This is a genomic window from Flectobacillus roseus (genome assembly GCF_030056595.1).
In the GTDB taxonomy this organism is placed as follows: domain Bacteria; phylum Bacteroidota; class Bacteroidia; order Cytophagales; family Spirosomataceae; genus Flectobacillus; species Flectobacillus roseus.
In genome coordinates this window covers 576715-634385 of sequence record NZ_JASHIF010000002.1, presented here as the reverse complement: position 1 = coordinate 634385, position 57671 = coordinate 576715, and the positions used below count along the sequence as shown (strand labels likewise).

General features: G+C 37.4%; 51 protein-coding genes (1 of these 51 running past the window's edge). 22 read left to right on the top strand and 29 right to left on the bottom strand.

All coding sequences use genetic code 11. The features are described from left to right. Nucleotides 1-93 precede the first annotated feature (93 nt). The 3 genes from QM524_RS02795 to QM524_RS02785 all read left to right on the top strand — a co-directional run bounded on the left by QM524_RS02795 (nucleotide 94) and on the right by QM524_RS02785 (nucleotide 1427). Nucleotides 94-306: a hypothetical protein gene (locus QM524_RS02795; protein ID WP_095167114.1), complete on the top strand. Its 213-nt coding sequence runs from the start codon at nucleotides 94-96 to the stop codon at nucleotides 304-306. Between the two features lie 45 nt (nucleotides 307-351). Further along, nucleotides 352-1098, top strand: coding sequence for a hypothetical protein (locus tag QM524_RS02790; RefSeq protein ID WP_095167116.1), 747 nt, complete (start codon nucleotides 352-354; stop codon nucleotides 1096-1098). Nucleotides 1099-1175: 77 nt separating this feature from the next. Further along, nucleotides 1176-1427, top strand: coding sequence for a CBU_0592 family membrane protein (locus QM524_RS02785; protein WP_283343381.1), 252 nt, complete (start codon nucleotides 1176-1178; stop codon nucleotides 1425-1427). Nucleotides 1428-1683: 256 nt separating this feature from the next. On the opposite strand, the gene ccoG is transcribed toward QM524_RS02785, so the two are convergent. From ccoG to QM524_RS02740, 9 genes are all read right to left on the bottom strand, one after another. After that, nucleotides 1684-3126 (bottom strand): cytochrome c oxidase accessory protein CcoG, encoded by a 1443-nt coding sequence (gene ccoG / locus QM524_RS02780; protein ID WP_283343380.1) that lies wholly within the window; start codon nucleotides 3124-3126, stop codon nucleotides 1684-1686. A gap of 280 nt (nucleotides 3127-3406) precedes the next feature. Beyond that, complete coding sequence (locus tag QM524_RS02775; protein WP_283343379.1) at nucleotides 3407-4273, bottom strand: cbb3-type cytochrome c oxidase N-terminal domain-containing protein; 867 nt, start codon at nucleotides 4271-4273, stop codon at nucleotides 3407-3409. A gap of 26 nt (nucleotides 4274-4299) precedes the next feature. Further along, nucleotides 4300-4494 (bottom strand): hypothetical protein, encoded by a 195-nt coding sequence (locus QM524_RS02770; protein ID WP_283343378.1) that lies wholly within the window; start codon nucleotides 4492-4494, stop codon nucleotides 4300-4302. A gap of 106 nt (nucleotides 4495-4600) precedes the next feature. Further along, the gene (gene ccoN / locus QM524_RS02765) at nucleotides 4601-6742 is read right to left on the bottom strand and encodes a cytochrome-c oxidase, cbb3-type subunit I (RefSeq protein WP_283343377.1); all 2142 of its coding nucleotides are present in this window, start codon (nucleotides 6740-6742) and stop codon (nucleotides 4601-4603) included. A gap of 108 nt (nucleotides 6743-6850) precedes the next feature. Then, entirely contained in the window at nucleotides 6851-7006 is a 156-nt protein-coding gene (gene ccoS / locus QM524_RS02760; RefSeq protein ID WP_166576598.1) for a cbb3-type cytochrome oxidase assembly protein CcoS, read from the bottom strand. A 204-nt stretch (nucleotides 7007-7210) separates the two neighbouring features. Next, the gene (locus QM524_RS02755; RefSeq protein WP_283343376.1) at nucleotides 7211-7672 is read right to left on the bottom strand and encodes a group III truncated hemoglobin; all 462 of its coding nucleotides are present in this window, start codon (nucleotides 7670-7672) and stop codon (nucleotides 7211-7213) included. Nucleotides 7673-7944: 272 nt separating this feature from the next. Continuing rightward, on the bottom strand, nucleotides 7945-8775 hold the full coding sequence (locus QM524_RS02750) for a phytanoyl-CoA dioxygenase family protein (protein ID WP_229241814.1): 831 nt from the start codon (nucleotides 8773-8775) through the stop codon (nucleotides 7945-7947). An 81-nt stretch (nucleotides 8776-8856) separates the two neighbouring features. Then, nucleotides 8857-9603, bottom strand: a complete 747-nt coding sequence (locus QM524_RS02745) for an acyl-CoA desaturase (RefSeq protein ID WP_095167130.1) — start codon at nucleotides 9601-9603, stop codon at nucleotides 8857-8859. 203 nt (nucleotides 9604-9806) lie between these two features. Then, a complete protein-coding gene (locus QM524_RS02740; protein WP_283343375.1) occupies nucleotides 9807-12200 on the bottom strand; it encodes a heavy metal translocating P-type ATPase in 2394 nt (797 codons plus the stop codon). Nucleotides 12201-12349: 149 nt separating this feature from the next. On the opposite strand from QM524_RS02740, the gene QM524_RS02735 reads away from it, so the two are divergent. From QM524_RS02735 to QM524_RS02725, 3 genes are all read left to right on the top strand, one after another. Further along, nucleotides 12350-13051 (top strand): Crp/Fnr family transcriptional regulator, encoded by a 702-nt coding sequence (locus QM524_RS02735; RefSeq protein ID WP_095167134.1) that lies wholly within the window; start codon nucleotides 12350-12352, stop codon nucleotides 13049-13051. A gap of 89 nt (nucleotides 13052-13140) precedes the next feature. After that, on the top strand, nucleotides 13141-13506 hold the full coding sequence (locus tag QM524_RS02730; RefSeq protein WP_095167136.1) for a cyclic nucleotide-binding domain-containing protein: 366 nt from the start codon (nucleotides 13141-13143) through the stop codon (nucleotides 13504-13506). 213 nt (nucleotides 13507-13719) lie between these two features. Then, a complete protein-coding gene (locus QM524_RS02725) occupies nucleotides 13720-14547 on the top strand; it encodes a universal stress protein (RefSeq protein WP_283343374.1) in 828 nt (275 codons plus the stop codon). Nucleotides 14548-14783: 236 nt separating this feature from the next. Here the strand turns inward: QM524_RS02725 and QM524_RS02720 are convergent, their stop codons facing one another. Beyond that, nucleotides 14784-15845: a response regulator gene (locus tag QM524_RS02720; protein ID WP_283343373.1), complete on the bottom strand. Its 1062-nt coding sequence runs from the start codon at nucleotides 15843-15845 to the stop codon at nucleotides 14784-14786. A 162-nt stretch (nucleotides 15846-16007) separates the two neighbouring features. Beyond that, complete coding sequence (locus tag QM524_RS02715) at nucleotides 16008-17609, bottom strand: sensor histidine kinase (protein ID WP_283343372.1); 1602 nt, start codon at nucleotides 17607-17609, stop codon at nucleotides 16008-16010. Nucleotides 17610-17795: 186 nt separating this feature from the next. Here QM524_RS02715 and QM524_RS02710 point away from each other — a divergent pair, with 186 nt between their 5' ends. Beyond that, nucleotides 17796-18377: a hypothetical protein gene (locus tag QM524_RS02710; protein WP_283343371.1), complete on the top strand. Its 582-nt coding sequence runs from the start codon at nucleotides 17796-17798 to the stop codon at nucleotides 18375-18377. 17 nt (nucleotides 18378-18394) lie between these two features. Further along, nucleotides 18395-18910, top strand: a complete 516-nt coding sequence (locus QM524_RS02705; protein ID WP_283343370.1) for a GNAT family N-acetyltransferase — start codon at nucleotides 18395-18397, stop codon at nucleotides 18908-18910. Nucleotides 18911-18955: 45 nt separating this feature from the next. Here the strand turns inward: QM524_RS02705 and QM524_RS02700 are convergent, their stop codons facing one another. The 3 genes from QM524_RS02700 to QM524_RS02690 all read right to left on the bottom strand — a co-directional run bounded on the left by QM524_RS02700 (nucleotide 18956) and on the right by QM524_RS02690 (nucleotide 20244). Further along, a complete protein-coding gene (locus QM524_RS02700) occupies nucleotides 18956-19312 on the bottom strand; it encodes an iron chaperone (protein ID WP_283343369.1) in 357 nt (118 codons plus the stop codon). Continuing rightward, nucleotides 19299-19670 (bottom strand): DoxX family protein, encoded by a 372-nt coding sequence (locus tag QM524_RS02695; protein WP_283343368.1) that lies wholly within the window; start codon nucleotides 19668-19670, stop codon nucleotides 19299-19301. Before QM524_RS02695 ends, QM524_RS02700 begins: the two co-directional genes overlap by 14 nt. A 160-nt stretch (nucleotides 19671-19830) precedes the next feature. Further along, nucleotides 19831-20244, bottom strand: a complete 414-nt coding sequence (locus QM524_RS02690) for a VOC family protein (protein WP_283343367.1) — start codon at nucleotides 20242-20244, stop codon at nucleotides 19831-19833. 180 nt (nucleotides 20245-20424) lie between these two features. On the opposite strand from QM524_RS02690, the gene QM524_RS02685 reads away from it, so the two are divergent. Then, the gene (locus QM524_RS02685) at nucleotides 20425-21402 is read left to right on the top strand and encodes a GlxA family transcriptional regulator (RefSeq protein ID WP_283343366.1); all 978 of its coding nucleotides are present in this window, start codon (nucleotides 20425-20427) and stop codon (nucleotides 21400-21402) included. 61 nt (nucleotides 21403-21463) lie between these two features. Here the strand turns inward: QM524_RS02685 and QM524_RS02680 are convergent, their stop codons facing one another. Genes QM524_RS02680 through QM524_RS02670 form a run of 3 tightly spaced genes read right to left on the bottom strand, consistent with a single transcriptional unit; the run spans nucleotide 21464 to nucleotide 23231 of the window. Continuing rightward, a complete protein-coding gene (locus QM524_RS02680; RefSeq protein ID WP_283343365.1) occupies nucleotides 21464-22255 on the bottom strand; it encodes an alpha/beta fold hydrolase in 792 nt (263 codons plus the stop codon). A 37-nt stretch (nucleotides 22256-22292) separates the two neighbouring features. Beyond that, complete coding sequence (locus tag QM524_RS02675; protein WP_283343364.1) at nucleotides 22293-22799, bottom strand: GNAT family N-acetyltransferase; 507 nt, start codon at nucleotides 22797-22799, stop codon at nucleotides 22293-22295. 24 nt (nucleotides 22800-22823) lie between these two features. Then, complete coding sequence (locus tag QM524_RS02670) at nucleotides 22824-23231, bottom strand: hypothetical protein (protein ID WP_283343363.1); 408 nt, start codon at nucleotides 23229-23231, stop codon at nucleotides 22824-22826. Between the two features lie 91 nt (nucleotides 23232-23322). Here QM524_RS02670 and QM524_RS02665 point away from each other — a divergent pair, with 91 nt between their 5' ends. After that, on the top strand, nucleotides 23323-25038 hold the full coding sequence (locus QM524_RS02665) for an IlvD/Edd family dehydratase (RefSeq protein ID WP_283343362.1): 1716 nt from the start codon (nucleotides 23323-23325) through the stop codon (nucleotides 25036-25038). Nucleotides 25039-25305: 267 nt separating this feature from the next. Here the strand turns inward: QM524_RS02665 and QM524_RS02660 are convergent, their stop codons facing one another. Further along, entirely contained in the window at nucleotides 25306-25500 is a 195-nt protein-coding gene (locus QM524_RS02660; protein WP_141234890.1) for a hypothetical protein, read from the bottom strand. A gap of 357 nt (nucleotides 25501-25857) precedes the next feature. Here QM524_RS02660 and QM524_RS02655 point away from each other — a divergent pair, with 357 nt between their 5' ends. Continuing rightward, nucleotides 25858-27267: a glycoside hydrolase family 125 protein gene (locus QM524_RS02655; protein WP_283343361.1), complete on the top strand. Its 1410-nt coding sequence runs from the start codon at nucleotides 25858-25860 to the stop codon at nucleotides 27265-27267. A 313-nt stretch (nucleotides 27268-27580) separates the two neighbouring features. On the opposite strand, the gene QM524_RS02650 is transcribed toward QM524_RS02655, so the two are convergent. Further along, nucleotides 27581-28369: a transglutaminase family protein gene (locus tag QM524_RS02650; RefSeq protein WP_283343360.1), complete on the bottom strand. Its 789-nt coding sequence runs from the start codon at nucleotides 28367-28369 to the stop codon at nucleotides 27581-27583. A 286-nt stretch (nucleotides 28370-28655) separates the two neighbouring features. Here QM524_RS02650 and QM524_RS02645 point away from each other — a divergent pair, with 286 nt between their 5' ends. From QM524_RS02645 to QM524_RS02625, 5 genes are all read left to right on the top strand, one after another. Then, entirely contained in the window at nucleotides 28656-29420 is a 765-nt protein-coding gene (locus tag QM524_RS02645; RefSeq protein ID WP_166576582.1) for an SDR family oxidoreductase, read from the top strand. 465 nt (nucleotides 29421-29885) lie between these two features. Further along, on the top strand, nucleotides 29886-31862 hold the full coding sequence (locus QM524_RS02640; protein ID WP_283343359.1) for an alpha/beta hydrolase family protein: 1977 nt from the start codon (nucleotides 29886-29888) through the stop codon (nucleotides 31860-31862). A 334-nt stretch (nucleotides 31863-32196) separates the two neighbouring features. Beyond that, nucleotides 32197-32961: an SDR family NAD(P)-dependent oxidoreductase gene (locus tag QM524_RS02635; protein ID WP_283343358.1), complete on the top strand. Its 765-nt coding sequence runs from the start codon at nucleotides 32197-32199 to the stop codon at nucleotides 32959-32961. Nucleotides 32962-33051: 90 nt separating this feature from the next. Then, nucleotides 33052-34272, top strand: coding sequence for an alpha/beta hydrolase (locus QM524_RS02630; protein WP_283343357.1), 1221 nt, complete (start codon nucleotides 33052-33054; stop codon nucleotides 34270-34272). 152 nt (nucleotides 34273-34424) lie between these two features. Continuing rightward, on the top strand, nucleotides 34425-34829 hold the full coding sequence (locus QM524_RS02625) for a hypothetical protein (RefSeq protein WP_176464512.1): 405 nt from the start codon (nucleotides 34425-34427) through the stop codon (nucleotides 34827-34829). Here QM524_RS02625 and QM524_RS02620 read toward each other — a convergent pair. The 9 genes from QM524_RS02620 to QM524_RS26065 all read right to left on the bottom strand — a co-directional run bounded on the left by QM524_RS02620 (nucleotide 34826) and on the right by QM524_RS26065 (nucleotide 47980). Next, on the bottom strand, nucleotides 34826-35728 hold the full coding sequence (locus tag QM524_RS02620) for a histone deacetylase family protein (protein ID WP_283343356.1): 903 nt from the start codon (nucleotides 35726-35728) through the stop codon (nucleotides 34826-34828). The two genes, QM524_RS02625 and QM524_RS02620, sit on opposite strands and share 4 nt — an antisense overlap. A 488-nt stretch (nucleotides 35729-36216) precedes the next feature. Continuing rightward, complete coding sequence (locus QM524_RS02615; protein WP_283343355.1) at nucleotides 36217-36999, bottom strand: SDR family oxidoreductase; 783 nt, start codon at nucleotides 36997-36999, stop codon at nucleotides 36217-36219. Between the two features lie 8 nt (nucleotides 37000-37007). After that, nucleotides 37008-37835: an amidohydrolase family protein gene (locus QM524_RS02610; protein ID WP_166553483.1), complete on the bottom strand. Its 828-nt coding sequence runs from the start codon at nucleotides 37833-37835 to the stop codon at nucleotides 37008-37010. Between the two features lie 379 nt (nucleotides 37836-38214). Then, a complete protein-coding gene (locus QM524_RS02605) occupies nucleotides 38215-39072 on the bottom strand; it encodes a fumarylacetoacetate hydrolase family protein (RefSeq protein ID WP_283343354.1) in 858 nt (285 codons plus the stop codon). A gap of 53 nt (nucleotides 39073-39125) precedes the next feature. Next, a complete protein-coding gene (locus QM524_RS02600; protein ID WP_283343353.1) occupies nucleotides 39126-39794 on the bottom strand; it encodes an SGNH/GDSL hydrolase family protein in 669 nt (222 codons plus the stop codon). Nucleotides 39795-39894: 100 nt separating this feature from the next. Then, nucleotides 39895-40659, bottom strand: a complete 765-nt coding sequence (locus QM524_RS02595) for an SDR family NAD(P)-dependent oxidoreductase (protein ID WP_095164299.1) — start codon at nucleotides 40657-40659, stop codon at nucleotides 39895-39897. 199 nt (nucleotides 40660-40858) lie between these two features. Further along, nucleotides 40859-42517 (bottom strand): UxaA family hydrolase, encoded by a 1659-nt coding sequence (locus tag QM524_RS02590; RefSeq protein ID WP_283343352.1) that lies wholly within the window; start codon nucleotides 42515-42517, stop codon nucleotides 40859-40861. 181 nt (nucleotides 42518-42698) lie between these two features. Further along, nucleotides 42699-43241 carry a hypothetical protein gene (locus QM524_RS02585; RefSeq protein WP_095164303.1) on the bottom strand — a complete coding sequence of 181 codons (543 nt, stop codon included), beginning with the start codon at nucleotides 43239-43241 and terminating at the stop codon, nucleotides 42699-42701. Nucleotides 43242-43663: 422 nt separating this feature from the next. Beyond that, nucleotides 43664-47980, bottom strand: a complete 4317-nt coding sequence (locus QM524_RS26065; protein ID WP_283343351.1) for a T9SS type A sorting domain-containing protein — start codon at nucleotides 47978-47980, stop codon at nucleotides 43664-43666. 427 nt (nucleotides 47981-48407) lie between these two features. Here QM524_RS26065 and QM524_RS02575 point away from each other — a divergent pair, with 427 nt between their 5' ends. Beyond that, nucleotides 48408-49058 carry a redoxin domain-containing protein gene (locus tag QM524_RS02575; protein ID WP_283343350.1) on the top strand — a complete coding sequence of 217 codons (651 nt, stop codon included), beginning with the start codon at nucleotides 48408-48410 and terminating at the stop codon, nucleotides 49056-49058. 625 nt (nucleotides 49059-49683) lie between these two features. Further along, nucleotides 49684-50889, top strand: a complete 1206-nt coding sequence (locus tag QM524_RS02570; protein WP_283343349.1) for a sterol desaturase family protein — start codon at nucleotides 49684-49686, stop codon at nucleotides 50887-50889. A 447-nt stretch (nucleotides 50890-51336) separates the two neighbouring features. On the opposite strand, the gene QM524_RS02565 is transcribed toward QM524_RS02570, so the two are convergent. Further along, nucleotides 51337-53343 (bottom strand): carbohydrate-binding domain-containing protein, encoded by a 2007-nt coding sequence (locus QM524_RS02565; protein ID WP_283343348.1) that lies wholly within the window; start codon nucleotides 53341-53343, stop codon nucleotides 51337-51339. A gap of 280 nt (nucleotides 53344-53623) precedes the next feature. Here QM524_RS02565 and QM524_RS02560 point away from each other — a divergent pair, with 280 nt between their 5' ends. The 4 genes from QM524_RS02560 to QM524_RS02545 all read left to right on the top strand — a co-directional run. Beyond that, nucleotides 53624-54604, top strand: a complete 981-nt coding sequence (locus tag QM524_RS02560; RefSeq protein ID WP_283343347.1) for a glycoside hydrolase family 43 protein — start codon at nucleotides 53624-53626, stop codon at nucleotides 54602-54604. A 189-nt stretch (nucleotides 54605-54793) separates the two neighbouring features. Continuing rightward, on the top strand, nucleotides 54794-56104 hold the full coding sequence (locus tag QM524_RS02555) for a BNR repeat-containing protein (protein ID WP_283343346.1): 1311 nt from the start codon (nucleotides 54794-54796) through the stop codon (nucleotides 56102-56104). Between the two features lie 124 nt (nucleotides 56105-56228). After that, the gene (locus QM524_RS02550; protein WP_283343345.1) at nucleotides 56229-56669 is read left to right on the top strand and encodes a hypothetical protein; all 441 of its coding nucleotides are present in this window, start codon (nucleotides 56229-56231) and stop codon (nucleotides 56667-56669) included. 227 nt (nucleotides 56670-56896) lie between these two features. Then, on the top strand, nucleotides 56897-57671 hold the 5' portion of the coding sequence (locus QM524_RS02545) for a cytochrome c (RefSeq protein WP_283343344.1). Its footprint extends 629 nt past the window's final position; the window shows 775 of its 1404 coding nt (coding positions 1-775); the start codon lies at nucleotides 56897-56899; its stop codon lies beyond the right edge, outside the window.

Genomic DNA, 57671 nt, shown 5'->3' with positions numbered 1-57671 from the left:
TACAAAATATTTTATTCAAAAAATAGTTATATTAGTAATACGAATGTAATTTTGTTTAGATTCCATTCTTAATGATGTAAACACTACGTGATTATGGCTCTTCTTAAAAATATCATGGCTTTTTTATTTGGTTCTGCCGAATCAGATTATCCAGTTTTGGGAAAAAACTCAAAATTGATTTTGTCAGATGCAAATATGGCTGAGCAATTACTTTCAGCTATTGATCGTGACAGAAATAGCGAAAATATCATTACAATCTCTGGAACTAAAGGCTCTTTCCGTGTCGAACGAGTTTCTGAAATTTAGTAAATACCTCTTTTACAGCTTTTCCTGTAAACCTTAACTGCATTTATGTCAGGAATCACCTACGGCGTTGCGCTGATTATTTTATTCTTTATTCTTCCTGGGGGACTTTTCCGAAAAGCATATTCTCCGATTCATCTTTCTAATTATCATTTACGAGCCAGTAATTTTGCCGAAATCGCTACAACTTTAGGATTTGGGATGGTAATTCAATGTCTTGGTATTTTGATGATTAACAAATATCACCCATCTCTTTATGTAGACTTTCGATTGTTGCCAAAGTTACTATCGAGTCCCGACGAGGTGGTGCTTTCGAAAGTACAAAAGCATCTAATTCCGATTTTTAGTTATAATGCTTGTCTGCTACTTTTTAGCTACGTCATGGGTAGTTTGCTACAGCGCCTTGTGCTATCATTTCGCCTAGATGAACGCTTTTTAGTGCTGAAGTTTGACAATGCTTTTCACTATGTTTTTTCTGGAAAAATGTTCCTAAAAAAAGATACGGAGGAGATTTTGACCTACATGAACGTTTGTGTCAAAATTGATAATGACTTTTTTGTGTATTCTGGTTTCCTATTGGATTATCAGCTCAACAAAGATGGGCATTGTGAATTGATAGAACTTGGCAAGGTGAAAAGAAAGGTGATTGACAAGCATAATACGGAGTTTAGCCATATTCTTAAAAAGAACCAGCACCACGAGTACAATCTGTTTTGTGACAAGTTGTTTATTCCGTATAACCAAATTCTCAATTTTGGCATCACGTACTTCCGAGTTCAACGTGTAAATGGATAGGAGACTTTGATTCCCTACCTTTTTGTCTGTCTGTAGTAGATTTCGTACTTTTGCCGATTCATCAAAAATCAAAAATAATGTTGTGGACTGATATTCTAGTAGAAGCCTTAGGTTGGATTGGCTCAGTGTTGATTGTAGGTGCGTATGCGCTTAATATCCAAGGAAAACTGCGTGCCGACCAGCCCTTATATATTTGGAGTAATATGATTGGCGGGATATTCTTTGTGGTAAATACAATTGCGCACAAAGCCTATCCTTCAGCTTTAGTTAATGTAATCTGGGTAGCGATAGCGGTTTATTCTATTGTAAAGACTAAACGAGCGAGCTAATTGAGTGAGTTGTGAGTGAGTGAATGAGTGATTATTTTTAATTTTCACTTGTAAAGAAGCAATTCTTTTCGTCTAAGGAGGCATCATGTTGAAAATATAGTATCAAAAAAGGCGTTCGAAAAATTAATTTCGAACGCCTTTTTTGATAAACTATCTCGGCTTGAGACGCAAAACATTGCGTCTCTACAACTAGAATACAAATTTTAGAATAATCACTCATTCACTCAATCTAAAATCACTAAATGAGCAAGGTCTATCATTCCATCGAGCCAAGGAAAGAGGTTTTTACTTCATCTATTACTTGTCCGTTGCTTAAAATCTCGACTTTGAGTTTGATGGAAGGAGATTCCAAATCTTTTTTAGGAATCACAATAAAGAATGAACCTCTTGTCAAATCGCTATTATTTAACTGAAGAGGTTTACCAATCAGTTTGATTTGAGCCGCAGGATAGTCTTTCACTCGCAACGAAACTGGCATAGCATTGATGGTCTTATTCAAGATTTCAATATTATACAAGTTGGATACATTCCCTTTTTCTTCTTGGTAAGTCAAGCCTGGTGTGCGCAAAAGCGTTGTTTCGACGTCACTACGGGTAATCAACATATAGGCCAAAATCCCCAATAAGGCTACCAATACGCCTGTGTAGGCTTTTATTCTTAAGTTAAATGACAATTTATTTCCCTTCTCAATACCATCCAAAGAGGCATAGCGAATCAAGCCTGTTGGTTGGTTAGTTTTAACCATTACCTCATCACAAGCATCGATACAAGCTGTACAGCCAATACATTCGAGCTGAGTACCATTACGAATATCGATACCAGTTGGACATACCTGCACACAAATACCACAATCTACACAATGTCCTTTGTTGGCGTTGGGATTTGCCAGAGCTTTAAGTTCCTCTAATGGATTGGGCTGTTCTTCTACCTTTTTCTTTTTGCCTCGAGGTTCGCCACGAAGAAAGTCATAGGCTACGATAATAGATTTTTTGTCTAGTAATACCCCTTGTAAGCGACCGTAAGGACAAACTACAATACAAACCAATTCACGGAATTTGGCAAAAACAAAATAGAATACAAAGGTAAAAATGACAATAGCGACTAATCCCGAAATATGATTCAATGGATTATCGAGAATGATAGAAAATAGTTCTTTTTTACCGATAATATAAGCCAAAAAGGTATTCGCAATGAGGAAGGAAATTATGAAGAAAATAATATGTTTGGCGCTTTTCTTCACTATTTTTTCAGTATTCCAAGGTTGCGCATCCAATCGCTGTTGTGCACGGTAATCACCTTCAATTAAGTTTTCAATTTTACGGAAAAGCATTTCCATGAAAATGGTTTGAGGACAAGCCCAGCCACACCATACACGCCCAAAAATTACCGTAAATAGAATAATGAATACAATAAAAGTTAATAATCCAAAGGCCACGAGGTGGAAATCTTGAGGAAAGAAAGTTACCCCAAAAAAGATAAACTTTCGCTCCAGTACATTGAACATGAATAGCGGTCCGCCATTTACTTCAACGAACGGTATTCCAAACAGAAGCCCTAGTAATAGCCATGAAAAATAAGTTCTTAGCCTATAGAGTTGCCCAACAACAATGCGAGGATAAATCCAAATGCGTTTTCCTGTTTCAGTGACATTCGAAAGATGATCACGAAATTCGGTGGTATCAATTTTAGGAGGTTTCATAATTTTAAGAGTTAAATTTCAGCACATAAGTGAATTAGAAATAGTAAATACCAATGCTGAATTGTGAGTTGTGAATTTTGAATGTAAATTTCTAATATCCCGAATTTTACATTTCTATTTAATCAAATATTGTTTTGCCAGTAACCTTAATCAAGTGACACTATGCATCTTCTTTAAAAAACAATTCGAACGCATCGAGGCTTATGCACTACCCATAAGTCTCGAACGTCCGAATCGTAATAACTTTATCATTAAAGGCTACTCATTTCTGTTAGCCCTACTACTTCATACTAACAGCAGCCTCAGCCTTATCTCCTTGAGGAGCTTTAGCATTTGCAGGCTTTGTTCCTTGAATCGACACAATGTAGCTCAACACTTGTTGCACTTGAATCGGATTCAATGTTTTTTTCCACGAAATCATCCCTTTTTCAGGAACACCCTCGTTGATGGTATGGAAAATAGCTTTTGGTGTACCACCGTGCAACCAGAACTCATCTGTTAGGTTTGGACCTACAACACCTTCACCATTCGCCCCGTGACATGCCACACAGTTTTGAGTATAAATCTTTTTACCATCCTCAACACCTTTGGCATCTGTCAAAACTTTCACGTTGTCTTCGTTTACCGAATTAGCAAACTTTTTCATGTACTCTTCACGTGCTTTTTCAGCAATGGTTACTTCTTCGGTATATTCATTGTTCATGATTTTACCATTTCCGATTACGTGGTAGCCAATCAAATAGAAAATACCAATAACAATTGTGATGTAGAAAAGGTACATAAACCACGGAGGAGTTGGGTTGTCAAGCTCAGCAATACCATCGTATTGGTGCTCCATCATTTGGTCTTTTTCAAACTGAATTGGCTTCAAGCTCCAGAATTTTTGCCAGAAAGTACGATTTTGCATCGCCTGTTCAAACTCTGAACTTTCAGTTTTAGGTTTGAAAATATTTCTGATTTGAGAGTTAAGATTAAGTGTAACCACAATAATCACCGCACAAATCATGGTCATTAGGCCAAGTAACGTAATTACAAAAAGCTCTTGACCTGTTTTAAGTCCTGGAAGAAACGTGTTTTGGGCTTCTTCGGCCGCAAACATCGAGAATGAGACCAGACTTAATATAGCTAAAATAGATAATCGCTTCATTGGATTGGTTATCAATTAGAAAGTTGTCAAATAGAAATCACATCTTGAAGCTCATTTTGGTTACTGTCTTCAAGGGGTAGGTTTTGCATTTTGTTCAAGTAACTTTTGTCCATAATGAACAAATAAATGCTTACAAGAACGAAGAAGGCCATAAATATGAGAAACGAAGTAATCATATAGATATCAGCGCCGTCTACTTTATCGATAAATTGCTTAAACATGGCTTTAGATTTTTAATGCAACAAGGAGAGTTTTGAGTGGCGAGTTGTGAGTGATGAATTACGAATTTTAAACTCACAACTCATCACTCAAAACTCATCACTTAGATTAGTTTGCCGCAGTTTCTGTTTTTTTAATATCTGTACCTATTCTTTGTAGGTAAGCAATCAATGCAATGATTTCTTTATCTGAAGAAACTTTCACACCCTCCTTCGCAAGATTGGCTGCAATACCATCGGCTTGAGTTTTCAAATCCTCTTGTGCTTTTTGGATTTGGTAAGCATCATAAGGCACACCCAATTTTTGCATTGCTTTCATTTTTGCCTCAATGTCAGCAGTATTCAATTTTTGTTCTAACAACCAAGGATATGGAGGCATAATAGAACCTGGCGACATTGAAATTGGCTCACGCATGTGGTGATAGTGCCAAGAGTCTGGATATTTACCGCCTTCACGGTGCAAATCTGGACCCGTACGTTTTGAACCCCACAAGAATGGGTGATCATATACAAACTCACCTGCTTTTGAATATTGACCGTAACGTTCTGTTTCACTTCTAAACGGACGAACCATTTGACTGTGACAACTCACACAACCTTCACGGATATATAAATCACGACCTTCTAATTCGAGTGCAGTGTAAGGCTGAACAGCGCTAATCGTTTCTACGTTAGATTTTACCATGAAGGTAGGAATCAATTCTACCGCAGTACCCACCAAAATCATTACCAATGAACCTACCAATAATGGAATTGGTTTGCGTTCGAACCAACGGTGCCAGTAGGTATCGCTTCCTGTTGGCGTGTAAGCTACTTCCAAAGCTGGAGCCTCTGCTGGTTCGTTTGCTTCCAAAGAACCTTGTGCCATTGTTTTGAACAAGTTGTAAGCCATCAAAATAGCACCTGTCAAGTAAATCAAGCCACCAAAGGCGCGCATAGCATGCATTGGTAAAATTTGTAGGGTAGTTTCAAGGAAGTTACCGTATTTCAAAGTACCCTCTGGCGTAAAATCTTTCCACATCATACCTTGTGTAAAACCAGAGATGTACATAGGCACAGCATAGAATAAGATACCCAAAGTACCTAACCAGAAGTGTACATTTACTAGTTTTTTAGAATAAATCGTAGTATGATAGATACGAGGGAGCAACCAATATAAAATTGCAAAGCTCAAGAAACCATTCCAACCCAAAGCACCTACGTGTACGTGTGCTACAATCCAGTCGGTAAAGTGAGCAATAGCATTTACGTTTTTCAAAGAAAGCATAGGGCCTTCGAAAGTTGCCATACCGTAGCTAGTTACCCCAACTACCATAAATTTCAAGATAGCATCTTCACGAACTTTATCCCAAGCACCACGCAAAGTCAACAAACCGTTAATCATACCACCCCAAGATGGAGCAATCAACATAATCGAGAATACCGTACCTAATGATTGTGCCCAGTCTGGCAAACTTGTATATAATAAGTGGTGAGGACCAGCCCAGATATAGATAAAAATCAAAGCCCAGAAGTGCAAAATCGATAACTTATAAGAATATACGGGACGATTCGCCATTTTTGGCAAGTAGTAGTACATCAATCCCAAGAAAGGAGTTGTCAAGAAAAATGCTACTGCATTGTGACCATACCACCATTGAACCAAAGCATCTTGAACACCAGCATACAAAGAATAACTTTTGAAAATTGAAACTGGTAATTCAAATGAGTTCACTACGTGCAAAACTGCAACTGTAATAAAAGTAGCAATATAAAACCAGATCGCTACATATAAGTGACGTTCGCGACGTTTGAAAATTGTACCAAACATATTTATACCAAACACTACCCAAATCAAAGTGATGGCAATATCAATTGGCCACTCCAACTCTGCATATTCTTTACTACTTGTCAAACCTAAAGGAAGAGTAACAGCCGCTGCAACAATAATTAATTGCCATCCCCAAAAGTGAATTTTCGAGAGAAAATCACTAAACATTCTGGCTTTACAGAGGCGTTGTAGAGAGTAATAAACACCCATAAAAATGGCATTTCCTACAAAAGCAAAGATTACTGCATTGGTATGTAGAGGACGAATACGTCCGAAAGTACCATATTGCGTAACGTTAAGTTCTGGTTTGAAGAGTTGAGAAGCGACGATAACGCCTACCAACATACCCACAATCCCCCAGATAATCGTGGCAACGGCAAAGTTTCGGACAATTTTATTGTCGTACTCAAAGCGTTCGATGTGTGTACTAATAGCTGACATATTTTTAGATTATAAATTGGTTACGGGAATAATTGCGATTGAGAGCGATACTACTCTCCTATTTTTATCTGACGGCTTGAGTCTAACTCAAGTGGTTGATTGACAAGCTTATTTAGTATTAGTTTTTTGGTCGTCAAACAAGATACGCATCGCAGGAGTATGTAAATCGTCGTTCTGTCCATCTTTCATCGACCAAAAAAAAGCAGCTAAAAAAACAAGTGCCATCATCAAACTAATTCCGATCATGATGAAGATGATTTGCATTTTTTTGTGTTTTTCTGTGTTTCTATGCCTCAAAATTGGGGCTTTCTGACGTGTTCAGCTATGAGGAATGTTAGTAGGCTTACTCGCATTTATTAGCCCATTTTATGACAAAAGTCAGTAAAAAAGGCTTGCTTGTGGAGGGGCATAAAAAAAGGCGCAAGAGTCGTTCTTGCGCCTTTCAAGGTAAGTTTCTTATTATCAGGACTATGATTGTGACACCTCTATGGTAGGTGAATCATTGAGTTTATTCATGTAATCAATCTTATGTGCCCAAGCATTGGCGATATTGTAGGCTCTTTGCTTGGCTTCTTCTGCCTTTTCACCTTCAAAAAGTTCGTCCAAGGTTTGAAAAAACAAACTCAACCATTGCTCAAAATGAGGAATCGTGAGTTGGTGCACAGAATTAATCACGAAATGCGGACGTAATGGATGCCCGTCGTATCCTTCTGTGCCAAATAATATCATTTCCCAAAAATTGTACATTTTAGGTAAATGCTTTTGCCAATTCACTCGAGCTACATGATCGAAGATATGTCCAAGCATTTGATTATCTCGTACTTTATCATAAAAAGTATTCACAAGAAGTTCGACATCTTCACGACCTTCCAATGCTTTTTTGGCAATAGGAATGGGAGTATTAGTCTCTATATGTTGTTCTGGATTCATGGCTTCTGTCTTAAAATGTTAGGTTGCCTGTTAATCTTTTGACACTAAAGTTCTTAAAAAAGTTCTTTTGGAATGCCTTAAATGCTTTTCTTTCCTAGCAATAATTTGATTTTAAACTAAGTCTCGAAAAAAAGCACAAAGCTAACACCGTAAACTGCCCAAAAGCAATCCTCTCGATGTTTTCTTTGTGCTTTAGTATTAATTAAATTGGATTGATATGAATTTAAAGATTACCCAAAATTCATTAGGATAGTGTATGGTGTCAGTAAATATTATCGTTGAACAATCTTCGCCAAGCGGTGATAAAATGGCGTTGAACTGTTCTCGTCTTTTGGCGCATATTTGCCTTGAATAATCGGAAAATACATGACACGACGGCGCGATTTTTCACCCGTAAACGGACAAACTTCTACACGATGCCAAAGGTCGCCATCATGTACTGTTAAATCTCCAGCTTCGATGTCTAAACCGACTTCATTAGGGTCAGGATTATGGTCGATAAATTGTTTTTTCAAAAACAAAACCTTCATTTTGCTCAATTTATGTGTGCCTGGCAATACTCTCAAACCGCCATTCTCGAAAGGACAATCGTCCAAATGAGTCCCGATATTGAGCATTTTCAAGATTTTTTGACCCAAAAACAAATCACGTGGGCTATCGGTATGCCAACCCATTTGTGAAAATTTACTATTATCCTGATTGATATAATGATTGAAGACCAACCCATCTTTTTCTACCTCCGCAATACGGTTATTATTGGGTTCTAACAAAGTCAAAAGTGCCTTCAAACGTGGGTCTTGCAGATATTGATGTAATATTTCACTATGTGTCGAAAGAAAACACATTCGTTGAATCATCGTATTTCCTGCTGGGTCTTTTCCAAACTTCAATGGGGTACCATTCATTTTCTCAATACCCTTATCAACCCATTCTTTTTCAACACGATGCGCCTCGTTCAGAAACAATTTGACCGTTTCTTTTGATAAAAAGTTCTTAAAATGTAAAAAACCATACTCATTAAAGAAAGCACGTTGCTCGTCGGTAATCTGTTCGCCGAGCGTAAAGGTCTTACCTTCAAATTTATTACCCATATCTTTAAGCATTTAGCATATTTTGTTTCAGGTCAAACCCTAAGCTTTTGGCGACTAGCATTGCGTCAAAGTCTTAGGGTTCATCACCCAATTTTACATATAATTCAAGTCGTTGTTTTTCTTCAACTTAATAATGTGCAAGGCATTCAATAATAAAATCACAGGATATGTAGGGTCAAACTCATGCCATTTTACGCCGAAGTTGGCACGACCACCCAATTTGTGGTGATTGTTGTGATACGACTCACCCATCATCAAAAAGTCAAATGGAAGCAAGTTTTTTGCTGTATCATTTACCTTAAAGTTGATATATCCGTATTTGTGAGCAAACCAGTTGATAATCACGCCATGCACAGGTCCCATCAAATAGTGAATTGGCAACAAAGCGTACTCCCAAGGAGAAGTAGCAAATTTCATGTAGAATAAGGTATAAAGCGTACCCCAGAAAATACGCATTAACCATTGGTCACCCAATTTTTCCAAAAACATCCAGTTAGGTACATTCTTTTTAAATTTTGGGTCAATGTCTGCTCTATCGTACAATACGTCGTTATAAATCTTCTTGGTCTTCCACATCATATCAAACAAGTTGTTTGAATAGCTTGGCGAATGCGGGTCATTTTCGGTATCGGCATACGCATGGTGCAAACGGTGCATAATACCATAAGCTTTTGGACTCAAAAAAGAAGAGCCTTGCGTAATCAAGGTAAAAACATAAAAGAATTTTTCCCACCCTTTTGACATCGTAAACATCTGATGCGCCGCATAACGATGCAAGAAGAATGTTTGCGAAAATAAGGACAGATACCAGTGTGCTACAAAAAATAATAAAATTGCCATGTAATTGGGATTTATAGATTAGGTAAATGTTTGACTAATACAGGTAAAAAATGCTCAGAAAGCCAGCAGGCGAGCCAATGCTCACAACACGGTACAAGGAAAAAATCGAATTTCCGATGAGCTTTTTTACACTATCCTTAGCCAAACCATTACGAATTTGGAACAAATTTAATAGACTAGCTAGCCTATAGAGTTGACAAAAATCATTGCTTAAACTGATTTTTGCCACGCAAAATCATCCCCACCGAGGCAATAATCACCATGGTAGATGAACTCATTGGCATTAGAATGGCCGCCACCACAGGGTGCAAAGTGCCAGAGGCTGCAAAGGTCAAACCTACGAAGTTGTAAATCAGGGATACGACAAAACTGAACTGAATCAGACGCAAAGCGTATTTGCTATATTTGAAAATAGCGGTAAACTTATGCAATGAATTGGCCTCCAAAATACCATCACTTGATGGCGTAAAGTTGAGCGTATCGTCGGTGATGGCTATCCCAACATTAGATTGTTTCAAAGCTCCTGCGTCGTTGAGTCCATCGCCCACCATAACCACTTTTTTGCCTTGAGCTTGAAGTTTTTTGATAAAATCAAGTTTTTCTTGTGGGGTACAATTAAATTTCAAATTGCTTTCATCCGAAAACCAACTCTTCAATTGATTACGCTCTGCTTCATTGTCGCCCGATAGCAAATAGGTATGATAGGTTTTACTGAGCTCTCTAATTTGACTCTCTATATCGGCACGATAATGATTTGGCAACGAAAAGTAGCCAATATATTCATGGTCGATTTTGAGATGCGCCACACTGGCATTGAAGCCTTTTTCTGGCTTTCTGCCTTCAGGATTTACGAACTCAAACGAGCCTAATTTGATTTGGTGGTTTTCATACAATCCCTTCAAACCTTGCCCTGTGATTTCTTGGAAATTTTCTATTTCTAAAAAAGTAGGCTCAGGATACAAGTATTTGATTTTTTGTGAGATGGGGTGCGTTGAATTTCGTACCAAGGACGATACCAACATTTCTTCAAACTGACTCAAAGGGCGCTGACTATGAAAAGTTGGCAAACTTCCCTCCGAGGTTGTTAGTGTACCTGTTTTGTCAAAAACAATGGTGTCGCATTGTGCCATAGTTTCGATGATATCGGCGTTTTTGAGATAAAAATTTTGTTTACCCAAAATTCTCAAACCATTTCCCAACGCAAAAGGATAACTCAAGGACAACACACAAGGACAAACTACAATCAGTATAGCGGTAAAGGCATTGATTACCTTTGATGGTTCGTGGAAATACCAATAAATCGAAACACAAGCAGCAATGGTCAATACCGAAATAGTGTAGTACTTGCCTACTAAATCTGAGAAGGTTTTGATTTTGGAATCTTGGCTTTTTTGAAAAGTGTCATTGTTCCACAATTGAGTCAAGTAACTTTGAGAAACCTCTTTCAATACTTCCATTTCTAGGGTTTCGCCCACTTGTCGACCACCTGCATACAAGAAATCACCTACTTTTTTAGCTTCCAATGCCGATTCGCCCGTTACGAAACTGTAATCTATTTGGGCATTGCCTTTGTACAGAAATGAGTCAGCAGGGATGAGTTCGCCATTTCTTACGAGGATTTTATCGCCTTTTTTCAAAGCATTCAACGAAATAGGCTCTTCTTTTCCTTGTGTTAATCGAGTAACAGCCAGTGGAAAATATGATTTATAATCTCTTTCAAATGACAAAAAACTATAGGTTTTTTGTTGAAACCATTTACCTATCAACAAGAAGAATATCAAGCCAGAAAGTGAATCAAAATAGCCAGCTCCATCTAAAAAGATGACCTCATAAGTACCTCTAAAAAAAGCAACCAAAATCCCGAGAAGAATCGGAAAATCGATATTGATAATACCTTTTTTGAGACTTTTATACACCGAAACAAAATAGTCTGAGCCCGAATATGCCACCACAGGAATCGATAGTGCCATACTCAACAAACCAAAAAGCTTTTTGTACATCATGTCGTCCAAACCCAAGTATTCTGGAAAACTAAACAACATAATATTACCTGCACAAAAACCTGCTACACCGATTTGCGTTAGTAGTTTTTTGTATGAAGGCTTATTTTTTTCCTTCACAACATCGTTCAAGCTAATCAGTGGTTCGTAACCAACCGAAGTCAACATTTCGGCCAATTGGCGTAGTGTTAACTCTTCAGGATTGAAAGTAATTGCCACTTGTTTTTTCAAAAAATCAACTTTTGATTGCTTTACACCCTCATGAAGTTTGTACATATTCTCTAAGAGATACAAACAAGATGAGCAGTGAATCGAAGGTATAAAGAAGCTGATTTTGGCAATTTTATCACTTCTAAAATCTAGTAATTGATTGGTTATCTCGGTATTATTCAAAAACTCAAAATGAGCCATTTGAGGGCTATTACCCGACATTTGTTCTATGTCGTAGTAATTACAAAGATTATTTTGGTCAAGAATTTCGTAAACAGTTTTGCAACCTTCACAGCAAAAATGCTTCTCCTCGATATGTATGTGGGTGTCTGGGCAATCATTACCACAATGGTAACACACCAGAGCCTCGTCAGTAAGCGTTTCCATAGCCTCTACAATTTTTTCCAAAATTTGCCTCTGACCACGGAAGTAAATATGAGTAAGGTGATTTCAAAAACTGATAAAACTCATATTTTCCGATACTGACCTTTTGCAACTTCGCAGAGTGATATTTATCAATCTAATCAGTGTTATATATGAAACCGCAAGCACCACATTGTCAAAGTTGCCAATTCAAAGATAGTTCGCTCTTCAAACAGTGCCATCTTCATGAGTTGGAAGAACTGAATGAAAGCAAATGTTTTAACTCATATAAAAAAGGACAGGTAATCTTTCATGAAGGAAATAGACCGCTGGGTATTTTCTGCGTATATAGCGGTAAGGTAAAGGTAAGTAGAATGGGATCTGACGGAAAAGAGCAGATTATCAGGCTAGCCAAAAAGGGTGATACCTTAGGTTATCGCTCGCTGATAGACAATACTAAATATACCGCCTCGGCAATTGCCTTGGACGAAACAGAAGTATGCTTTATTCCTGCAGCAGAGTTCAATAAATTGGTAGATGAAAACGTAAAAGTTTCGACCGATTTGATGAAAATGCTCGCTCGTGCCTTGGGCGATACGCAAGACAAGCTGATTCACCTAGCCATGAAACCAGTTCGCGAGCGATTAGCAGAGGCTTTACTGCTTTTGAAAAGTACTTATCAAGAAGAAGGTAAAAATCCATTCTCTATTTCGATTTCTAGAGAAGACCTCTCGTCGATTGTTGGCACAGCCAAAGAAACGGTCATTCGCTTTTTATCAGAATTTAAAGAAGACGGCATTATTACTACGCATGGTAGTGAAATTACAATTTTGAACCCAGAGAAATTAGTAAAAATTAGCAGTATGTACGACTAATTTTTATGTCAGCTTGCCCAGTGACTATTATCATTTCAGGGGCTTGCAATCTCGCCTAATTTAGCCAACTCATAGCAAGCAAAGAAACAATGAGAGAAACGGAACGTAAAATTTTAGCGAGTGGTATAGAATTAAGTTTCAAAGAAGGTGAGTATTTGTATAGAAAAGGACAAGACGCTGAATTTGTATTTTATTTAAAAGACGGTGCTTTTGAACTCCGAGACGAACATAACAAACCCATTGTTATCGATGGTTTTAGATGTTTTTTGGGTTTGGAAGAAATGCTTTCAGATAAAAAACATCGTTATGGCGTAAAGGTTCTTTCTAGTGCACATGTACTAGTTTTCGAAAAATCCTTACTCAATACCCTTATTTATGAATATGAATTAGCCCAGAGATATTTCATGCTGAAAATGTGTGACTATTTGGCTTTTCATGAAAAAGTATACGAATAAGCGTTGAATTCTTTTTTTTCAACCTTCACAAACTCAATTATAATTACCAGTATTTCAACAGGTTGAACACAAAATCCTTTTTCAATCGTGACTGCTTTCATTTGAAAAGATGATTTTTGTCATGTTTTTAAATTCGGAAAAACTCCAACTTTACTTCATCTCTAGGAGATAACCATTTTAAACTGATGTTTTTCCATTAAATCTATAAAAGTCATGAAGAAGATACTTGTGCCCACTGATTTCTCTGAACTTTCGTTAGCAGCATTAGACGTAGCAGCTATGTTTGCTCGCGCAACATCAGCCGAAATTGTTTTATACCATAAAGATTTTATCATATTACCCAATATTGATTTTATAGAAGCTCCTATTTCAACATATGATGTAGAAACCAACGAGGCTATCCATAATCAAACACAAAAGCAATTGGAAACTATCATCCAATCGCCTAAATATGATGGAATTAGCATTGTGATATACAATACGGATGATTACGAAGAATTAGGCGAAGCCATTTCTGAAAGAACCGATATTGACCTCATCGTGATGGGTTCGGAAGGTGCTTCTGGTTGGAAGGAGTTTTTGGATGGTTCTAATTCAGAAAGCGTGGTAAGACATGCCAATTGTCCTGTATTGGTCATCAAGGAGCCTATATCTACATTCTACCCACGTAAAGTAATGTTTGCTGTAGACTTCGAGACTCCATTTGATGATAAACTCATCAAAACGCTAAGTCATGAAATCGAACAAACGTATGTGGTTTATGTAAACACATCAGACGGTTTTGAGGATACCAGAACAATCAACGAGAAAATGGCGGCTTTTGAAAAAGAGCATAATCTTACTGAGCATGAATTTGTGATTTATAACGATTATAGTGCAAGCAACGGCGTTATTCATGCGGCCGAGGATTTACAAGCTGATTTAATCGTGATGTCGACCAAAGCTCGTTCTGGTTTGAGTCATTTCTTGTTTGGTAGCGTTACCGAAACAGTTATAAATCATTCGAGTATTCCAGTGCTTGCCACTTTAGCAAAACATTAATTAAACCGTTAGACTTTCTTTTTGTCGAACAAATAAGATTCCTGAAAAGGTATTTCGACAAAAAAGAAAGTTACTTTATATCAGGATTTTACCAACAATTTAATAGCTCAGACTTCTGAAATATTCTTTTGAAGAATCAAAAACTGATATGCATTTTTTGAATTTATGATGTCATGAGCCATGAAAAAGGCGTAGAAGCTTTCGTTTCTACGCCTAATTTTTTGCTCTATGCTTTTCTAATTTCTCAGATTGGAAAGCTTTTTCTCATCGATAATCGTAATTTCGCTACCACTAATTTCGATCAGTTTATCAGCTTTAAATTCACTCAACGTGCGAATCAGTGACTCAGTAGCAGTGCCTACAATGGATGCCAAATCGTCTCTCGAAATTTTCATGGTAAATCTCGTACTTTCTTCTGCTTTGTATTTTTTCTGCAATAACAAAAGACCATCCGCTACACGCTTACGAAGCGAATTGTATGCCATGCCTAACAAATAGGTCTCTTTATCGGCAATATTATTAGCTAACAATTTGATGAATTTATTGGCAACTTGCTGATTTTTAGACAACAGCTCCATAAAATCCCCTCTTGGGATACCAATAATTTGAGAGTCTTCCAATGCCTCCGCAGTTTCTTGATAATCTGTATTTTCGATGATGGCAATATGTCCAAAGAAATCACCCTCATTGTACAGACCTGTCACAAACTCTTTTCCATCACGGTTGGTCTTGTAAGTCTTAATTTTTCCTGATTTCAAGAAATAAAACTTAATAGGTTCGTCGCCTTCAGAATATACAATTTGTTTTTTCTTCAAAGTCGACACCTTTCTATCAGACGATAAATCCGTTAAGTCTCGGTATTTGTTAGCCTCTGAATATAATTCTTCCAAATGTTCATGAGCCACTTTTCCTGCACCCTGTAAAAGTTGCTCGACCTTTTTCAAACGACTTTCGATAGCATTCAATAATTCTATTTCGTGAAATGGCTTTGTCAAATAGTCATCAGCGCCCATTTCCATACCTTTTCTAAAGTCAGTACGTTCTGTTTTAGCCGTTAGGAAAATAAATGGAACACCTTGTAAATCAGGGTTTTGATTGAAAATATGTAACACTCCATAACCATCAAGCACGGGCATCATAATATCACAAATTACAATATCAGGACGATTTTGAATGGCTTTCTCAACTCCATCTTTACCATTGACAGCGGTAATTACTTCGTAGTTAGCCAATTCGAGAATCTCGGCGGTTGTTTCTCTGATGTCATCACTGTCTTCGATAAGTAATATCTTTTTCATAAAGTTTAATTGTTGTGTTAAGATAAGTTTTAACAAATGATTTATATTGAACGTTGAGGTAAAATCTGCGTTAGTGCTGAATGATGAGTTACGAATGCGGAGTTTTTGTCATCTCCCACTCCGCACGATTCTTTGATGTAAAGAGCCTAAGGAAAGGTCTAATCAAGCTAAATCCAACTGCACAGTTACCGTTGTTCCTTCATTGAGTTTACTTGAAATACTCACTTTTCCTCCCAGCAACTCTGTATATTTAGCAACAATATGCAAGCCTAGTCCAGTACCTTGTATGTTGGTAACATTCACGCCTCTAAAGAATCGGTCAAACAAATGTTTTTGGTCTTCCTCCGAAATACCGATTCCTTCATCTTGTACACTCAAGACAAAATGAGAAGATGATTTTTCAGTTCTAATCGTAATGCATGAACTCTCACCTGAAAACTTAATCGCATTGGAACATAAATTGATGATGATTTTTCGCAGTAAAGATTTGTCAGTAATAAACTCGTTTTCACCCGAATGTTCAAAGCGTAAATTTTGATTTTTCTTAAGCAAATTACTTACATCTGCCAAGGTATCGTTCACCAGTTCAGGAATTTCAACGAGAGCCAAATGCGCCTCAATTTTTCCCTCTTCAAGTTTTCCAACGGATAAAAATTCTTCTAAAATATCCGTTAAATTGCTTACAGCCGACTTGATACGATGAAGGTGTTTTTCACGCTTTTCTTGCTCTTCAGTTTTGGGATATTTAGCAATGAGCGATGCTGAAGAGAGTATGGCAGTCAGTGGAGTTCTAAATTCGTGTGAAGCCATAGCAACAAAACGAGATTTTAGTTCGCCCAATTCTTTTTCTTTACTTAAGGCTAATTCAAGTTCTTGTTTTGACTCCTCCAAATCCTTGAGCGTTTCTACCAGTGCATTCGTGCGATTCATGACCTCCTGTTCGAGACTTTCATTAAGTTTTTTAATCTCTTGGTTTTTCAGAATCATCTCCATTTCGATTTTTTTCTTGTACGTAATATCGTTTATAAAGGAGATAAAATACTGATTACCATTTTGTTCGAAAAAGCTTAAACTAATTTCCACCGAAAACAAAGTGCCATCTTTTTTACGAGCTTTCAAATCCAATCCAATACCCATTGGGCGAATTTGAGGTTTGTGTAAATATTTTTCGGTATGTTGACGATGCGTTTCAGATAAGGCGGTTGGTAGCAAGGTTTCGATGGGCATTCCAAGTAGCTCATTGGTCTCATAACCAAACAAAGCATTAGCATATCGATTAGTCAATACAATTTTGCTACTTTTATCCATCATCACGATACCCATTGCGGCGTGCATGAATAAGGCCTCAAAACGCGCCTCTCCTTCCGAAAATTGAATCTGGGTATGTTTTTCAGACTGTATATCTGACAAATTTACTAACCAGTGACCTTTGGCTGTATCAGGCTCTTGCAGTAATTTTACTCGAATGCGTCCCCAAAACTTGGTACCACTCGGACTGGTAAAACTATCGTCGATACAAAACTCCGCTGAAGTTTTTAGGTGCTCCGATACCTGAAGTTCCCATTGAATAAGGCTTTCATTGTTACGAAGACCCTCCAAGAAAAAGTCATTAGCTTGCTCCAGATTATCTAACTCAAACATTTTCAAACCTGTTTTATTGAGATAGACAAACTTATGCGTATCTGGATTGTAGATTCCAACAAAAAGCGGGCTATTCTCCAAAGCAACGTGACAGAGTTGTTGGTCTAAGGAAGTACAGTTCATAGGTATGATGGCTTTGTTTCGTCATAAATGATACCCTTACTTTTTGTGAATTCTTCATTTTGCGGGGAGAATCATCTGTAAGTAGGTATCTGTCAAAAATAGTGGATTCGAATAAATTGTAGTTCTTCGATTATTCAAATCATTCTGGGTAAATTTACATGATAATGCCGATATTTTCCTGAAAAAATGAAAAAAATCACCTTCTTTACTTCTTGCCTTGCAATTCTTTTAATGGGAATTCTCAGTTATTTTTTCTGGAATGAACATCAAGAAGAAATTGCACTGATGATCAATATCAAGAAAGGTTTACCACATATTACAAAAGATAATTTTTCTAAGTCAGATTCTTGTCTGTGGCTATGGAACTCCAATACAACACTTTACAAAGTTTGTGCAGATCAAAATGGCAATACAAACATTGGATATGGTTCAAGAAATTGGAGACAAAAGTTCAAGGCAACCCCTAGCAAGATGTACTTTTCAGACGGCGATTTTAACCTAAACGATTTCCCTGAAATTTATTTGTTTGGTCTCACACCATATGGGTACGTTGTACAGGCCTATGAATTTCAACATGAGACTTTAAAATCCTTTGTCCTACCTCCTCTCATGGGAACTCATCAAATTGAGTATCGTGGCAATGATACCTTATATTTTGAGAAAAACTTTTTGGTACGTCAATTTTCAACGAATTCGGGGCAAAAAGCCTGCTATTACGAACTTATGCCTAACTTGCAGTTCGAACTTCGATTTACGAAGACTCTTTAATTACTTCATCAAGATTTATGAATTACCAAATTAGAAAAGCAAATTTGGAGGACAGCGCATGCCTCTCATCACTTTGCAAAAGTATTTACGTTGAACATTATCTTCATTTGTGGCTAGAGGGAGGAAAGGATTGGTATCTTGAGAAATCATACGCCGAACAGGTTATTTTATCCGAAATAGCGTATCCTAATTCAGATTATTTTCTTCTTTTGGTGGACACCAAACCTGTGGGATATTTGAAGGTAAACTATGATTACTCAGAAAAGAAAAGCGCTTTAGAGGTAGAAAGAATCTATTTTCATCAATCACACAAAGGACTTGGACTAGGTCGTAAATTGATAGAATTTGCATTTGAGTTAGCTCAACAACGAGGAAAAGAAAGTGTCATCCTAAAGGCTATGGATAGTAGTAAAGATGCCATTGGCTTTTATCATAAAATCGGTTTCCAACAAATTGGTACACTTGTTTTAGAAGATTTTGAGTTGATGAAACCAGCGTTCAGAGGAATGGTCATTTTAGAATATTGTCTTTAATAGAAAACCCTTGCTATACTTAGCGTATTGACAAGGGTTTGTGTTTTATTTACTCCTATTTTCCTCTAGTCTGTAAGTTACCATTTTTTGAATCAAATCAAAAGGAATCTCCTGATTTAAAGGAAATTGTATGGAACCCTTAGCCCATTTATAAGGCCCTAACTCTGATTCAAAATGTTTTATTCCTGAGCCCGTCGGATAAAATCCTATATGATTTTTATAGGCGGCAAAATAGACCAATACGCCTTTGTACTTGTATGCGGGCATATTGTAGCTAATGCACTCCTGAGCCTCTGGGGCAGTTTCTTTGATTAAATCTCGAATTTGACCTACGATTAGTTGAACCTCCTCAGGAAACTGAGACTCATATTCGTCGACACTCAAAAACCTATGCTTTTCCATCCTCCAGTTTGTGGTAGTAAAAATAAGAAACCAACAAAATAGCTAGAACGATCAAAGGGAAAAACGCTTCACCGCCTATGCCATCCACCGCTGCATGACTAATACTGGCAAAAAGGAAGTCAAAAACAAAACCTGCATAAGCCCATTCTTTTAATCGCTTGGGGACTTGCGGAATCATCAATGCCAATGTTCCTAAAACTTTGAATACGACTAGGGCATTTCCAAAATACTCAGGATAGCCCAAATGTTTGATTCCTTCCTTTGCCAATTCGGTTTTAGAAGTTAGCGCTGGCATAACTCCTTCAAATAGAAAAATTAAGGTAGTGGTAACCCAGAAAATAATTTTGTCTTTTTTCATGTTAAATAAAGAGAAATTAAGTGTTTATGCGGTATTGCGAGTTAGTAATATACGAAGGATTTCAATCAATTTCGGTTTGGAGATTTCGGAAATATGGGAAAATACCTAATTCCTGAATAGAGAGGTAAATTATCCCTTTTTCGTCTGTCCTCTCACTCAATTACTGTTTCATAGCTAAAAACTTCTCCATATCCATCCAGCCAATTTCCCAAATATGCCCATCGAGGTCATTATAGGCGCGACCGTACATAAAGCCGTAATCTTGTGCTGGTCGAGCTTCTGTTCCTCCTGCGGCCAAGGCTTTTTCCAAAATAGTATCAACCTCTTCTCTGCTTTCTGTATCGAGCGCAATCAGAATCTGAGAAGTTTCGTGTGCATTCGGAATCTGCTTTGGTGTAAAAGTCTGAAATCTAGCTTCTTCCAACAACATTACAAAAATATTTTCAGAAATAATCATGCAAGTAGCCTGATCGTCAGTAAACTGAGGGTTAAATGTGTATCCGATTCGAGTAAAAAACTCAACTGATTTTTGGAGATTTTTTACTGGTAGATTTAAAAAGATTTTAGAAGCCATACGATTTTTACTTTTGAATATGTTTTATCAGAAAACTTAAATTTCTTTTCTTTTTTGACAAAATTAGCGACTACAAAATTTAGCCGTATATAGTAAATACGACAAAAAAAAGGTTGTTTGCGACAACATTAATTTTTACATTTGTAAGTAAACAAAAACCTTACTTTAAACCTAAACATCATGAAAAAAGTAGCCATTCTTGTGCCAGAAACTGCTGTAATAGAAGCAGTTGCCGACCCTCGGTATCTATTACTAGCTGTCAACCAATTTCTGTCTCAAGCAGGTCAGCCACCCTTGTTTGAGGTACAGTTAGTCGGACAAAGCAAAGAAGTGAGAGTCGCCAATGGCGTGTTTTCCATACATACCGATGCCTTAATCGAAGATGCCCAAAAACCTGACTTAATTATCATTCCAGCATTGAGTGGAAACTTGCAGGATGCTATTTCTCTTAATCAATCCTTTTTACCTTGGATTCGCCAACAATATGAGCAAGGAACGGAAGTTGCAAGCTTGTGTTTGGGAGCTTTTTTATTGGCATCAACAGGTCTTCTCAATGGCAAATCTTGTTCGACGCACTGGTTATTTGCGAATGATTTCAGAACAATGTTTCCTGAGGTAACCTTGATGGACAATCGAATTATTACAGAACAAAATGGTCTTTATTCGAGCGGGGGCGCCAACTCGTATTGGAACCTTTTATTGCATTTAGTAGAAAAGTATAGCAGTCGAGAATTAGCAGTGTTGGCGTCTAAATTTTTTGTCTTGGATATCAATCGTAAAAGTCAGTCCTCTTTCAGCATTTTTCATGGACAAAAAATGCACGACGATACCGTCATAAAGTCAGTACAAGAATTTATTGAGGAGCATTTCGAAAAAAGAATTACGATTGAAGAATTAGCGGCACAACACAACCTAGGTCGACGGACTTTTGAAAGAAGATTTAAAAAAGCCACCAATAATTCAGTAATCGAATACGTCCAGAGGGTAAGAATAGAAGCAGCAAAAAAAGCCTTAGAAAGTGGTCAAAAAACAATCACAGAGGTGATTTTTGATGTTGGCTACAGTGATACCAAGGCATTTAGAGATGTTTTTAAAAAGATTACAGGGTTGTCTCCAACGGATTATAAACAACGATATGAAAAAATAGGCATTGAATAACTGTCTCAGTATGGAGATACAACGCTGGTATCTTCATACTGAAACTTTATAGCATCAACTTCTATTCCTCCAAGAACTTCAGGATCTCATTTGAAAACTCTGCGGTTCGGTAAGTTCCGTTATGGTCTCCTTTCACAATGGACAATTTTGCATTTTTGAAAAATCCCTGAAGAACTTTCGGATCGCCATTATCCAAATCGGCATCACCGTTGATAACCATTGCTTTGCCTTTAAAATTTGCCAATGCTTTGGGCGAAGTCGAGGGTTGATAACGTTGTAAATAACCTAACACCAGGGTATCCGCCCCAATTGATTTGGCATACTTTACAGCACCTTGCGCCTCAGGATATAAATACGCTTTCCCTAGAAAAGCCTCCTCAAACATTTTTCTTCTATCCCATTCTGGATTAGTAAAATGCTGACCTATCCCGCCAAGAACAGCCTTTTTCACATGATTGTCCAAGCTCAATAGTTTAGCGGCGATAATTGCCCCTCTTGAATAGCCTACCACTGTATATTCTTTAATCTGTAAAGATTTTATCAATGCCATCATATCTTTGGTTTCGGCATTATTTTGATAAAACTTTTCCTCGTGAGGTTTGTCAGATTTTCCATTACCACGCATATCTGGCACGATCACACGGTAGCCCTTAGCAATCAAATCTTTATATAATTGTGTTCGACGCCAATTGGCACCTGTATTGATAAAGCCATGCAATAAAAGTAAGGGATTGCCTCGACCAGTATCTTCATAGGCAATTCGTTGATGATCAAAGGAATCGAAATAATGGATAGTTTGTGCTTTTAACGAAAAGCATGAAATGAAGGTAATTAGGAGTATTATAGGTTTCATAAGAAAGAAAAATAGTTTTATAGAAATTGAAAAATCGTCAGACACTCAGTTCAAAAAGAAATAACTCATCGTTGTGCATTTTAATCCTATCCACCTTAACAAGACCTATTTTTTCCAATAATTTTTGTGAAGCATAGTTTTCCAAATTCGTAATGGCTTTAATTTTTTTGAGAGAAAAATCTTCAATAGCAGCCTTCAACATCCGTGAAGCTGCTTCAAAACCGTAGCCTTTTCCTTCAAATTCAGGGAAAAAGGCAAAGCCTATGTCGATACCTTCCAAGCCTTCGCGGTCATACAAACCACAACTGCCAATTTTGACACCATCCTCCTTACGAATCACAGTATAATTGCCATATCCAAGTCGCTCGTATTGATACAACACACGACTATTGATATAATGAATGGCATCTTCCACATCTTGGACATTTCTGTCTCCAATAAATTGTAGCCATTTGGGAGTATTCAACAAAGCCAAAATAAATTCGGCATCTTCAAGGTCTGTCGGTTTTAAGATTAACCGTTCTGTTTCAAATGTTTTGTACATTGGGTGTTTTAGATAAAATAGAATTTAGAAATTATTCCATATTTGTTTGATTTGCTCAACCAATTCTTTAGAACATCCTCTTGGGTCAGATGTGAGAATATATTTAGAACTAAGCAAAAAGAAAAAGTATTTATTCCCTGCTTTAGAAATTAAATAATAGCAATTAATATGTCGAAAAACGGGGATAATACCACAAAAGTCGTCTTTCGTAACAAAGAATGATTTACCTAATCTTTTCACCAGTATCCCATCTTTTGTAACATAAAGAATATTTGTGTAAACTAAGTTTATGATAAAAAAAATAAGAAGAAAGCTCCATTGCCATAATCCATTCACTGTAGAAATAATAGCTAGTGGTATTATCACAATCAATAAAAACACCCTAATATATAATGTAAACTTAGGACTTATGCTTGTGTTAATTCCTTTCATTTTTTAGGTGATGTTTAAAATATCTAAAATTAATCATAATTTCCAGAAAACATTAATTTAGCATCTATCCCGAAAAACAAAACCTTTTAACATGAAAAAAAATCAACTTCGTTCTCAAAACTGGTTTGGAAAATCAGGCAAAGTTGGATTTATCTATCGAGCTTGGATGAAAAATCAAGGGATTCCATCTGATTTCTTTGAAGGAAAACCTGTCATTGGTATCTGTAATACTTGGTCAGAACTGACTCCCTGTAATGCTCATTTTCGCGACCTTGCCGAAGCAGTCAAAAAAGGCGTTCTTGAAGCAGGTGGCTTCCCTGTCGAATTTCCAGTGATGTCTCTTGGCGAAACGCTCATCAAACCTACTGCTATGCTCTATCGAAATTTGGCAAGTATGGACGTTGAAGAATCAATCCGAGCCAACCCGATCGACGGCGTAGTATTGCTTTGCGGTTGCGACAAAACTACCCCTTCGCTCGTGATGGGTGCTTGTAGCGTAGATTTACCTACCCTTGTTATCTCTGGTGGCCCCATGATGAAAGGCAAATGGAAGGGCAAAGATATAGGCACTTCAGACGTTTGGCGATTTGCGGAGGCATACAAACTAGGAGAATTATCCCAAGAAGAATTTGTGGAAGCAGAAGCCTGCATGGCTCGTACACAAGGTCACTGCGCTGTGATGGGAACAGCCTCCACGATGGCGACGATGGTCGAAGCTTTAGGTTTGTCCTTGCCCAACAATGCGGCTATTCCAGCGGCAGATGCCAGAAGAAAAGTAATTTCTCAACTTTCGGGCAGACGTATCGTCGAAATGGTGCAGGAAAATTTGACCTTAAGTAAAATACTGACCAGAGAGGCATTTGAAAATGCCATCAAGGTAAATGCCGCAATCGGTGGCTCTACCAATTTTGTGATTCACCTTTTGGCAATTGCAGGTCGTATTGGCGTCGATTTATCTATTGATGATTTTGATAAACTTTCACAGGATATTCCTCTATTAGCAAACCTTCAACCTTCTGGGGAGCATTTTATGGAAGATTTGTATTATGCTGGAGGCCTCCCTGCAGTCATGAAACAAATGCTAGAGTATTTACATCAAAATACGATTACGGTAAATGGTAAAACTGTAGCTGAAAATGTTACGCAATCTGAAATTTACAATTCTGATATCATTAGTTCACTAGAAAATCCTTTTAAACCCAATTCAGGAATTGCCGTTGTCAAAGGAAATTTGGCACCCAACGGCGCTGTCATCAAACCTTCTGCCGCAACTCCTACTTTGATGAAACATCGAGGGAGAGCGGTAGTTTTTGAAAATATAGAAGACTATCATGCCAAAATTGATCATCCTGATTTGGATATTGATGAAAACTCGGTGATGGTTCTCAAAAATGTAGGTCCCAAAGGCTATCCCGGCATGGCGGAAGTAGGCAACATGAGTTTGCCCAAAAAGTTATTAGAAAAGGGTATTAAAGATATGGTTCGTATTTCGGACGGCAGAATGAGTGGCACGGGTTTTGGCACAGTAGTACTTCATGTCTCGCCCGAGGCTGCGGATGGCGGTACTATTGCGTTGGTTCAAAATGGTGACTGGATATCCTTAGATGTAGACAATCGTAGTATTACGTTAGAAGTTTCTGAGGAAGAGCTTGACAATCGACGGAAAAATTGGGTGGCACCCAATCTAAACATCAATCGCGGATATGTAAACTTATACATCAATAACGTCGAGCAAGCACATTTGGGAGCAGACATGAGCTTTTTGAAAGGGAAATCTGGCAGTGAAGTTGCCCGTGATTCGCACTGATTTATTATTGAGTGAATGTGTGTTTGAGTGATTTAGTGATTAATTTAGAATTTATTTTTATCGTAGATACGCAATGCCTTGCGTCTAAAGAGGTATTATTTTGAAATATAGCGTCAAAAAAGCGGTCGAAAATTAATTTTCTGACCGCTTTTTTGATATTATTCTGCTCGGCTAACTTGGTTTAAGACGCAAAGCATTGTGGCTCTACAGCTTAAAATAATCACTCATTCACTCAAGCTCAATTTACTCAATTAGGGTTAAAAGCCATTAATGCCAATGTCCTCTACCTCTTCCACGGCCACGTCCTCGTCCAGGTTTTTCTACAACAATAACCTCCCTTGGTTGTTGAACTACTACCGTTCTTCGTGGACGTCTATCAACAACCACCGTTCGGGTGGGCGTTACACAACTGGCTAAAAAGGCCATTGAAAAAATTACAAATAGACTCAATATTGTTTTCATAAGGATTATAATTCAGAAATTAAAAATCAATTATCTAATCTTAAAACGGTCAAAGTAACCTCAGATTTTGTCAAATAATGATAATTGAGTAAGTGGTTACGATAAGATACCCGTTATCTATTTGAGATTTCTAATTTCTGAAATAAGGATTACAACTTAATTTTTAGTAAAACATAATGCATGGGAGTTATTTGTTCTTCCGATAGTCCTAAAACTTATTCTGGTAATATCTTTCCATAAAATGATTTTTTCGACAACTTTGTCGCTTTAATTTTTGTTACAAAATCACTCATTTTCTGTAAAACCTAGGGAATGGCATTTGTCCTTCCTTTAAGCCCTTTTAAAAACTATTAAAAAATGAACAGACGTCATTTTATCAAAAACAGCTCACTAGCAGGTCTTGGATTGGCCTTTTATTCAAACACCTCTTACGGAGCAACAGACTTCCCAATCGTACGTGTTAGCGCCGACAAAAGAAACTTTTCAAGTCCAGCGGTAGAAGAAACTATCTCACGCTTAAAATCAAAAATCAAAGACCCAGAATTAGCATGGTTGTTTGAAAACTGTTTTCCCAATACTTTGGATACAACCGTTCATTACAAAGTTGAAAATGGTAAACCAGACACCTTCGTAATCACTGGCGATATTGATGCGATGTGGCTACGTGACAGTACAGCGCAAGTTTGGCCTTATTTACCCCTTGCCAAAAAGAATGAAGATATTCGCAAATTGTTGGAAGGCGTAGTACGTCGTCAAGCAAAATGCCTTTTGATTGACCCTTATGCCAACGCATTCTATGCAGAAAAAGGCAATAGTGAATGGACTAAAGATTTAACAGATATGAAACCTGAACTCCATGAGCGCAAATGGGAGTTAGATTCTGTGTGTTACACCATCCGTTTAGCATATCATTATTGGAAAACCACGGGCGACACCTCTGTTTTTGATGCTGATTGGTCAAAAGCGATGAAAGGCGTTTTGAGAATTTGTAAAGAACAACAACGTAAAAATAGCAGAGGAAGCTACAAATTTGGACGTAATACCTTCTGGTCGACTGATACGGTGCCTGGCAACGGCTATGGCAATCCAACAAAGCCTATTGGTATGATTCATAGCATTTTCCGTCCATCCGATGATGCTACCATTTTCCCATTTTATATTCCTGCCAACCTTTTTGCAGTAGTATCTTTCAAACAATTAGGAGAAATTGCTGAAACAGTTTTGAAAGATGCAGCCTTTGCTCAGGAGTGTAAAGCATTATCCGCTGAAGTCAAAAAAGCAATTCAAGAATACGCTATATATAATCATCCTACATTTGGTAAAATATATGCCTTGGAAATAGACGGTTTTGGCAACCATTTGTTACAAGACGATGCCAATGTGCCCAATTTACTTGGCTTGCCTTATTTAGGTGCTGTGGACGTGAATGACCCTATTTATCAAAATACCAGAAAATTCGTTTTAAGTACTTTCAATCCTTATTACTTTAAAGGAAAAGCAGCCGAAGGAATTGGTAGTCCGCATACATTGGTAGACAATATTTGGCATATTGGTTTGGTTATGCGTGCAATGACATCAACCAACGACCAAGAAATTGCCTCTCAATTGAAAATGATTAAAAATACCCACGCAGGCACAGGTTTCATGCACGAGTCTTTCGACAAAGACGATTCGTCGAAATTTACGAGAAAATGGTTTGCTTGGGCAAATACCCTTTTTGGTGAGTTGATTTTGAAAATTGAGAAAGAAAGACCACATCTATTGTAGGTAAGTATGAATTCTGAATTACGAGTTGTGAATTGTGATTTAGTGTTTTTCCTTTGAAAATTTTATTAGTAGAGACGCAATGATTGCGTCTTAAAAAGTATCATTTGAAAAATAGTATCATACCTGCATAATCACGTATTTTAAGATTCGGATTACTCATCATGTTTTCATCAAAAAAGCGGTTGGAAAACAATTTCTGACCGCTTTTTTTGATATTACCGTGATAGATATGCCTAGGCTTAAGACGCAATCATTTCGTTTCTACTGCTTGAATACAAATTTTAAAACAATCACTAAATCGCTCACTCACAATTCACTCAACTTGTTCTACCCAAACTTTCATATTGAGTAATTCAGAACTACCAAATTGCGTAATTAGGGCAACATCTGTGGCATCTCTTCCGTAGGCAATCACAATCCTCCCACCTGTAGTACAATCCTGAACTGCATCAAATGCATACCATTTACCCCCCAAATACACCTCGAACCAAGCGTGTAAATCGATATACTTTAACTCTTTTACATAACCAACCACCATTCTGGATGGAATATTAATACTTCTGCATAGAGAAATCGCTAAATGCGTAAAATCACGACATACGCCTTTTTTCAAATCCAAAATATCTAAGGCAGTTGTACTTGACTCGGTTACACCATATTCATAGGCAATATTCTGATGAATCCATTCACTAATGGCAGTTACTTGTTCATATCCAGACCAAATTTTCTTGGTAATTTCAACGGCCAATCTGCCAATTACGGGGCTATCTGATTGACAATATCTGCTCGGAAATAAAAATTGTAAAGTATCACTGGGAAGGTTTTCAATCAATACATAAGCTGCTTGGTTATTGACATCTACATTATCTGCAACCTCTGCCACTACCTCCGAACGAATAGTCACATTTCCAACGGGTAGTAACATACGTTGGCATACATTTCCAAAGCAATCAATGTACTCTAGAATTGGAGTATATGGGCTCAGAATTAGCCTATCCTCCTGTATAAATTGTCCTTCAGTACTCCTAGGACGCAACATTGTAACGACAGGTGTGGGCTCTTTAATTTGGTAAATAAACTCTGCTCCCGCTGATAATTTCATGAATTAGTTGTGTATTAGACGTGTTGATGAATGACCTATCTTAATTTGTGGTGAAATTGTGATAGGTTTATAGGGTTCTTCTACCTAAAAGAAGTAATATTGAGGGCTTAGCTCGTAAACAAATATAGCTAAAAATAAGGGTTATCTGAACTAGTTTTAGCTTTATTTCGTCGAAATATTAAACCTTAGTTATCTTTTAACACCATAATTAAAGTAATTTTCAAAATCAAAGACGAAGAATTGGCAAATGACAATTGCTAACTCACTAGATTCGATATTTCATATTATGACAAACTGGAATTTGCAGGGTAAAAAAGCCCTTATCACAGGAGGTACAAAAGGCATAGGAAAAGCCACCGCCACTGAATTTTTGAAACTAGGCGCACAGGTTCTCATCATTGCAAGAAATGGCGATGAAATCCAAGAATGTATCAAAGAATGGAACATTTTAGGTTTTGAGGCGCAAGGAATCGCAGCGGATGTAACCCAATCTGAAGACCGTGAAATGTATATTTTCCCTATCTTAAAAGAATGGGGCTCACTGGATATTCTCGTAAATAATGTGGGTACTAATATTCGAAAAGAATTTACTGAATATGAGCCCGAAGAAATCCAAAAGGTATTCGAAACCAATCTTTTTAGCGCCATCGCTATGACCAGACTATGTTTTGAGTTTTTGGAAAAAGGTCAAGATGCTAGTGTTGTCAATGTAAGCTCGGTAGCAGCTTCGGTGGATGTTGCCTCAGGTACTCCATATGGCATGACAAAGGCGGCAGAACTACAGTTTACCAGAAATTTGGCAGTAGAATGGGCAAAATATGGCATCCGTGTCAACGCGGTATCGCCTTGGTATACCAAAACCCCATTGACTGTCCCAGTACTTTCTCAACCTGACAGACTCAAAAAAATCTTGGATAGAACGCCACTCAATCGTGTGGCAGAACCTGAAGAAGTCGCTTCAGCGATTGCCTTTTTTGCGATGCCTGTCTCGTCCTATATCACAGGACAGAATTTGGCCGTAGATGGAGGATTTTTAGCAAAAGGACTCTAGCGAGTTTTGAGCGATGAGTTTGGGGTGATGAATTAGTAAAGTATAAGAGCCATCCATTTCGGATATTGGATATTGGATTTCGGAAGTGTAAATTGCTATATTTTGAAAAAAATAAAAGTCTTTTTCTTTATTTCAGAAATCATAAATCTCAAATCTGCAAAAGTTTGAAATCCTTCGTACAGTCCTAGTTACGAAGTGTAATTTTAACTATTAATACTTTACATTCAACGTTTATTAAATTATCTCGTTTCCTTGATAAAAGCTCCGTAAGAGCTGATAAAAAGAGTGTTTACTGAAAAGAACTCTATTTTGTGCAATTGGCAAGGCTAACTACAATATAAAGTATTGATAATTAAATTCTTATATTCACAACTCATAATTCGGCACTAATACTTAACTCATCACTCTCCTTTATTTATTACCACTTATTTTCATTTTTTATAATTCAACAACTAAACAATTTTTATGAGAAAACTTTCCTTTTATGCACTCTTACTGGGTATTCTTCCAAGTAATGGGTACTCACAAAATGCGGCTAAACGTAACTTAAAACCGAAAGATGTCTATCAAATCAAATCGGTTTCTGATGCCAAAATCTCTCCAGATGGAGCTTGGGTATCTTATACATTAACCTCTGTCGATTCAGTTAAGAACAAAAGAAGCTCCGATGTATGGATGGTAAGCTGGGATGGAAAAGAATCTATTCAGCTAACCAACTCTCCTGATGGCGAATCTCAAGCCAAGTGGAGCCCCGACAATAAATATATTTCTTTTGTATCATCGAGAAATAGCTCAAATGGCAGTCAAATCTGGTTGCTAGACCGGCGTGGAGGTGAAGGCAAACAGCTCACTACTCTCAAAAGCGGTGATTTACAAGAATATGCATGGAGTCCTGATGGTAAAAAAATTGCTTTGGTATTAGAAAGTAAAGCTGATACCTCAAAACCAAAAACGCCAAAGCCTATCGTTATTGATCGCTTTTTGTTTAAAAAAGACGTTGAAGGCTACCGTGAAAGAACATTCTCCAATATTTTCCTATTTGATGTAGCTTCAAAAAAGATTGATACCTTGACCAAGGGAAATTTTGAGATAAGTTCGATTACATGGTCGCCTGATGGTTCTAAAATTGCTTTTGTAAGTAACAGGACTGCAGACCCCGACCGTAATGAAAATACGGATATTTTTGTCGTAGAAACAAAAGCCAAAAGCGAAGCTAAACAATTAACCACTTGGACAGGTAGTGATAACGCACCTGTTTGGAGTCCAGACGGGAAAACGATTGCTTATCTGCGTAGTACAGCATCTGAGGACTATATTATGTATGACCACTCGGTGTTATGTACTATCAATGCGAATGGTGGTGAGCCAACCTTGTTAAGCAAAAACCTTGATAGACCTGTTAATACACCAAGATGGGCTAAAGATGGACAATCTATCTATGCTTTGGTAGTGGATGACCGTTATCGTTATTTAGCCAATTTCTCCTTGACAGGTAATATGAAGAAAACTTCGGAGGACAAAGGCATCTATTCATCATTGGAATCTCATCCTAATGGAAACTGGCTTTCATTGGTGACTACGCCCGAACTTCCTGCAGAGATATATGCGATTGAAAATGGACAAAGAAGAGCCTTGACGAATCATCATGAAGCATTTTTCAAACAAATCAGTTTAGCAACCGTAGAGGGTTTTACCTCTAAAAGTAAAGATGGTGCCACGGTTTCAAGTATTTTGTACCGCCCTGCCAACGTAGATTCTAAGAAAAAACTGCCTACAATTTTCTTTATTCACGGTGGGCCAGTAGCTCAGGATGAATTTGGTTTCGATTTGAGCAGACAAATGTTGGCTTCTGCGGGTTATGCGGTAGTTGGTGTAAACTATCGTGGTAGCAACGGTCGTGGTTTGGAGTATTGTAAAGTAATCAGTGGCGATTGGGGTAACAAAGAAGTATTAGATATTCTTGGTGCTGTGGATTACACCGTAAAAACTGGTATCGCTGACCCAGAAAAATTAGGAATTGGGGGATGGAGTTATGGTGGTATTTTGACCGACTATACTATTGCGACTGATACCAGATTCAAAGCAGCGGCGAGTGGTGCAGGTGTTGCCATGATTTCGTCTATGTATGGTGTCGATCAATATATTTTACAATACGAACACGAAATTGGCTCACCTTGGAAGAATTTTGACAAATATGTAAAACTTTCTTATCCTTTCCTAAAAGCAGACAAAATCAAAACTCCTACACAATTTATGGTAGGCGAAAGTGACCATAACGTTCCTGCAGTTGGTAGTGAGCAAATGTATCAGGCCTTAAGAACCATTGGTATTCCGACAGAATTAATTGTATATCCTGGTCAATTCCATGGTATATCGGTGCCAAGTTACCAAGTGGATCGTTTCGAACGATATATCAAGTGGTTTGATAAATACTTGAAATAACTAGTAGTGCAAAACTAGATTCAAGTTTTGTTCTTTAGGGACAAGGCAACAGGCATAAGGCAAAGAGTGTCAAATTGTTTTTATTAACAATAGATATATTTTTGCCGAATGCCTAGAGCTGAAAGCTCAAAATTAACATCTAGTTTTTTAGGCAGAAGGCAAAAGGCAAAGAATGTCAAGTTGCTTTATTAACAATAGATATATTTTTGCCGAATGCTCATGGCCGAAAGCCGAAAGCCCATAATTAAAAGTTTATTTTGCCAATAACCTTTTAATTACGAAAATCTTCAAATAACCGATATACTATTAACTCATAACCTCTTCCTACTAACTTATGACAAAAACTTTTCAAGGACAAACAGCCATCATAACGGGAGCTGGTATCGGTATTGGATTTGAGGTGGCTCGCTTATTAGCGATTCGTGGAGCCAATATTGTTCTCAATGATATGGATGAATCCTCTGCTCAATCGGCAAAGGATCATATTCTAGCCAATGGTGGTAATTGCGAAATTGTTGTAGGTAATAGTGCTGATTTGAAGATCATCAAAAGTTTAGTCCAGAAAGCTGTTGATTCTTTTGGAAAAATAGATTTGGTAGTAGCTAACGCAGGCATTACTACTTTCGGCGATTTCTTTGAGTATCAACCCGAATCATTAAGGCAATTGTTGGACGTCAATCTATTTGGGAGCTTCTTTCTTGTACAAGAAGCTTCAAAGGTGATGAAAGAGCAACAAACAGGTGGAAGTATTGTGCTTACCTCATCGGTTACTGGTCATCAGGCACACCCATTTTTGGCAGCATATGGCATGACAAAAGCCGCTATTGAGCAATTAGCCAAAAACCTTGTTATTGACTTATCTCCCCTTGGTATCAATATCAATACAGTCGCTCCTGGGGCTACCCTAACCGAAAGAACACTTGAAGATAAGGACTATTTATCAACATGGTCACGCATAACACCTATGGGAAAACCTGCTACTGTACAGGATATTGCTGAGGCAATGATATTCTTACTTTCCCCACAAGCCAGACACATAACTGGACAAAGTTTGGTCGTTGACGGCGGCTGGACTGCTGTTGGCGTATCTCCTTATTAAATAATCAATATTTTGCCTTATTTTTCGTTTTTCTAAAAGTTTATTAAGTAGTCAAGTTTTAACCCAGTCTGTAATTCTCTCTAGGAACGTATGAAACAGAATTTTATTCAATCAAGAAATTACCTTTTACTACTACTTATTAGTATCGGTATACTTTGGGGATGTAGTAGTTCTCAAAATGACCCAACTCCAACTAACCAATATTTGGTAAGCTCTTCGGTGGTTGGTGAATTTACCACAGCACAACTGAGCGCACGTGTAGACGGTGCGGCTTTAGGTTCGGACAATGCCTTGGTAATAGGTGTAGTGAAAGGTCTCATCAAAAACCCAATCAAGGTTGTCAAAGTAGTGTATAACACCAAAGGAGTAGATGGTAAAGCTATTCAGGCTTCAGGCTTGGTGATTTTTCCGAAAACTACAGAAAGTGTGCCTTTGATTAGTCAGCAACACGGAACTATTGCAGATAAAAACGATGCTCCCTCATTGTACGGAACTGCTAGTGAAGCCTATCAATTGGCATCGATTGTTGCCTCTAATGGTTTTATTATTGCTTGTCCTGATTATATTGGTTATGGAGCAAGTGCTAGTTTGGATCACCCATATGAGCACCGTGAAACACTAGCTCAAGCAAGTTTGGATATGCTTCGTGCAACCAAAGAGCTAATTACCCAAGAAAAAGCAGCATGGAGTCAAAAAGTAATGATTACTGGCTATTCTGAAGGTGGTTTTGCCACAATGGCTTTGCAAAAGAAGATGGAAGAGCAATATCCCAATGAATTCAATTTGGTGGCGTCATCATGCGGGGCGGGTGCTTATAACAAAACTGCTTTCATGAATTATATCATTAACCAAAAAACGCATGGTATCGCCCAGTACAATTCATTATACATTTGGGTAACAATGGCCTATAATTCTATCTACGGATTAAATCGCCCTGCTTCTTATTATTTTAATGCTCCGTATGCAGCAGAAGTAGCCAGCAAAGGCCCACAGGCAACTATTCCTGTAAGCATCAATTTGGCGTATGCTGATTCATTCAGAAATGGCATCAACAACGGCACTGACACGCAATATATTACTGGTGTAAAAGACAATGATATTTTTGATTGGAAACCTAAAACTTCAACGCAATTGTATCATGGTACAGCCGATCAACATGTGTTTTATTTCAATTCGGAAACAGCGGCCGCAGCCATGAAAGCCAAAGGCGCAACGGATGTAACGCTCATTACAGTTCAAGGCACTGACCATTTTAGCACATTACCGAACTATCTTTTGGGTACACTTACCTTCTTTACCAGCAAAAAATAATCAGAACCTCCTTCGGGAGGTTTTTCTTTGCTCCCTCAAAATATTACTACCCAAAAACTGTCAATAATAGCTTTCTAAGCTGTTTTTATTAAATAATTGTAAAATAAATCTTACCTTTGCCTGTTAGGTCAAAAATTTAGATTTTACGAATTATGCAGCTTTCATTGGTTTCAGAAATGCCGGGGTTGGAAAAGAAGGTCTTTTTGGATGTTTTCGCCAAGGCATATTTTGATAGAAGATTACATCGCTACCGTCTAAAAACTATAGACGGTCAACTGATTCCTGCGGATCTAACCATAGGTTGTACTAACCACGTGATTTCTCAATTCCCTGAAGGTACTATTTATAAATTAGATGTACGATTAGTACAGAAAAATGGTCGCCAGCCCTATTTTTTGACTTTAAATCATAAAAAAGTACAGCGTGCTATCGAATTTTTCGAGTATAATTTACAAGTACAAACAGGAAAAATGGAGTGTAAAACCAAGAAAACGGTAGTTTTTGAGAAAAAGAAAATACATAAACCCCATACGACACCAGATATAGACATTTTCTAAAAATACATTTTTTGAGCCAATCGGAATGTATTACAATGTGCTTCAACAATATCTGTGATTTTCGGAGAATACCCTCCTCCCATCGATACAACTATAGGCAATCCTGCTTTTTGTGCCTGTTCAAATACAAACTCATCTCTACGTTTACAAGCTTCCATACTAACCGACAACTTTCCGAGCTTGTCAGTAGCCAAAATATCCACCCCAGAAATAAAAAATAAAAACTGCGGTTGCACTTGTTGAATCAATCTTGGCAATGTGTCGTACAACAAGTTTAAATAAGTATCGTCTGTCGTGTAAGTCGGTAATTCAATATCCAAATCTGAGATTTCTTTGTGCAACGGATAGTTTTCTTTTCCATGCATCGAAAAAGTAAAAACCTTAGGCTCTTTAGCAAATATTTCAGCGGTTCCATTACCTTGATGCACATCCAAATCAATCACTAAAATCTTCGAGATATTTCTTTCTGACATCAAAAAATGGCTCGCTATCGCCACATCGTTGAGCAAACAAAATCCCTCTCCTTTATCTGAATAAGCATGATGCGTACCGCCTGCTACGTTCATAGCAATACCATTTTCAAAAGCAAAACTCGTACAATCAATCGTGCCTTGGGTAATAATGGTTTCTCGTAAGATGAGTTGCTCAGACAATGGAAGACCTATTCTTCTTACCATTTTGGCGTCAATCGTCAAGTTTCTTAGTGAATCCCAATAGGTTTGTGTATGAGCCTTCAGAATATATTTTTCTTGCACAGGTAGTGGCTCAAAAAAGTTCTCTGCAACACAAGTTCCTTCGTATATAAGTTGTTCTGGAATTAACTCATATTTGAGCATCGGGAAGCGATGACCTTCAGGTAAAGGAAGTTGATAAATAGGAGAATGGGCAATTTTTAACATTACAAATTTTAAGTAGGAAAACGTTATTAGTTAATAGTATATTGGTTATTTTAAGATATTCATAATCAAAATGTTATACTTAAATTTTACCACAGATATACTATTAATTTAATCTTTCCTATTACTTAAAATTTATTAACTAACAGTATATCTTTTATAGCTCACCTTCAGAAAGACCCCTTCGAAGTATACGACAGATATATTTTTATATAATCATTCCAGTTTCTTAAGGGATTATTTTAAATCCTGAGCACATTATGTAAACATGATGTTTCTTGAAAAGTTTCCAATCACATAATAGTTTCCTCTTAAACTGATGATTAACTATATCTCTAAAAGAAAGGCGCTCGAAAAATAAATTTCGAACGCCTTTTCTTGATTCTATAATTGTGAACAAGTTAAGAATTAAGTTATGATAATTATAGACATAAAGTACTGATAATTAAAAAACTACATTCACAATTCCCAACCCATAATTCAGCATTAAGCTATATCAAAGCTCTATCCAAATGAACGTATCCTCCATCCACATGGATAAGTTGTCCAGTCGTATGACTTGAGCGTTTTGATAATAAAAATGCTACCATGTCCGCAATTTCTTGCGAACTTGTCATTCTTTTTCCTAATGGAATTTTATCAGTAATTTTTGATAACGTTTCTTCTGGATTTGGTAATGATTTGATCCATCTGTCATACAATGGCGTATAACACTCTGCCACCACCAAGGCATTGACACGGATACCGAATGGCAATAACTCTACCGCCCATTCACGAGTCAAAGCATTACGCCCACCATTAGAAGCAGCATAAGCTGAAGTTCCTCCCTGACCAGTTTCGGCAGTTTTTGAAGTGACATTAACGATAGACCCTTTTGATTCCTTCAAGTATGGCAACGCATGATGTGCCATCAAATAATAGTGAATCAAGTTGGAGTGTAAAGACTTAATAAAGCGCTCATAATTGCCACTTTCCAAGCCAACACCATCATTTACACCAGCATTATTTACTAATCCGTCGATACGACCAAAAGTAGCAGCAATTTCCTTAATCGCTTTCTCACACTCGGCAGGCTCGCTCAATTCGGCTACAAATGACCATGCCTGACCACCAGCAGCTTGAATCGCCTCTACTGTACGGAGATTATCTTGCTCGTTGCGACCAACAATCGCTACAAAAGCTCCCTCAGCAGCCAAAGACGTTGAGATGCCTTCGCCTATACCTTTTGCACCACCAGTTACAATGATGACTTTTTCTTTAAGTCCTAAGTTCATTTGGAAATTTAGAGATTATAGAATTTTTGAGCCGTACCACCCATAATTTTCTTCTGCTCTAATGGAGTCAAATTACCAATAAAATCTGTTACAATGCCTAATACTTCTTCGTATTGACCTGCAACTAAACATACTGGCCAATCCGAGCCGAACATAAGACGTTCGGGTCCAAAAGCTTTGAGTACGGTTTCTAAATACACTTTAAAATCAGCAGGTTTCCAACCCTCCCATTCACCTTCGGTAATGATTCCTGAAAGTTTACAGTACACATTTTGGTGTAAAGCCAACTTTTTGATATCAGTTTGCCATGTTCCATACTCACCACTTTTAATATCTGGTTTGGCAATATGGTCCAATACAAATTTTTGTTCAGGAAATAACTTTACAAAACGAATAGCTTGATCGAGTTGGTAATGATAAATCAGAATATCGTAGGTAAAATCATAAGCACCTAACTCAGTGATTCCTGCCTTAAATTTAGGGCGAAGCATAAATTCAGGATCAGTCTCACCTTGAACCACATGACGAAAACCTTTTACGATTTTAAATTCTGAATAATATTCCAAGCGGTCGTACACATCATCGGCCATCAAATCTACCCAACCGACAACACCTTTGATAAAATCATTTTTTGAAGCAAGCTCAATCAAAAAATCGGTTTCAGCCTCAGATTGGTCAGCTTGCACAGCCACACAGCCATCGATACCGTTTTGTTGAAGGATTGGAGCTAAATCTTCTGGAAGAAAATCCTTACGAATCTTCTTCATTTCATCATTTATCCATTCGTGTTTAGAAGGGTCGTATTGCCAAAAATGTTGATGCGAATCAATTTTCATAATGTTGTTAGCTAATTGAAGGATGATTATAGTTCATTTTCACTAAAAGGTATCTCAGTTATTCTAAGAGACCATATTTTGTTTTGAAATGTTTCGAGAAGTAAGCTGAAGTTATTTGTTAATAGTATATCTGTTACTGGAACAACCTCACAATCAGAGGTGTATTATCATTTTTTATTACAGATATACTATTAATTTTGTTTGCAATTGGCATTAGGCTGAAAATATCTATTGCCTAATACCTACGGCTAATAGCCTAAAGCCTTTTCTAAAGAAACATTTCAAAACTGAATATACAAGTGTAAGTGAATTTGGACAAACCTTTTAGCGAAATACCATCGCTTACTCGGTCAAAGCCTTCAATTATACTCTAAGCAGATTAATTTCTAGACCAGTTTTTAGCAACTTGTTTTGAAGAACCTAAGTTTTCGATACCTAGTTCTACCACGTCGCCTTCTTTCAAGTAAATTGGTGGGTTGAAGCCCAAACCAACACCTGGAGGTGTTCCTGTTGAAATAATATCACCTGGCAATAAGGTCATAAATTGACTTAAATAAGAAACTAAAGTTGGGATTTTGAAAATCAATTGATCAGTGTTACTGTTTTGGAAAGTCTTTCCATTCACCGTCAACCACATTTTCAAATTATTGATATCCTCAATTTCGTCTTGCGTTGCAAGGAATGGTCCCATTGGTGCGAATGTATCACATCCTTTACCTTTAGACCAGTTACCTCCTCTTTCGATTTGAAATTCTCTTTCTGAAACATCGTTGTGCAAGCAATACCCTGCTACATAATCCAATGCTTCTGACTCGTCAACATATTGTGCTTTTTTACCAATCACAAATGCCAATTCAACCTCCCAGTCAGTCTTTACCGAGTTACGAGGAATAATAATATCGTCGTTTGGACCAGAAAGCGCTGTCGTTGATTTAAAGAAAATAATTGGTTCTTGAGGAATGGCAGCACCAGTTTCACGAGCATGATCCGCAAAGTTCAAACCAATACAAACGATTTTTGAAGGACGAGCCACACATGAACCCAAACGTACATCTTCAGCAACTTCTGCCAAAGTACCTTGATTAGACTCTAACCAAGCTGCCAAGCGAGTTAGACCATCATTTTCAAAAAACTGTTCGTTATAGTCTTCTCCAAAACCAGAGGCATCATAACGTTTTCCTTCGATCATTACGCCTGGTTTTTCTTTACCAAATTCACCAAATCTTATTAGTTTCATGATTTTACTTTTTCAACTAATCATTAGTTGAACTATTTAATTAAAAGTTTTGATTACAATTTTAACAATTCAGCTAGCATAAGTTCAGCTACTGTATTGTTGCCAAGATCGTTCAAGTGAACTCTATCAGTTGTTAAAACACCTGAATCTTTATTCGACGGATTATTGGCTAAGTCATAAGCCAAAAACGCTTTTCTAAGGTCGACCAATGGCAGGCTATTTTTCTCAGCCAATTTGCGAATAAGGTTTGAATAATGATTCATATCGCCATCTTGTGGATTACTAAAATCATTTTTCTCTCCGATCACGGCTGGCGTACACAATACCACTTTAGCACCGCTTGCCTTAATTTTATCGATGAGCGCCTGATAAAATCTTACAAATTTATCTGGGTCAGTTCCTGTCCCAGAAGTAGTTTTATGCCAAACATCGTTTACCCCAACATAAATAAAAACCGCATCGGGCTTTTTTTCTAAAACGTCGGATTCGAGTCTCAGATATAAATCGTATACTTTGTTTCCTCCAATCCCTGCTCCAATTAATTCATATTTTGAACCAAGGTTTTTACCAGTTAATAATTCACCAATACGAGTGATGTAACCGTTGGGTTTCACTCCAGCTTGTGTGATAGAGTCGCCAAAGAAAATAACTTTTTTAGGTTTGTCAGCAACAAAAGAGGCTAAAGCTAATACCGTAAGAAGGGCAAAAATTGTTTTACGCATCTGTTTTGAGATAATTAATGAATAATTGATTTATAGTGTTGGGTGAAAATACTCACGCCATTTAATTACTCTTATCCTTTCTTGACAGGAAAACAAACTCTTAGTTGTTCAAACGGATAAATCCACCATCAATTGGGTAGTCTGTACCAGTGATAAATGATGCTTCATCAGAGCATAAATACAAGGCTAGTGCAGCTACTTCCTCAGGTTTTGCCATACGACCAATAGGCTGAGTGGCAGAAAGCTTCTCGAACATTTCTTCCTCACGACCCGGATAATTTTTTGCAATAAATCCATCCACAAATGGCGTATGTACACGTGCTGGCGAAATACAGTTACAACGAATATTATTTTTGATATAATCTTTCGCTACCGACAGCGTCATGGTTAATACCGCACCTTTTGACATAGAATAAGCAAAACGATCTGGTAAACCAATAGATGATGCGATAGAAGCCATGTTTAAAATTACACCGCCTCCATTAGCTTTCATCACTGGAACAACCGCATAAAGTGTATTGTAAACACCCTTTACATTTACGTTGTAAACTCTTTCAAAGGCATCAGCATCGCAGTTTTCCAACGAACCCACGTGAGCAATACCAGCGTTGTTGACCAATACATCTACTTTTCCGATGCTGTTAATCACTTCGCTAACTTGAGCTTGATTACTTACGTCACATGCATGAACTTGCGCTTGTCCGCCGGCCTCAATTATTTCAGACACTGAAGATTCTCCAGCAGAAGCATTTAGCTCTAAAATATGAACCGTGGCACCTTGCTTTCCAAATAATACTGAGATAGCCTTACCAATACCGCTACCTCCGCCTGTCACTACTGCTACTTTTCCTGATAAACTAAACATAAGATGTATATTTATTTGGCTGTTTAAAATCGCCAATGGATTGTTTTATTTTTAAAGATTGCATTAGGCAAATAAACTTCCTTGAGTTTATTTGCCAAAAGCCAACCGCCGAAAGCCAAAAACACACGTTAGAATTAAATTCAGCACTCTTAGTTATTCTGAGATATTTCCGAAATCCAAAATAATTAATCAATAATACCTAAAGGCTTACTCCTCTTCTCCAGAACATAAAATCATCTTGACCTAGCTCCATTGCTTTGGTTTGATATTCACCAGAAGCCAAGCCGATAATATATTCTAAAACCATTTCGCCCATTTCTTCTACTGATTTTTCTCCTTCGATAATTGGTCCGCAGTCAATATCTATGATTTCTGGTAATTTTTGAGCCAATTTTGTATTCGTCGAAAGCTTTACCATAGGACAAATTGGGTTACCTGTTGGCGTACCCAAACCTGTAGTAAACAATTGAATCGTAGCACCAGCACCAGCCATTCCTGAGGTCGCCAATACATCGTTACCCGGTGTACAAACCAAATTCAAGCCTGCTTTTTTCGAGTATTGACCATATCCCAAAGCATCTACTACTGGCGAAGAACCTGCTTTTTTGGCAGCCCCCGCCGACTTGATTGCATCGGTAATCAAACCATCTTTAATGTTGCCAGGCGAAGGGTTCATGTCAAATCCTGCTCCTACAGCTTCTGCTCTTCTGGCATATTCCTTCATCAAATACCCAAAATTATCCGCCACTTCCGCAGTTACCGCACGGTTTTGCAATTCTTGTTCAACTCCACACAATTCAGGAAACTCCGCAATCATCACATTAGCTCCAAGGGCTACCAACAAATCGGCAGTATGACCAATAGCAGGATTGGCAGAAATACCCGAAAAACCATCCGAACCACCACATTTTACACCAACTCTCAACTTGCTCAAAGGGGCAGGTTTTCTTTCGATTTCATTGATTTGAATCATGCCTACAAATGTTTGACGAATAGCCTCCGCCAACATTTGTGACTCACCCGAACCTAAATCTTGTTGTTGTTCGAGGATATATAATGGTTTTTCGAAATTTGGAGAAATTTTATGGATAGCCTCTTGTAAAATACTCACTTGAGAGTGTTGACATCCTAAGCTTAGCACAGTAATACCCGCTACATTGGGATTGACACAATAGCCCGCAAGAAGGTTACAAAGGTTTTCTGAATCTTCACGATTTTCGCCACAACCACTTTCATGCGTTAAGAACTTAATACCATCAACGTTCTTGAATACACGATTCTGACGATAGTCGGATTTCTTTTGTTGGAAAGTAAAAGTTTTCAATGAATCGATGTCGGCACCAGACTGATACGCATCTAATAAGGTACTAACTTGATCGAGATACAAATCTGGTTGTGCATATCCTAAAGCCTTCAAAAAGGCTTGCTTCATGATATTTACATTACGATTTTCACAAAAAACCAATGGAATCACTAACCAATAATTTTGCGTACCCACTTGACCATCCGATCGATGATAGCCCATGAAAGTACGATTTTGCCATGCAGAAACATCAGGTGCTTGCCAAGTATAGTCCTTCAATTTTCCTTGAAAAGGCTCTGAAGCATGTTTTAAGTTAAAAGTATGAATCAGCCCTCCAGCAGGAATAGGCATTTGTGCTTTTCCTACTAAAACACCATACATGGTAACCTCTTCACCTTGTTTTAAATCATCGATAGTAAACTTATGTTTGGCAGCGATATCATCTTGTAAAATGATTGTTTTTCCTTTAAAAACAACCTCTTCGCCCTTTTTCAAATCACATAGAGCCACCAACACATTGTCAGTTGGATTTATTTGTAAAAATGTTCTTTTCACAGTGTATCTTTCTTTTGTTATCTGCTAGAAGAAGGGACAAGTTTGAAAAAATACTCTTTCAGCTTTGCAAAATTTGCAAAAAAATCCACCGAAAATTCCTGCATAAATAAAAAAGAGGAACTCAACAGAGTTCCTCTTCAAAATTGCTTTATCCGAATGTGTTTTTGGAATTTATTATATTTTAGTACATACCACCGCCGATGGTAATGGCAGCTTTTAGACCTAGGTATGACATATTTTTAGGGGCTAAATTGTATTCGGCAGCCAAACGGAAATGGCTCAATTGAACCCCCACGCGAGGAACTAGTCCAAAGCCTGAACCACCTGCTGCCTCAACAGGAGTCGTCCCAGTGTTATATATAGCGGCTGTAGCTCCAGAAAAAAGACCTACCCCAAGACCGCCGAAAAATCTACTTTTGCCTTCACCAAGGTAATAATCGCCCGTCAAGATATAAGAGCCAACTGCACCGATAGAAGAAGATGTTTCTGTTCCAGCTCCGAATAGGGCTGCCTCTAATTTTAATCCTGCAACAAAGTTATCGTTTATGGCATAGGCTGGTTCAATGGAAATACCTGCACCTGCACCGTAACCTTTAGTATAATTTGGAATCACATAGGTGAATGGAGAAATATGAACTCTGAATGGTACATAAGATTCTGATTGTGCATTTGAAGAAAATGCGAAGCTAATAGCAATAGCTAGTGTTAATAAAATTTTGTTCATGAACTTTTGTAGATGATTAATAAATTTTGATAAAGCAATTATTGAATAATCTACAAATTTAGATTATTTACACTAATAATCTTCGATAAAATACAATTTTATATACTTATTAACATAAAAATAAATATTTTCAGAATCAACTTAATATAGAATAATATTGATTATATGAGACTATCAAATAAGATTTAAGTTATATGTTTAGGCGCTAGGCAACAGGCATTATGCAAAGAGTATTAACGTGTATTTTAGTAACTACCGATATGTTTTACTGAATGCTGTTAGCTGAAAGCCGAAAGCTCAAACCTCAAATTTTATTTTGCCCACTAACTTCGAATGCATGAAAGAACTACTAAAGACCTCTTGGAATAGTTAAACCCAGAGAAGTTGTAGATCTCTGGGTGTTTTCTTTCCTGAAAATAACACTAGTACTTTTGTACTTTAAGCACAACTTTCTTCGTGGATGATTCTACCGAAAAGAAATAAATACCAGACGCCTGTCCGCCCATATCAATTAAATTATCTCCTTGGCTTAAGACTTTTTCTAGCACTACTTTTCCCATTGCATCATAAACATTTAGTCTTGCATCTTGTACAACATTCATTAAAGTGAGCACTCCCTCGGTTGGGTTTGGTGCTACTCGTATTCCCCAATCTGATAACTCTTCAATTCCTGTGACAATCAATAATTGAGCTTGAGATTTTGAGCCAACCTTTCCAGCACATAGATTATTACTCACTGAATTGATAAGAAATTTTGTTCCCATCGTGGCAATTACAGGAATACTGAATTGGGAAGTTGTGGTGGTATAATTATAAAAAACAGCATTATCGTCTTTAAGCAATAATTTGATGGGTAATGCTCCTGTAGTTGAAATGCTCAAAGCGGGAGTTTGTCCTGACATTACATAAATATTTGTGGAGTCAAACTGCGCCGTTGGAATTTTATGAATCGTTATTGGATATGGACTTGTTGTACTCGTACTGTTGGAAGTATTTGCGATAACCTTAAACCGATACCCGTAACCAGTTGAAGCTACTTCTGGCAAGGTCGCCGATAGCGTATTTGAACTTTGTGCAATAACGGGAATTTTCACAAAGTTATTCCCAACACTATCAGACATATATAAGTCATACGTAGTGCCCGTATCGTAGGTTCCCGTAAGTTTGAAATTGACTTTTACGGTCTGGTTTCCACAAGCGTAGTTGTAGTATTGAATAGTTTCTTGATTCTCAAGGGATGTAATCTCAACAGATTTTGCCGAAACTGGATTAACAGTAATTTGAGCCGCACCCGTAACAGTACCTGCACCACACAAGTTGGAGACAGATGAAAGAGTAAAAGATGTTGAAGCCTTTGGACTTACAGGGAGAAATACATAATTATTATTACCGCCCAAAGTCAACGTGTTTGACGAACCATCGCTCAGAGTATAGTTTACCAAGTCTGAACTAAAATCTCTACCAAAATACTTTCCCAGTGAATTTGAAACAATCTTCAGATAGGTGGTTTGTCCCGTGTTGATTGTCGCACTACCTACCACAGAAATAAGTGGTTTTTCCTTCAAACTTAAAAACTGTGCACTGGCGTCTGCCTCCCTTGAGGCTGATCTCAACTCGATATAGTGGTCGCCAGTGGTGAGGTCTTTTGGAATAGTAAACGAGTACTGTCCGTTATCAGTAAATGAAAGTACATTGTACTCTTTTGCAGTATATCCATCCTTGATGACAAGGTTAAATCCTTTATTGGCAAATACTCCTTGAGTATTGATATTGACGGACACCTTCTCATCACGGCAATAGGTAGACCCTTTCAGGTAATTCCATCCAAGAATAGGCTTTACCACTACACTCAAATTAACTGGAATTTCTGTGAGCCCACATTGGTTAACCGCCTTTACCGAGGTAAAAGTTGCCGACTGTGAGAGATACAAATCATAGCTGGAAGTTCCCGTGAATAAAAAACTATTGTAGACCGAATTCCCTCCATTCAGCTGTAAATTTAGGCTTTCGCCTGTCGTATTGGTGTAAATAAATGTTACTCTCTCTCCTACTTTTATGGGAGAAGTATTCGATATAGAAAGCTTTAGGTTAGAAGGTGATGGCGCTTCAACATAATTAAAATAAATCTTCAGACTCTCATTAGCTGGATTTTCAACATCTGACAATTCAATGGCATAAGAACCTAATGGTAAGTCAGTTGGAATAGAAAAGTTGATAATGTCGGTACTGATATTGTCCAATAAATTTCGTCTAATTGATTCACTTCCATAGATTGAAATAACATCTAATTTCAATTTAAAATGTGTCTCATAAGGGTTTAAGAGATTCAATACCTGAATCGGTAATTTGATGGTACTACCTTTACAAAAGGTTTGATTTTGATAATAACTAATCGAACTCAAGGTTTTATCCTTTACATAAACGGTATAATCCTGCTCAGATATAGTCGATGCTCCACATTGATTACTAATCTCAGTCAAAGAAATTGTATTCGATTTTGTCAGATAGGCTGGAAGTGTAGAATAACCTTCCGTAGAAACGAAATACTGAGCACCTTCCTTAGATTTGATCAGATAGGGTGCGCCACCCGTTGCATAAAAATTGATAGGGTTTTCGTATGAGCCTTGTGATAGTACAACTCCTCCTTTCTTGCTAGAATTGTAGGTAGGCATAGCCTTTACCGTAATCGGAATAAGATTACTGTTAATCGTTGAACTTGAATTGCGCACTCTCAAGTACCCACCTCTTATATCAGATAAATCTGGAACTTTCCAAGTTGCTTTTCCATCAACGAGTTCTGCAAGATTTTCTTTAAATATGGTTGAATTGTCGTAATTAACTAAGTCGACCATAAATTTAGTTCCTGGCTCAAAGTTGCCACTTTTCTGCAAAGTCATATTGACAGTTGTACCAGCACAAATCACTTGATCGTCTGGAACATCAAGCTTAAGTATGATAGATTTTTCTTCATTTTGTACCGTAAAATCAATTTTAGTATCCAAATTGGCATTTAGTCCACAGGAGTTTTCTGCTGAAAGTATTGACAAGGTTTGTGATTTAGCCACATAATATTGCTTGGTATAATATCCTCCAGGCAACGATGAAAGTACATCTCCGTTACTGAGTTTTAGGGTCATTGGGTCTCCTCCATTAAGCAAAAACCCTAAATTCACATTTTGTGGTAGAGCGGATATTGGAGCTCCAAAGAACAAGATTTTTGGGCTAGGCATTCTTTTAAATTTTATCATATTAGGGCTCATGTTATTACTACTTGGAGTGCTATCTGTCCAGAGTTGTAGATAATAACTTGCGTATTCAAGCATGGTAAAATTTGAGGGTAAAACAAATCTTGCTCTGTTGTTTGCCAAAACAACGCCTTCGATACTAAAATTGTCGCTTCCGCTATAGCCATCTTTTCTACCCGCATAAATCTTTTCTCCAATCTTTAGATTGATATTTGACTTGAATTTTACTTCAAAACTACCCCCAGCACAAACCTCCGAAACAGATATTGAATCGGTGATAATTGATGGAGCTATAGTTATTTTGATAGAATCTAAACCTGCTTTATGATTACCACAAACCGTGGTAAATGAGTCTATTTTGCAATACCCACCAGATTTTGGTTTGAAATAAATCCAATTAGTGTTATTGTAAAAACTAAAATTGAAGGATTCGCCCGTGTTGAGTTTAAGCTTGCTTGGCAGTGCTCCATTACTTGCATACTCCAAACTTACATCGTTGCCATAGAGAATAGTTGGGTCTTTGGACTTAAACGTCAGCATTGGACTAGGATAAAGTTTCAAAATCTCAGAATAGACATTGGATACAACCACAGGACTCGTTGTGACAATTTGGACACTGTATGATTTTGCTGGAATACTTGTTGGTAAAACAGCCTCTAAATAACCGTCCTTTTCAGTAGCCAAAACGTCATAGGATTTAGGGTTAATGGAGGGATATATCTGTTCGACAAGTCGGATATAGAATTGATTACCAGCATTCCACGTTCCACTTTTTTGGATTTTAATTCTAAAAGTATGATTCGTACACGCCACATTCAAGGCGCTCAATATCCTTACATACTGATCTGAGACATTCAAGTAGAATTTTCCTGTAGAGCTTCCGACTCCGCATCCACTATAGACTTGTTTGATATAAATTGAGTCTGATTTTAAGGCATTTATGGTAATTTTTTTGGGCGTATTCTCAAAAATATACGAGCCATTGATATTAAAGATTTGACCGTTATTTAACGTTAGGTTCAAATTATTGTATCCAAAATGATTCAAATCCAAGGAGATAGGTTCGGTAGGATAAGCTTGATTTTTGGAAATACCCGATAGTTCCACCTTCGCGTCGCCAGCCAACACAGCATAAGTTTGATTGGAGATGGTGGAAGGACTTGTGCTCTTTATTCTAAAATTGATACTTGACGACTCTCCAAGAATTTTTAAGCTCTCATAATTTGGTAAGTCCGCCAACATGATATTTGAGGAATCTTTAAAAGCAATAACTTTCCAGTTCAAATCAGAATTCCCTACCCTGTATTCAAGTTGGAATTTGTTATCCGCATTAAAGTTACCAGCGGTTTCGTACCTCAAATAAAGCCTCTTCCCACTACAAAGAAAGGAATTATCGTCGATGCCCTGCGAGCGAACATTTGTGATACGGATACTTTGTGAGAATAGTGAAAAACAAGAAAAGAGTAGCAAGATTGATAAGTAGATTGTTTTCATAGCTAGAAATTTTAGATGCAATTGTATTTTTTGAGGATACAAACTGACAGCCAAACTTCGAGTTGAATAGAGGTAAAATTCAATGATATTTTAATTCTATCTTTCAAAAAGAGAATCGCAAGAAAGGTGTATCCTATTCAGTATTGATTCTTAAAATTACTATAATTTACTACGGCTTTAAATATGACATTGAAAATTTTTAACTTTTTATTGTTTTATTCTAAAAGGACAAATACTTACAGAATTCACCCCTTAGCCACAACTCCAATTAAATTGAATTTTCATCAATTAATTATAATATTCAACTTTTATTGAAATTTTAAATATTAATCTATAAAGTTTATAGGATATATAGTTTATATTGTATACCTTTGTAATATCAAACAAGCAAGAATAACTCATCACGCTTTAAAGACCTAGATAGAATATGTTAGCTACGCAAAATAGATATGGATTGAATTGGGATGCTACGCTTCCTGTATATGTAGGCAAAAGAACTCCTAGACCTACCACTAAAATTGAATTAGGAAAAAGAATCAATCAAATAGAGTTTGATTATAAGAATTTAGTCGCTCAAAATTTACCCTATACCTTCATCCATCAAAACCCTGTACAACTTAAAAAATTGGTGGGTCGCAAGCCATTGGTGATAAGCTTTTTGTCGGCTGGTTGGAATGAATATGGTAGTAACCATTTGGAAAAACTACAACAAGTATATCAGGAGATTTTGGCAATTGGCGGTAATTTATTAGTGATTATAAATGCCAAAGCGGAAGAAGTTAGAGATTTCCAAAGACATTTTAATATTGGATTCAATCTTCTAGCAGATCCTGAACAAAAAATATCTAAAAGCCTAGGACTATTCCAAGAAGAGTATCCTGTGTGGGATTATGTTTCAGGTATTTCAGAAGATGTTCCTGTGCCCGCCACGATTGTCATCAATACCCAAGAAAAGGTGGTTTATTCATCTGTTGATGATAATTTTGATAAACCTTTTCAACCTACTGAAATGTTGGCAGCCGTTTTTGGTGCGAATAAAAATATTCCTGTGGTGATTCGCCAAGAGTTAGCAGCATAAGCCTTTTTATCCTATTGATTGAAGGTTTTTTTAGTCAACACTTTTGAGTCAATAATATTCAAAAGGTATGATTGAGAACAACTAATTATTAACAAACTAAAATTCATTTTTTTTGACCTATTAGTATATAAAATCTATAGACTATAATGAATAAATCAACAGAATCCATAACTGATGATTTTTTAGACAAATCTGAATTAGGCATACGATTTTTATTATCTGTAGTCGTAATCATCATTATTGTATTAATTGGATTTAGCGTATATTATTGGGGGTTACCTGATTGTTAGATAGTATTATTAAGTGAAAAAATTGGTTGGTGCTCCAAGACATTCAACATGTATAAAGAATTGCTGGTGGCATTTCAAGCAAAGAATGGGTGGTTTCATACTTCTTGAGTGCCGCCACCTAACAATAGTGAAATCATTGAGATTGTTTTTGGAGAATTGTACTCGGCATTGGGCATTGCCCTCGTCGGCAGCCCAATGGAAGAGTCTTTTTAACCAATATTCACATAAAATGATTTTTACCCATATAAATAGAATTGAATAGTACCTCACTGTTGAGACAGATACCTCTATTTCAACAAAATTAATTATCACTCAAAACTCATTTATAAAATCCTATGCACACTAAATATTTGGCATTTGCTATTCCACTGTTTTTAGTTTTCATGGGGCTTGAATATTTTCTTTCTAAGGTACAAGGAAAGAAATTTTATAAATTCAAGGATACCATAGCAAACTTAAATGTAGGTATTGCCGAACGTCTGATTGACTGCTTTAGTATCGGTATATTCTACTTTTACTATGACTACTTGCAAAAGAATCTTGGTTTTTTTGATATCAAATCAGGCGTCTTTTCTTGGATTGCCCTACTCCTGCTTACTGATTTATTGTGGTATTGGTATCACAGATTGGGTCATGAAGTAAATATTTTGTGGAGTGTGCACATTGTACATCATCAAAGTGAGGAATTCAATTTTACGGTTTCGGCTCGTATTACAATTTTTCAGGCTATTGCTAGAACCTTTTTCTGGTCGATATTACCAATTATTGGTTTCAATGCCGATATGATTAGCATTGTGCTTTTGATTCATGGCATATATCCATTCTTTACGCACACACGCACTGTTGGGAAGTTAGGGTTTTTGGAATACATTTTCGTAACGCCTTCACACCATCGCGTGCATCATGCTAGTAATGAGCAATATTTAGATAAAAACTATAGCGATATGTTTATCTTTTGGGATAAGCTGTTTGGGACTTTTGCTGAAGAAATAGAAGAGCCTGTTTATGGCTTGACAAAACCTCTTAAAAGTTATAGTTTTCTATGGCAACATTTTCATTACATGATTGAGTTGGCCTACGCATTTAAGCATGCCCAAACTATCAAAGAGCGATTCAGGATTTTATTCGACAAACCTGAGTCACTTGACCCAAGGATTCGGGAAGAGTTAGAAAAGAGATTTATCATTCAGTTTAACGAAGATCACAACAGCAAACGTGTTTATACTTATGTGGTCGTTCAAATGATTTCGTTGCTCATTGGGCTATTTGTCATCATTTATTTTCTGGACAGTATCAGTATTACCTCACAAATACTCTGGGCTTTTTTCATCTTAATATCGTTAATTAACTGCGGGGCACTATTAGAGCAAAAACGTTGGATTATTTATTTGGAAGCTATTCGTCTTTTCATTGTTGGATTGCTTATTCAATTGAACTATCCGAGCACCGAGATATTCTATGCTATAGCTATCCTTGGATTGGTTATCATTGCTTTTGCCAAAACCCTTAAAAACCAATACTTCAAGCTTATCTTCGGATAAGCTTGAGTGACAAATCTTTTTCTCACATTATAAACTTCATTATTGTCATGGAATATATTTTATCATTACGCAAAGAATTCTCTTTTGGCAAAACACTTCGTTATTTGGAATCTTCATTAATGTGGGCAATTGTCACTGTCGTATATGCAGGTTTGATCATTCTCCTTGGAAATCATTATTTTGGTGGGTAGTAATTGAGTAAATGAGTGATTTTTACGCTAGGTCTTATCAATGGAAACGCATTGTCTTACCTTTAAAGATATATTATGTTTGAATTTGTCATCAATAAATGCGGTCGAAAAACTAATTTCGACCGCATTTATTGATTTTAATATACTGGATGACACATATTTAGATGAAAAGCATTACATCTCTACAAGTAAAATTCATATTAAAAAATCACTCATTCTTTCAATCACAATTCACTCAATTTAGTTCTTACAACCCTTACAAACTAGCTGTAGTCAGTTGTCCAGAAATGGTCACCGAACCTCTCGAAATTCCTCCATTGAAAGTTCCCCCGTTGTAAAAGCCTCCAATATTAGTACCTCCATTTTCACCCCCAGAGAAAACATTATAAGTTGTCCCATTTTTGAGGGTTGGAGAAGAATACACAAAATAGTAGGCCGCACGAGTTGGAATAAAAGTAAACAATGGGTTGCCAGCTGCATCAATTAACGAAAATGGATTTCCACCAGCGTAACCGACTGTAAATTTCAAAAATACAGTTGGTTGTGTCGAACCAGCAGATGTTGCTTTGGCTACCGAAGTATTATTAGGTCCACCTGCAATAAACACCCCACCTGTAATATTAAAAGTACCATTGTAATCAAAAGCAACCGTCGTAGACAAAGTTGTACCATGCACGATAACCGTACCGCCTGATTGAGCGATGCTACCATTACTATCAATACATTCTCCTCCCGATGAACTAACAATGACTGTTCCGCCAGTAATGGTTAACAAACTACCGTCATTGGTTGTACCGTCGGTTGTCGTACTTGTATAGATACTGTCGTCTGAAGAAATTACCGAAATGTATCCAGCATTAATAGTTATTTTTGGCGCAGAAAGACCATCAATAGAAGTGGTAACATAAACAGAACCACCATTTACAGTAATCGAAGCTCCAGATTTAATGGCATCATTGGTAGAAGAAATGGTTAAATACCCCCCATTGATGGCGATAGAACCCGTCCCAACAAATGTACTAGCTTCTGAGGTCTCGGTCGTGCTGTACGTGTAGGTAGCTCCAGAAGTTGTAAGAGTAATTGTTCCTCCTGTAACGGTCGACACACCATCAACGATAATTCCTTTACCACCTACTCCTGTATTGCTAATTGAAATTGTTCCATCCTGAATGGCCAAGTTGCCTCCACAACTAATACCCGAAGACGGAACAGTAGCCTTATCTGTAGTATTGTAATAAGATGCCCCACCTGTCAAAATAGTAAGTTTACCAGCTGTTAGCTTCACGTCGCCACTGGTTTTTATACCTTTACAACCATTTCCAGAAGTATACAAAGCGACCGTTGCGTCGGATGAATTGAGACTTAGATAGCTATTACTATTGATAGCTTTTACCTTTTCGCCAGAGGCATTGATCGTAAGTGTTCCTCCTGTGATTTGAACGTATGGAAGTATTGTTGTATCTGTTCCTGTATAACTCGTGGTAATCCCGTCGCTACTAGCGGTGATACCCATTGCGCCTCCCGAAATAGAAACAAATCCAGCTTCGGATTCAACGCCACTTTCAGTAGCTACAAGAGTAATATTCCCTCCTGACATTTGGAAATTATGATAAGCATGAATCGCATCCGCTGCCGCTTGTGTAACAGAAATTGTTCCACCTAGCATATTGATATTGTCGTCACTAACTATGGCATGTTTGTTACTGGCATAAATCAAAAGACTACCTGCACCAGTAAAATCTAATGTTCCTTCACTAAAAAATGTTCCCTTTTGATCTTCGGTACTTGTTGCATAATTAGCGCCATCAATCAGGCGGTTTACAGTACCTCCAACCAAGGTAACTATGGCTTTTTTACTAGACTGAATATTGATAGCTGGGCCATCGGTATTGACCAAACTTGTACCATTGAGAACCAAATTAAAGTCGGCATCGCTGTAAATCTTTAAACTCGCATTTGTACTTTGCCCAGAAATCACATAGCTAATGGGAGTACTATTATTTGTTGACTTTACTACTACATCACCATTTGTTACCGTGACCGCTACCCCACTCGAAATATTGTTAGTAATAGTTGGTGTAGTACCATCGTAATCAATCAGAACCGCATTGGCGATGGTAGTATCCTTGGTATTGGTAGTGATGTCTGCTACATCGACGGTAGCATCTGTAACATCGTCAGTAGTATTACAAGCTACCAATGAAAGGCTAAGAAATAAGGCAGAAAATAGTCTTACTGCAATTTTTAAGTGTTTGTTATTCATAATCTCCTCGTATTGGTGTTTCGTTTCGGACAGTGATTTGTTTAGATTTGATAATTTTCAGACCGATTTTTAAAAATAAAAACCTCTACAACCTCAGAGACCCTTTTTTTTAACTGAACGTTACTTCATTTTTGCGTTTTTTTAGAATCAGTCTAAGCAAAGGCATTTTTTGTCGACTAAACCCCTAATTATTTCAATTTCCCCCCATAATTGGCGAATCTCTCCCCTGTCTCTAGAAATTGTACTTTTTACTTTTGTTATTGTAAAACCTTTAATAAATATGAAAAAAACGATTTATTTAGTTGGGGCACTTGTAGTAGTTGGTTTGCATTCGTGTAAAAGTGTTCAACAAAAAAACATAGACCTTACTGTTAAGCCTGGCGCTATTTGGCAAGACACCAATCAGGAAGTAATCAATGCGCATGGTGGCGGGCTCTTGAAACGTGGAAAAAACTACTACTGGTACGGCGAAATTCGTGGAAAATCAGCCTCAGAAGGTGTGTCAGTTTATAGCTCTAAAGACTTGGTTCATTGGGAAAATAAGGGAGTCGCTTTATCCAAATCCAAAGATTCGACCAGTGAGATCGCCGTAGGTGGCTTGATGGAAAGACCCAAAGTAATTTTTAATGAAAAGACGAAAAAGTATGTGATGTGGTTTCACTTGGAATTGCCCCGACAGGGATACAAAGCAGCTCGCGCAGGTATCGCGGTGAGCGATAATCCTTTGGGTCCATTTACATATCTAAAAAGCTTTAGACCCAACGGCAATATGTCGAGAGATATGACACTATTTGTCGACGATGATGGCTCGGCGTATCATATTTACTCTTCTCGTGAAAATTATGATTTAAGAGTCGTAAAGCTGACGGCTGATTACTTGGACGTGACCAAAGAAGATACCTTGTTGTTTAGCAAGCACCGTGAAGCCCCTGCGATTTTCAAAAAAGATGGTAAATATTTTCTTATCACCAGCGGATGCACGGGTTGGGATCCCAATGCGGCTACCCTCCATTCGGCAAACTCTATTTTTGGTCCATGGAAATTAGAAGGCGACCCGATGCGTGGTCCAATGGCCGAAAAAACATTTGATGGGCAATCAACTTATATTTTGACAGTGGATTCAAAGAAAAATCAGTATATCTTTATGGCAGACCGTTGGAAACCCAAAGACTTGAAAGACAGTCGCTATTTATGGCTTCCTATTTCTTTTGAAAATGGGATTCCTCTTGTTCTGTGGCAAAATGAATGGAAAATAAAGTAAGATAGTTTATGGGCAAAATTAAATTATTGAGCTTTCGGCTGTCAGCTATGGGCGCTCGGCAAAATGTTTCTATGGTTTCCTAAGAATCATAATCAAGCTTTTAGCCTCAAGCCAAATAATGCAATTTTATTTTGCATTATTACTGAAGAACCAGTTTTCACTGAAATCATGTATATAAAACGTGTTAAAATGTCATTTTTAAAAAAATCATTCTTCTGCTTACTACTTTCAAATTTTCTGATTGTTGGTAGTTTACAAGCTCAAAAAGTAAAAACAATTCCCGTTGGAAAAGCTTGGGCCAACAATTCGGTTAACGCAGTTATTTTTCGTAAAAACTCTTTGGTCAGTTACAAAGACTACCAATTCATTGCCTATTATAACGAAACAGGCAATGTAGTTTTGGGAAAAAGAAAATTAACAAGTAAAAATTGGGAACTCAAAACGACCGACCTAAAAGGAAATGTATCAGACGCTCACAACTGTATAAGCATTATGGTCGATGGCAAGGGCTATTTGCATATAGCTTGGGACCATCATAATCACCCTTTGCACTATGCAAAAAGTAAAAATCCTTTATCCTTAGAATTGGACGCTCCAACCTCAATGACTGGTGAAACCGAAAAGAGTGTCAGCTATCCTGAATTTTACCGAATGCCCAACGGAAATCTGCTTTTCTTCTACAGAAATGGCGCTTCTGGGAAAGGAAATTTAGTGGTCAAAAGTTATGATATTGCCACCAGCAAATGGTCGATGGTGCATGAAAATCTAATTGATGGCGAAGGTAAAAGAAGTGCTTATTGGCAGGCTTTTGTCGATGCCAAAAGCAATATCCATATCTCTTGGGTATGGCGTGAAAGTGCCGATGTAGCCAGTAATCATGATATGGCCTATGCTTGCTCGAAAGATGGCGGGAAAACTTGGCAAAAGACTTCAGGAGAAAAGTACCAACTCCCTATCAATGCCTCTAATGCTGAATATGCCTGCAAAATCCCGCAAAATAGTGAGCTCATCAACCAGACTTCAATGGTCGCTGACCAAGCGGGTAATCCCTACATCGCAACTTACTTCAGACCAGAAGGAAGTAAAGTACCACAATATCATCTTATTCATTTTGATGGAAAATGGCATACTCAATCGCTTGGATTCAGAACACAAGCATTTAGTTTGAGTGGTATGGGTACCAAAAAAATTCCGATTGCCCGTCCACAATTGGTAGCATGGTCAAACAACGGAAAACTTTCAGCGATGGTCGTTTTTAGAGATGAAGAAAGAGGAAGTAAGGCTTCTGTAGCATTAAACACAGATTTGAACCATACTACATGGAAGGTAAAAGATTTGTCTGATACGTATGTAGGTTCGTGGGAACCGTCTTTTGATACTGAGCTTTGGAAGAATAAACAACAGTTACATTTATTTGTTCAGCCCGTAGAGCAAGCAGACGGCGAGGGCAAAACCAATACACCTCCGCAATTAGTACAGGTATTTGAGTTAAAGTTGTAAAATAAAAATCGGTTGTTTTCTCTGAAAGAAAGCAACCGATTTGATTATTACCACAAAATCTCTAAAAAACACCTTGTTTACCTACCTTTCTTTGGTAATTTTGTAGCAGAACAAAAATATTTTTATGAAGTACTTGGGAATTAATATCGACAAAATAACCCCACTACAGGCTCGTTACGCTCGTAACGCAGTGCTCGTGGCGATTGTCTGTATTATGGCAGCCCAAGGGTTGGTAATTCATTTATTGGCTTTCTCCTTATCTGCCAATGAAGAATTTAATCAAGGGGTAATTCATACCGAAAGTACGATTGCTAAGACTCAACAAACTTGGAAACAAGAGCTTCAATTACTACTGGATTATAGCACTGAAAAATCTAACTCAGAGCAAAAATCTTCTAGACCCTCTACTATTACCATTGCCTTTAATCTTTTTGTAGAAAAAGTTGGGATAGACCTGCCCAAGCCTAAATACCAATGTTTATCTATCGAAAACCACTTTTCTTATAATAATCTCTACCATCACCTTCATCACCAGCGGATTATCCATCCTCCGTGTTTTGTCTAATTTTTTATCTTTCAGGTTTCTTTCAGCTTCACAAACCATCAATATGGCTTGTTGAATAGTTGTATTCTTTTTTTCAAAAATATACGCTAGGAACCTCCTACATTTATTGGCTAACTCTTAGGATTGTGCTTGCAATCTTGTAAAACTATTACATCATGGATAACATGATGCAATAGAAAAGTACGTCCTTTTGTGGCCTAATTATTCCATATTAAAAAGACAAACAGATGGATTTTCCCATATTTCATTTAGACTTCATGGGCGACAGGCTACTTATTGCCATTATCGCCGTATTGCACGTATTAATCAATCATGGTCTTGCCGTTGGATTTATTCCATTGGTGACTTGGATAGAATATCTTGGTTTTAAAAAAGGAGGACAAAACGCCATTGTAAACAACGAATGGGATCAATTGGCATATCGTCTCATGACGGTTGCTTTTATCATTACCACTACCATTGGTGCCATGACAGGCGTTGGTATCTGGTTTGCCTCTTCGTTGGTCAATCCTGCCTCTATTGGCTCACTCATTAGGGTTTTCTATGGTGCATGGTTTGTAGAATGGATTGTATTCGTGACTGAGGTAGTCTTGATTTTGTTGTATTACCTTTCTTGGAAACGTTCATTAGTGAGTATTGAGGCCAAAGCCAAGCATATCAAATTGGGCGTAGCACTTAGTATATTCTCATGGATTACCATGTCTATTATTGTATCTATATTAGGGTTTATGATGGACACTGGAAGCTGGGTCGAAAATAAAACCTTTATTGCTGGTTTTACTAATCCGATTTATATTCCACAGCTATCATTTAGAACACCACTTGCCGCTTTAATGGCAGGAGCTTTGGGATTATTTTTAACAAAGTTATTCACTAAAAATGGTTCAGATTTCCAAAAAGCATCTACCAAAAAAATTGCACAGTGGATGTTGCTAACGCTACCATTTATGCTGATAGGTGCATTGGCCTATTACTTCAAAATTCCAGAACTGATGATTGGCA

Coding starts and splice junctions, on each gene's coding strand:
- QM524_RS02795 (WP_095167114.1), top strand. CDS start 94: ATGGCTCTTCTTAAAAATATCATGGCTTTTTTATTTGGTTCTGCCGAA.
- QM524_RS02790 (WP_095167116.1), top strand. CDS start 352: ATGTCAGGAATCACCTACGGCGTTGCGCTGATTATTTTATTCTTTATT.
- QM524_RS02785 (WP_283343381.1), top strand. CDS start 1,176: ATGTTGTGGACTGATATTCTAGTAGAAGCCTTAGGTTGGATTGGCTCA.
- ccoG (WP_283343380.1), bottom strand. CDS start 3,126: ATGAAACCTCCTAAAATTGATACCACCGAATTTCGTGATCATCTTTCG.
- QM524_RS02775 (WP_283343379.1), bottom strand. CDS start 4,273: ATGAAGCGATTATCTATTTTAGCTATATTAAGTCTGGTCTCATTCTCG.
- QM524_RS02770 (WP_283343378.1), bottom strand. CDS start 4,494: ATGTTTAAGCAATTTATCGATAAAGTAGACGGCGCTGATATCTATATG.
- ccoN (WP_283343377.1), bottom strand. CDS start 6,742: ATGTCAGCTATTAGTACACACATCGAACGCTTTGAGTACGACAATAAA.
- ccoS (WP_166576598.1), bottom strand. CDS start 7,006: ATGCAAATCATCTTCATCATGATCGGAATTAGTTTGATGATGGCACTT.
- QM524_RS02755 (WP_283343376.1), bottom strand. CDS start 7,672: ATGAATCCAGAACAACATATAGAGACTAATACTCCCATTCCTATTGCC.
- QM524_RS02750 (WP_229241814.1), bottom strand. CDS start 8,775: ATGCTTAAAGATATGGGTAATAAATTTGAAGGTAAGACCTTTACGCTC.
- QM524_RS02745 (WP_095167130.1), bottom strand. CDS start 9,603: ATGGCAATTTTATTATTTTTTGTAGCACACTGGTATCTGTCCTTATTT.
- QM524_RS02740 (WP_283343375.1), bottom strand. CDS start 12,200: ATGGAAACGCTTACTGACGAGGCTCTGGTGTGTTACCATTGTGGTAAT.
- QM524_RS02735 (WP_095167134.1), top strand. CDS start 12,350: ATGAAACCGCAAGCACCACATTGTCAAAGTTGCCAATTCAAAGATAGT.
- QM524_RS02730 (WP_095167136.1), top strand. CDS start 13,141: ATGAGAGAAACGGAACGTAAAATTTTAGCGAGTGGTATAGAATTAAGT.
- QM524_RS02725 (WP_283343374.1), top strand. CDS start 13,720: ATGAAGAAGATACTTGTGCCCACTGATTTCTCTGAACTTTCGTTAGCA.
- QM524_RS02720 (WP_283343373.1), bottom strand. CDS start 15,845: ATGAAAAAGATATTACTTATCGAAGACAGTGATGACATCAGAGAAACA.
- QM524_RS02715 (WP_283343372.1), bottom strand. CDS start 17,609: ATGAACTGTACTTCCTTAGACCAACAACTCTGTCACGTTGCTTTGGAG.
- QM524_RS02710 (WP_283343371.1), top strand. CDS start 17,796: ATGAAAAAAATCACCTTCTTTACTTCTTGCCTTGCAATTCTTTTAATG.
- QM524_RS02705 (WP_283343370.1), top strand. CDS start 18,395: ATGAATTACCAAATTAGAAAAGCAAATTTGGAGGACAGCGCATGCCTC.
- QM524_RS02700 (WP_283343369.1), bottom strand. CDS start 19,312: ATGGAAAAGCATAGGTTTTTGAGTGTCGACGAATATGAGTCTCAGTTT.
- QM524_RS02695 (WP_283343368.1), bottom strand. CDS start 19,670: ATGAAAAAAGACAAAATTATTTTCTGGGTTACCACTACCTTAATTTTT.
- QM524_RS02690 (WP_283343367.1), bottom strand. CDS start 20,244: ATGGCTTCTAAAATCTTTTTAAATCTACCAGTAAAAAATCTCCAAAAA.
- QM524_RS02685 (WP_283343366.1), top strand. CDS start 20,425: ATGAAAAAAGTAGCCATTCTTGTGCCAGAAACTGCTGTAATAGAAGCA.
- QM524_RS02680 (WP_283343365.1), bottom strand. CDS start 22,255: ATGAAACCTATAATACTCCTAATTACCTTCATTTCATGCTTTTCGTTA.
- QM524_RS02675 (WP_283343364.1), bottom strand. CDS start 22,799: ATGTACAAAACATTTGAAACAGAACGGTTAATCTTAAAACCGACAGAC.
- QM524_RS02670 (WP_283343363.1), bottom strand. CDS start 23,231: ATGAAAGGAATTAACACAAGCATAAGTCCTAAGTTTACATTATATATT.
- QM524_RS02665 (WP_283343362.1), top strand. CDS start 23,323: ATGAAAAAAAATCAACTTCGTTCTCAAAACTGGTTTGGAAAATCAGGC.
- QM524_RS02660 (WP_141234890.1), bottom strand. CDS start 25,500: ATGAAAACAATATTGAGTCTATTTGTAATTTTTTCAATGGCCTTTTTA.
- QM524_RS02655 (WP_283343361.1), top strand. CDS start 25,858: ATGAACAGACGTCATTTTATCAAAAACAGCTCACTAGCAGGTCTTGGA.
- QM524_RS02650 (WP_283343360.1), bottom strand. CDS start 28,369: ATGAAATTATCAGCGGGAGCAGAGTTTATTTACCAAATTAAAGAGCCC.
- QM524_RS02645 (WP_166576582.1), top strand. CDS start 28,656: ATGACAAACTGGAATTTGCAGGGTAAAAAAGCCCTTATCACAGGAGGT.
- QM524_RS02640 (WP_283343359.1), top strand. CDS start 29,886: ATGAGAAAACTTTCCTTTTATGCACTCTTACTGGGTATTCTTCCAAGT.
- QM524_RS02635 (WP_283343358.1), top strand. CDS start 32,197: ATGACAAAAACTTTTCAAGGACAAACAGCCATCATAACGGGAGCTGGT.
- QM524_RS02630 (WP_283343357.1), top strand. CDS start 33,052: ATGAAACAGAATTTTATTCAATCAAGAAATTACCTTTTACTACTACTT.
- QM524_RS02625 (WP_176464512.1), top strand. CDS start 34,425: ATGCAGCTTTCATTGGTTTCAGAAATGCCGGGGTTGGAAAAGAAGGTC.
- QM524_RS02620 (WP_283343356.1), bottom strand. CDS start 35,728: ATGTTAAAAATTGCCCATTCTCCTATTTATCAACTTCCTTTACCTGAA.
- QM524_RS02615 (WP_283343355.1), bottom strand. CDS start 36,999: ATGAACTTAGGACTTAAAGAAAAAGTCATCATTGTAACTGGTGGTGCA.
- QM524_RS02610 (WP_166553483.1), bottom strand. CDS start 37,835: ATGAAAATTGATTCGCATCAACATTTTTGGCAATACGACCCTTCTAAA.
- QM524_RS02605 (WP_283343354.1), bottom strand. CDS start 39,072: ATGAAACTAATAAGATTTGGTGAATTTGGTAAAGAAAAACCAGGCGTA.
- QM524_RS02600 (WP_283343353.1), bottom strand. CDS start 39,794: ATGCGTAAAACAATTTTTGCCCTTCTTACGGTATTAGCTTTAGCCTCT.
- QM524_RS02595 (WP_095164299.1), bottom strand. CDS start 40,659: ATGTTTAGTTTATCAGGAAAAGTAGCAGTAGTGACAGGCGGAGGTAGC.
- QM524_RS02585 (WP_095164303.1), bottom strand. CDS start 43,241: ATGAACAAAATTTTATTAACACTAGCTATTGCTATTAGCTTCGCATTT.
- QM524_RS26065 (WP_283343351.1), bottom strand. CDS start 47,980: ATGAAAACAATCTACTTATCAATCTTGCTACTCTTTTCTTGTTTTTCA.
- QM524_RS02575 (WP_283343350.1), top strand. CDS start 48,408: ATGTTAGCTACGCAAAATAGATATGGATTGAATTGGGATGCTACGCTT.
- QM524_RS02570 (WP_283343349.1), top strand. CDS start 49,684: ATGCACACTAAATATTTGGCATTTGCTATTCCACTGTTTTTAGTTTTC.
- QM524_RS02565 (WP_283343348.1), bottom strand. CDS start 53,343: ATGAATAACAAACACTTAAAAATTGCAGTAAGACTATTTTCTGCCTTA.
- QM524_RS02560 (WP_283343347.1), top strand. CDS start 53,624: ATGAAAAAAACGATTTATTTAGTTGGGGCACTTGTAGTAGTTGGTTTG.
- QM524_RS02555 (WP_283343346.1), top strand. CDS start 54,794: ATGTCATTTTTAAAAAAATCATTCTTCTGCTTACTACTTTCAAATTTT.
- QM524_RS02550 (WP_283343345.1), top strand. CDS start 56,229: ATGAAGTACTTGGGAATTAATATCGACAAAATAACCCCACTACAGGCT.